This window comes from Amycolatopsis sp. NPDC052450, assembly GCF_044547565.1.
Taxonomy (GTDB): Bacteria; Actinomycetota; Actinomycetes; order Mycobacteriales; family Pseudonocardiaceae; genus Amycolatopsis.
Genome location: NZ_JBIUAQ010000011.1, coordinates 143573 through 199877 on the forward strand (window position 1 = coordinate 143573; position 56305 = coordinate 199877).

53 protein-coding genes and 1 tRNA gene are annotated in these 56305 nt (G+C 68.4%); 35 read left to right on the forward strand and 19 right to left on the reverse strand.

The window, feature by feature from the left end; genetic code table 11:
* Nucleotides 1-500: tetratricopeptide repeat protein (locus tag ACIHAO_RS20355; RefSeq protein ID WP_396559987.1), on the forward strand; the 500-nt coding region annotated here is incomplete at its 5' end.
* Between the two features lie 1238 nt (nt 501-1738).
* Here ACIHAO_RS20355 and ACIHAO_RS20360 read toward each other — a convergent pair.
* Together ACIHAO_RS20360 and ACIHAO_RS20365 are read right to left on the reverse strand one after the other, a co-directional pair.
* Nucleotides 1739-1811 (reverse strand) — tRNA-Thr (locus ACIHAO_RS20360).
* Nucleotides 1812-1855: 44 nt separating this feature from the next.
* Nucleotides 1856-3424: an alkaline phosphatase D family protein gene (locus tag ACIHAO_RS20365; RefSeq protein ID WP_396559989.1), complete on the reverse strand. Its 1569-nt coding sequence runs from the start codon at nt 3422-3424 to the stop codon at nt 1856-1858.
* Nucleotides 3425-3573: 149 nt separating this feature from the next.
* Between ACIHAO_RS20365 and ACIHAO_RS20370 the strand changes: the two genes are divergently transcribed.
* The 3 genes from ACIHAO_RS20370 (at nt 3574) to otsB (ending at nt 9237) form a co-directional block, all read left to right on the forward strand.
* Nucleotides 3574-5139, forward strand: a complete 1566-nt coding sequence (locus ACIHAO_RS20370; RefSeq protein WP_396559991.1) for a threonine/serine exporter ThrE family protein — start codon at nt 3574-3576, stop codon at nt 5137-5139.
* 81 nt (nt 5140-5220) lie between these two features.
* Nucleotides 5221-6672, forward strand: coding sequence for a trehalose-6-phosphate synthase (locus tag ACIHAO_RS20375; RefSeq protein WP_396559993.1), 1452 nt, complete (start codon nt 5221-5223; stop codon nt 6670-6672).
* Between the two features lie 36 nt (nt 6673-6708).
* Nucleotides 6709-9237 carry a trehalose-phosphatase gene (otsB, locus tag ACIHAO_RS20380; RefSeq protein ID WP_396559995.1) on the forward strand — a complete coding sequence of 843 codons (2529 nt, stop codon included), beginning with the start codon at nt 6709-6711 and terminating at the stop codon, nt 9235-9237.
* 196 nt (nt 9238-9433) lie between these two features.
* Here the strand turns inward: otsB and ACIHAO_RS20385 are convergent, their stop codons facing one another.
* Both ACIHAO_RS20385 and ACIHAO_RS20390 read right to left on the reverse strand, forming a co-directional pair.
* A complete protein-coding gene (locus ACIHAO_RS20385; RefSeq protein WP_125791268.1) occupies nt 9434-10390 on the reverse strand; it encodes a glycoside hydrolase family 6 protein in 957 nt (318 codons plus the stop codon).
* 104 nt (nt 10391-10494) lie between these two features.
* Complete coding sequence (locus tag ACIHAO_RS20390; protein ID WP_396559998.1) at nt 10495-11160, reverse strand: C39 family peptidase; 666 nt, start codon at nt 11158-11160, stop codon at nt 10495-10497.
* Between the two features lie 158 nt (nt 11161-11318).
* On the opposite strand from ACIHAO_RS20390, the gene ACIHAO_RS20395 reads away from it, so the two are divergent.
* Nucleotides 11319-11948, forward strand: a complete 630-nt coding sequence (locus tag ACIHAO_RS20395; protein WP_396560000.1) for an RNA polymerase sigma factor — start codon at nt 11319-11321, stop codon at nt 11946-11948.
* Nucleotides 11935-13092 (forward strand): CU044_5270 family protein, encoded by a 1158-nt coding sequence (locus ACIHAO_RS20400; RefSeq protein ID WP_396560002.1) that lies wholly within the window; start codon nt 11935-11937, stop codon nt 13090-13092. Before ACIHAO_RS20395 ends, ACIHAO_RS20400 begins: the two co-directional genes overlap by 14 nt.
* On the opposite strand, the gene radA is transcribed toward ACIHAO_RS20400, so the two are convergent.
* Nucleotides 13089-14447 (reverse strand): DNA repair protein RadA, encoded by a 1359-nt coding sequence (gene radA, locus ACIHAO_RS20405; RefSeq protein WP_125786106.1) that lies wholly within the window; start codon nt 14445-14447, stop codon nt 13089-13091. The genes ACIHAO_RS20400 and radA overlap by 4 nt on opposite strands.
* A gap of 136 nt (nt 14448-14583) precedes the next feature.
* Nucleotides 14584-15294 (reverse strand): hypothetical protein, encoded by a 711-nt coding sequence (locus tag ACIHAO_RS20410; RefSeq protein WP_396560004.1) that lies wholly within the window; start codon nt 15292-15294, stop codon nt 14584-14586.
* A gap of 297 nt (nt 15295-15591) precedes the next feature.
* Between ACIHAO_RS20410 and ACIHAO_RS20415 the strand changes: the two genes are divergently transcribed.
* The 11 genes from ACIHAO_RS20415 (at nt 15592) to ACIHAO_RS20465 (ending at nt 23459) form a co-directional block, all read left to right on the forward strand.
* The gene (locus tag ACIHAO_RS20415) at nt 15592-16083 is read left to right on the forward strand and encodes a CarD family transcriptional regulator (protein WP_005165253.1); all 492 of its coding nucleotides are present in this window, start codon (nt 15592-15594) and stop codon (nt 16081-16083) included.
* A 74-nt stretch (nt 16084-16157) separates the two neighbouring features.
* Nucleotides 16158-16790 carry a 2-C-methyl-D-erythritol 4-phosphate cytidylyltransferase gene (locus ACIHAO_RS20420; protein ID WP_396560006.1) on the forward strand — a complete coding sequence of 211 codons (633 nt, stop codon included), beginning with the start codon at nt 16158-16160 and terminating at the stop codon, nt 16788-16790.
* Nucleotides 16787-17257, forward strand: coding sequence for a 2-C-methyl-D-erythritol 2,4-cyclodiphosphate synthase (gene ispF / locus ACIHAO_RS20425; protein WP_034310203.1), 471 nt, complete (start codon nt 16787-16789; stop codon nt 17255-17257). The genes ACIHAO_RS20420 and ispF overlap by 4 nt, the downstream gene beginning before the upstream one ends.
* Before the next feature lie 28 nt (nt 17258-17285).
* A complete protein-coding gene (locus ACIHAO_RS20430; RefSeq protein WP_396560009.1) occupies nt 17286-17681 on the forward strand; it encodes a PPOX class F420-dependent oxidoreductase in 396 nt (131 codons plus the stop codon).
* A 10-nt stretch (nt 17682-17691) separates the two neighbouring features.
* A complete protein-coding gene (locus ACIHAO_RS20435) occupies nt 17692-18087 on the forward strand; it encodes a PPOX class F420-dependent oxidoreductase (RefSeq protein ID WP_125791259.1) in 396 nt (131 codons plus the stop codon).
* Nucleotides 18088-18193: 106 nt separating this feature from the next.
* Nucleotides 18194-18880, forward strand: a complete 687-nt coding sequence (locus tag ACIHAO_RS20440) for an HAD family hydrolase (RefSeq protein ID WP_396560011.1) — start codon at nt 18194-18196, stop codon at nt 18878-18880.
* A gap of 46 nt (nt 18881-18926) precedes the next feature.
* Complete coding sequence (gene cysS, locus ACIHAO_RS20445) at nt 18927-20318, forward strand: cysteine--tRNA ligase (protein WP_396560013.1); 1392 nt, start codon at nt 18927-18929, stop codon at nt 20316-20318.
* A 35-nt stretch (nt 20319-20353) separates the two neighbouring features.
* A complete protein-coding gene (rlmB, locus tag ACIHAO_RS20450) occupies nt 20354-21310 on the forward strand; it encodes a 23S rRNA (guanosine(2251)-2'-O)-methyltransferase RlmB (RefSeq protein WP_396560015.1) in 957 nt (318 codons plus the stop codon).
* An 86-nt stretch (nt 21311-21396) separates the two neighbouring features.
* Entirely contained in the window at nt 21397-22830 is a 1434-nt protein-coding gene (locus ACIHAO_RS20455; protein ID WP_125791255.1) for an MBOAT family protein, read from the forward strand.
* 13 nt (nt 22831-22843) lie between these two features.
* Nucleotides 22844-23188: a hypothetical protein gene (locus ACIHAO_RS20460; RefSeq protein ID WP_396560017.1), complete on the forward strand. Its 345-nt coding sequence runs from the start codon at nt 22844-22846 to the stop codon at nt 23186-23188.
* 136 nt (nt 23189-23324) lie between these two features.
* Complete coding sequence (locus ACIHAO_RS20465) at nt 23325-23459, forward strand: hypothetical protein (RefSeq protein WP_396560019.1); 135 nt, start codon at nt 23325-23327, stop codon at nt 23457-23459.
* A gap of 48 nt (nt 23460-23507) precedes the next feature.
* Here ACIHAO_RS20465 and ACIHAO_RS20470 read toward each other — a convergent pair whose 3' ends face one another.
* Complete coding sequence (locus ACIHAO_RS20470) at nt 23508-24389, reverse strand: alpha/beta hydrolase (RefSeq protein ID WP_396560021.1); 882 nt, start codon at nt 24387-24389, stop codon at nt 23508-23510.
* A 148-nt stretch (nt 24390-24537) separates the two neighbouring features.
* Nucleotides 24538-25236, reverse strand: a complete 699-nt coding sequence (locus tag ACIHAO_RS20475) for an alpha/beta fold hydrolase (protein WP_396560023.1) — start codon at nt 25234-25236, stop codon at nt 24538-24540.
* 87 nt (nt 25237-25323) lie between these two features.
* On the opposite strand from ACIHAO_RS20475, the gene ACIHAO_RS20480 reads away from it, so the two are divergent.
* The 5 genes from ACIHAO_RS20480 (at nt 25324) to ACIHAO_RS20500 (ending at nt 29120) form a co-directional block, all read left to right on the forward strand.
* A complete protein-coding gene (locus ACIHAO_RS20480; protein ID WP_396560025.1) occupies nt 25324-25884 on the forward strand; it encodes a TetR/AcrR family transcriptional regulator in 561 nt (186 codons plus the stop codon).
* On the forward strand, nt 25881-26486 hold the full coding sequence (locus ACIHAO_RS20485; RefSeq protein ID WP_396560027.1) for a transglutaminase family protein: 606 nt from the start codon (nt 25881-25883) through the stop codon (nt 26484-26486). The genes ACIHAO_RS20480 and ACIHAO_RS20485 overlap by 4 nt, the downstream gene beginning before the upstream one ends.
* A gap of 149 nt (nt 26487-26635) precedes the next feature.
* The gene (locus ACIHAO_RS20490) at nt 26636-27682 is read left to right on the forward strand and encodes a hypothetical protein (protein WP_396560029.1); all 1047 of its coding nucleotides are present in this window, start codon (nt 26636-26638) and stop codon (nt 27680-27682) included.
* A gap of 40 nt (nt 27683-27722) precedes the next feature.
* Nucleotides 27723-28361 (forward strand): hypothetical protein, encoded by a 639-nt coding sequence (locus ACIHAO_RS20495; protein WP_396560031.1) that lies wholly within the window; start codon nt 27723-27725, stop codon nt 28359-28361.
* A 66-nt stretch (nt 28362-28427) separates the two neighbouring features.
* Nucleotides 28428-29120 carry an HD family phosphohydrolase gene (locus tag ACIHAO_RS20500; RefSeq protein WP_396560033.1) on the forward strand — a complete coding sequence of 231 codons (693 nt, stop codon included), beginning with the start codon at nt 28428-28430 and terminating at the stop codon, nt 29118-29120.
* Between the two features lie 111 nt (nt 29121-29231).
* Here ACIHAO_RS20500 and ACIHAO_RS20505 read toward each other — a convergent pair whose 3' ends face one another.
* From ACIHAO_RS20505 to ACIHAO_RS20530, 6 genes are all read right to left on the reverse strand, one after another.
* Nucleotides 29232-29882 (reverse strand): class II aldolase/adducin family protein, encoded by a 651-nt coding sequence (locus ACIHAO_RS20505; protein WP_396560150.1) that lies wholly within the window; start codon nt 29880-29882, stop codon nt 29232-29234.
* Nucleotides 29883-29884: 2 nt separating this feature from the next.
* Complete coding sequence (locus ACIHAO_RS20510; RefSeq protein ID WP_396560035.1) at nt 29885-31333, reverse strand: FGGY family carbohydrate kinase; 1449 nt, start codon at nt 31331-31333, stop codon at nt 29885-29887.
* A complete protein-coding gene (locus ACIHAO_RS20515; RefSeq protein ID WP_396560152.1) occupies nt 31330-32364 on the reverse strand; it encodes a 2-hydroxyacid dehydrogenase in 1035 nt (344 codons plus the stop codon). Before ACIHAO_RS20515 ends, ACIHAO_RS20510 begins: the two co-directional genes overlap by 4 nt.
* 79 nt (nt 32365-32443) lie before the next feature.
* Nucleotides 32444-32899, reverse strand: a complete 456-nt coding sequence (locus ACIHAO_RS20520) for a ribose-5-phosphate isomerase (protein WP_125786122.1) — start codon at nt 32897-32899, stop codon at nt 32444-32446.
* Complete coding sequence (locus ACIHAO_RS20525; protein WP_396560037.1) at nt 32900-34585, reverse strand: dihydroxyacetone kinase family protein; 1686 nt, start codon at nt 34583-34585, stop codon at nt 32900-32902.
* The gene (locus tag ACIHAO_RS20530; protein ID WP_396560039.1) at nt 34582-35268 is read right to left on the reverse strand and encodes an HAD family hydrolase; all 687 of its coding nucleotides are present in this window, start codon (nt 35266-35268) and stop codon (nt 34582-34584) included. The genes ACIHAO_RS20525 and ACIHAO_RS20530 overlap by 4 nt, the downstream gene beginning before the upstream one ends.
* 77 nt (nt 35269-35345) lie before the next feature.
* Between ACIHAO_RS20530 and ACIHAO_RS20535 the strand changes: the two genes are divergently transcribed.
* The 4 genes from ACIHAO_RS20535 to ACIHAO_RS20550 all read left to right on the forward strand — a co-directional run bounded on the left by ACIHAO_RS20535 (nt 35346) and on the right by ACIHAO_RS20550 (nt 40208).
* A complete protein-coding gene (locus tag ACIHAO_RS20535; protein ID WP_396560041.1) occupies nt 35346-35972 on the forward strand; it encodes a histidine phosphatase family protein in 627 nt (208 codons plus the stop codon).
* A complete protein-coding gene (locus ACIHAO_RS20540; protein WP_396560043.1) occupies nt 35969-36763 on the forward strand; it encodes a DeoR/GlpR family DNA-binding transcription regulator in 795 nt (264 codons plus the stop codon). The genes ACIHAO_RS20535 and ACIHAO_RS20540 overlap by 4 nt, the downstream gene beginning before the upstream one ends.
* Nucleotides 36764-37437: 674 nt before the next feature.
* Nucleotides 37438-38772 carry an MFS transporter gene (locus tag ACIHAO_RS20545; protein WP_396560045.1) on the forward strand — a complete coding sequence of 445 codons (1335 nt, stop codon included), beginning with the start codon at nt 37438-37440 and terminating at the stop codon, nt 38770-38772.
* On the forward strand, nt 38769-40208 hold the full coding sequence (locus ACIHAO_RS20550) for an FGGY-family carbohydrate kinase (RefSeq protein WP_396560047.1): 1440 nt from the start codon (nt 38769-38771) through the stop codon (nt 40206-40208). The genes ACIHAO_RS20545 and ACIHAO_RS20550 overlap by 4 nt, the downstream gene beginning before the upstream one ends.
* 4 nt (nt 40209-40212) lie before the next feature.
* Here ACIHAO_RS20550 and ACIHAO_RS20555 read toward each other — a convergent pair whose 3' ends face one another.
* Nucleotides 40213-41199 carry a hypothetical protein gene (locus ACIHAO_RS20555; RefSeq protein ID WP_396560049.1) on the reverse strand — a complete coding sequence of 329 codons (987 nt, stop codon included), beginning with the start codon at nt 41197-41199 and terminating at the stop codon, nt 40213-40215.
* 123 nt (nt 41200-41322) lie between these two features.
* On the opposite strand from ACIHAO_RS20555, the gene ACIHAO_RS20560 reads away from it, so the two are divergent.
* The 4 genes from ACIHAO_RS20560 to ACIHAO_RS20575 all read left to right on the forward strand — a co-directional run bounded on the left by ACIHAO_RS20560 (nt 41323) and on the right by ACIHAO_RS20575 (nt 46656).
* A complete protein-coding gene (locus tag ACIHAO_RS20560; RefSeq protein ID WP_396560051.1) occupies nt 41323-42552 on the forward strand; it encodes a DUF445 domain-containing protein in 1230 nt (409 codons plus the stop codon).
* 48 nt (nt 42553-42600) lie between these two features.
* A complete protein-coding gene (locus ACIHAO_RS20565; protein WP_396560053.1) occupies nt 42601-43827 on the forward strand; it encodes a DUF445 domain-containing protein in 1227 nt (408 codons plus the stop codon).
* Between the two features lie 50 nt (nt 43828-43877).
* Complete coding sequence (locus ACIHAO_RS20570) at nt 43878-45101, forward strand: DUF445 domain-containing protein (protein ID WP_125786132.1); 1224 nt, start codon at nt 43878-43880, stop codon at nt 45099-45101.
* A gap of 241 nt (nt 45102-45342) precedes the next feature.
* Nucleotides 45343-46656, forward strand: coding sequence for a hypothetical protein (locus ACIHAO_RS20575; protein WP_396560055.1), 1314 nt, complete (start codon nt 45343-45345; stop codon nt 46654-46656).
* Here the strand turns inward: ACIHAO_RS20575 and ACIHAO_RS20580 are convergent.
* The 3 genes from ACIHAO_RS20580 to ACIHAO_RS20590 all read right to left on the reverse strand — a co-directional run bounded on the left by ACIHAO_RS20580 (nt 46622) and on the right by ACIHAO_RS20590 (nt 49468).
* A complete protein-coding gene (locus ACIHAO_RS20580) occupies nt 46622-47527 on the reverse strand; it encodes a metal ABC transporter permease (RefSeq protein WP_125786134.1) in 906 nt (301 codons plus the stop codon). The two genes, ACIHAO_RS20575 and ACIHAO_RS20580, sit on opposite strands and share 35 nt — an antisense overlap.
* Nucleotides 47528-47702: 175 nt before the next feature.
* Nucleotides 47703-48536 carry a metal ABC transporter ATP-binding protein gene (locus ACIHAO_RS20585; RefSeq protein ID WP_125786135.1) on the reverse strand — a complete coding sequence of 278 codons (834 nt, stop codon included), beginning with the start codon at nt 48534-48536 and terminating at the stop codon, nt 47703-47705.
* A complete protein-coding gene (locus tag ACIHAO_RS20590; protein WP_396560058.1) occupies nt 48536-49468 on the reverse strand; it encodes a metal ABC transporter solute-binding protein, Zn/Mn family in 933 nt (310 codons plus the stop codon). The genes ACIHAO_RS20585 and ACIHAO_RS20590 overlap by 1 nt, the downstream gene beginning before the upstream one ends.
* Nucleotides 49469-49668: 200 nt before the next feature.
* Here ACIHAO_RS20590 and ACIHAO_RS20595 point away from each other — a divergent pair, with 200 nt between their 5' ends.
* From ACIHAO_RS20595 to ACIHAO_RS20610, 4 genes are all read left to right on the forward strand, one after another.
* Complete coding sequence (locus ACIHAO_RS20595) at nt 49669-50769, forward strand: LacI family DNA-binding transcriptional regulator (protein ID WP_125786137.1); 1101 nt, start codon at nt 49669-49671, stop codon at nt 50767-50769.
* 52 nt (nt 50770-50821) lie between these two features.
* Nucleotides 50822-51316 (forward strand): beta-class carbonic anhydrase, encoded by a 495-nt coding sequence (locus ACIHAO_RS20600; RefSeq protein WP_396560060.1) that lies wholly within the window; start codon nt 50822-50824, stop codon nt 51314-51316.
* Between the two features lie 189 nt (nt 51317-51505).
* Entirely contained in the window at nt 51506-52381 is an 876-nt protein-coding gene (locus tag ACIHAO_RS20605; protein WP_396560062.1) for an A/G-specific adenine glycosylase, read from the forward strand.
* Between the two features lie 88 nt (nt 52382-52469).
* Complete coding sequence (locus ACIHAO_RS20610; RefSeq protein ID WP_396560064.1) at nt 52470-53432, forward strand: N-acetylmuramoyl-L-alanine amidase; 963 nt, start codon at nt 52470-52472, stop codon at nt 53430-53432.
* Here the strand turns inward: ACIHAO_RS20610 and ACIHAO_RS20615 are convergent.
* Nucleotides 53377-54531, reverse strand: a complete 1155-nt coding sequence (locus ACIHAO_RS20615; protein WP_396560066.1) for an MFS transporter — start codon at nt 54529-54531, stop codon at nt 53377-53379. The genes ACIHAO_RS20610 and ACIHAO_RS20615 overlap by 56 nt on opposite strands.
* A gap of 166 nt (nt 54532-54697) precedes the next feature.
* Here ACIHAO_RS20615 and ACIHAO_RS20620 point away from each other — a divergent pair, with 166 nt between their 5' ends.
* Nucleotides 54698-56140, forward strand: a complete 1443-nt coding sequence (locus ACIHAO_RS20620; protein ID WP_396560068.1) for a M1 family metallopeptidase — start codon at nt 54698-54700, stop codon at nt 56138-56140.
* Nucleotides 56141-56305: the final 165 nt, after the last annotated feature.

The window sequence follows — 56305 nt, forward strand, 5'->3', positions numbered from 1 at the left end:
ACCTCGCCATGAGCCTGAACATCCTCGCGGGCCGCCTGGGCGATATGGGAAGGCACGAAGCTGGCCTCGAGGCCATCACCGAAGCCGTCACGATCCGACGCCGACTGGCCGAACAGCGCCCCGACGCCTTCCTCCCCGACCTCGCCATGAGCCTGAACAACCTCGCGAACAGACTGGGCGCCCTGGGACGACGGGAAGAAGCACTCGAAGCCGCCACCGAAGCCGTCAAGACCCACCGCCGACTGGCCGAACAGCACCCCGACGCCTTCCTCCCCAACCTCGCCACAAGCCTCCATAACCTCGCGATCAGCCTTGGTGCCCTAGGGCGACGGGAAGAAGCACTCGAGGCCATCACCGAAGCTGTCACGGCTCACCGTCAACTAGCCGAACAGCGCCCCGAAGTGCACCTTAAAGATCTTGATCTGTCTCGGAGAGTTCTGGCCTGGATAACCGACGAACTACCCATCTCCCCTCAAACAGAAGGCAAAACAGCGCCCTAAGCCGCACAAAGTTGAGGTGACCACACAACCCAATGCGCCAACCCCTGCCTTGCAAAAGTGCTGGTCAGTGACATAAGGGGTGTTTACCGCTGGTTGGCGTGAACTAGGGCGTGCCTGAACTGGCTTGTTTGGATGCTCCCGACTGAGGTTCGCACCCATCGTGGCTCCCATTGATCAACTACAGCCTCAGGTGGTCGGCGATTGATCCGCAGCTGTGACCACGAATCGGCCGTATGACGCCCTCCGACGTGAGTCCACGGTCTTTACCATCGGTACTGGCACTGCCCCTTATTGGACAGGGTCTTCGTCTCGCCGCGACACGCCGAAGAACAAGTTTTGCCCGACACGCCGTGCAAACTTAGACAAAGTTCTCCACAGGTCGCCCATAGGTCCTGGACAGGGACTTTAGGTTGTCGCCAAAGTTACCCCCAAGGTGTGAACAGCTTTCGCTCGGCCTGTGCCCAGTTCGAGAAGGTCTTCCACAAGTTATCCACAGGTCGGTCCCCAGGTCAGCTTGCGTCGGTCCAGGCAGACGCTCCACCATTTCGACCAACCGTTCGAGGGCCACGAGCCCGACACACGAGTTGCCCCTTCGTTCCGACGTGACCGGCCACGTCGGAACACCAACGCCTCGACAAGAGGCCCGTCTCCACCTGGAGATCAGCTTTGCCCAAGCACCCCGAAAGACAAAAGAAGCGCCGGGCCAGGGGTAACAGCCCTGGCCGACGCAACTTCAGCGAGCTTCATGTGCAGTACCTGAAGCTCCTTATCGTGCTCATTCCTCTGATCAGCCCGATCATGGCTCACTTCTTCAAGTGACACTCTTGGTTGCCGGGTGGAGTTGGCGCTCCACCCGGCAACAAGAGCCACCCTCCATGCTTCCTAGCCCGGTTGCAACAGTTGGGGAGGCAACAGTTCGCCACATCACTCAACGTGATTCGACCCGGTCGGCTCACTCGGCGAAGCCCTGATCAGGGAGTTAAGTAGATTGCCACGCCGGATCGGGGTCTCAGGTCTCTTCATGCGATCCACCTGAACGCGTGCGGGAAGACGTCTACTGAGACCACGAACTTGGATGCATAATCAAACGTATGCTCGATACCGGCGACACGTCATCTCCGGGGCCTCGGTATCTGCACATGGTGCGACCGGGTCGTCCTGTATGGGTGGACTTGAGCAAGCTGGTTGAGGAAATTTCCGGAACCAGGATTCTATGTTCAGAGAGGTATTTGATCTTGAGCCGCCAAGGGGGCTCGAACCCCTGACCTTCTGTTTACAAGACAGATGCTCTACCAGCTGAGCTATAGCGGCCTTGCCCAGGGCAGCCCGGGCGAGCCCAGTATATCGGCGCCCGTTCAGCTCTTCGCAGGGCGCACCCGGGGTTCGCCGGCGATGGCCCGGAAGGCGTGCGCGAACGTCACGGCGGTCGCCGGGTCGCGGCGGTCGGTGACGTAGTACCAGTTCATCCGGACGGCGTCCGGTGTCACTTCGAGGACGCCGGGGCCGTGCGAGTCGAGTTCCACGAAGCGCACGTGCGGGTTCAGCGCGCGGATCGCGGCCTCGACCTTCAGCGAGCCCGTCCGCGGCGGGACGCCGAGTTGCTCGTCGATGTTGTCCGAGGTGACCGACGGGCAGACGAACTCCACCGCGACGCTCGTCCCGTCCCGCGGTACGTCGTTCGCCCACGACGAGTGGACGTCGCCGGTCAGGAACACCGTGTTGCCCCGGCCCTGTGCGGCGATCGTGTCGAGGACCCGGCGGCGATCTTCGGTGTAACCGTCCCACTGGTCGGTGTTGACCGTGGTCGGCTGGCCGTCGAGCAGGTCGCCGAGCGCGAGCCGTTCGCGGGTCGGCAGCGCGGGGATCTTGATCGGCGTGACCATCACCGAGTTCCCGACCAGGTTCCAGGACGCGGTCCCGCGCGCGAGGCCGTCCAGGAACCATTGCCGCTGCTCGGCGCCGAGGATGGTGCCCTCCACCGAAGCCGGGCCGGGCTGCCGGGTCCGGTACGTCCGCAGGTCCAGCATGGTGAGGTCGGCCAGCTTCCCGAACTTCAGCCGCCGGTACAGCCGGTCGCCGCGATGCCGCACCGGCATCCATTCGAAGTACGCCCGGTGCGCGGCCCGCATCCGGTCGTGCCAGTCGCCCTCGGTCGCCGGATCGTGTGACGGCGACCCGCCGGACCAGGCGTTGTCGGCGGCCTCGTGGTCGTCCCAGGTCGCGACCATCGGGTGGCGGGCGTGGAGCCGCCGGAGGTGCTCGTCGGTCTTGTACATCGCGTGGCGTTGCCGGTAGTCCGAGAGGGTGATCAACTCGTTGGGCGGTACCGAGGGCCGAAGATCACCCGCAGGGTTGGGATTCCCTTCGTAGAGGTAGTCACCCAGGTGAATGAAGGCGTCCAGGTCGTCACGGTCGGCCAAATAGCCGTAGGGGGCGAAGTGACCGACAGCCCAGTTCGCACACGAGACGACGCCGAACTGCAGGCTCGCGACGTCTTCATCGTGCGAAGGCGCGGTGCGCGTCCGCCCGGTTTGCGAGACCTTCCCTTGAGCCGTGAAGCGGTACCAGTACGCCGTCGACGCGCACAGTCCTTCCGCTGTCACTTTCACCGTGTGGTCACGTTCCGGCCCGGTCCGGAGGTGACCGCGAGCGACGACGCCGTCGAATCCGGCGTCCTTCGCCACCTCCCACCGGACGTCCACCGGCGCCCCTTTTCCGGATCCCGGAACCGCCTCGGCCGAGGGCGTGACCCGGGTCCAGAGGAGCACCGAATCGGGCATCGGGTCGCCGGAGGCCACGCCGTGCGCGAAAACCGGGGCCTCCGCCCCGCTAGATGCCCCCGAAAGGGTGAATGTCGCCGCTGTTCCGGCCGCCGTGAAACCGGCCGCGCGAAGGACGGATCGCCTGCTCACGGAGGACGCCATGACATGGAGTGTGCCGCATACCGACCGAGTGACGATGATCTTCCTTTGAAGTGGTGGACGCCACTTCAGGTTTCCTGCAACGGTCGGGCCGCCGCCCCCGATGCTCCTCGGGAATGTACCGGCGAAGAGAGTGAGGAGGTGGATCGATCATGAAGATCAACGAGCACACCAAGGGGGCCCAGCGCGGCGAACGCGGTGTCGAAAAGAACCAGGACGAAACACCCGAACGTGGCGAATGGCTGTTGGAGGCCCCGCGCCAGCGTGACGGAGAGCGATCGATCCACCAGGCCCGCTCGCACCGGCCGAATCTGCTGCGCCGCCGTGCCTGGCAGATCCTCGAAGCCCCGACGGCCGAGCAGCCCGCTGTCGAGAGCGACGAGGCGATGGGCCCGAAGCCGCCCGACGACTCGACGGTCAACTTCGTCCTGGACCTCGCCCTGCGCATCGGCGAGGTCCAGATGTCGAGCGGCGCCGGTGCCTCCGACGTCACCGCGACGATCATCGCGCTGACCTCCGCGCTCGGCCTTCCGCACTGCGAGGTCGACGTGATCTTCACGTCGATCACGGTGACCTGCCACCGCGGTACCGACATGGCACCGGTGACGGCGCTGCGCGTGGTCCGTTCGCGCAGCCTCGACTACACGCGGCTCACCCAGACGGAGACGCTGGTCCGCCGGATCGTCCGCGGGAACATCGCCGCCGAAGAGGCGCAGCAGGAACTCCAGCGGTTCACGACCGCGCCGCACCCGTACCCCCGTTGGGTGGCCACGGCCGCCTGGGGCGGGCTGGCCGCGTTCATCACCCTGATCCTCGGCGGCAGCATCGACGTCGCGCTGGTCGCGCTCGTGATCAGCGCGGTCATCGACCGGCTCGGCCGTTTCCTCAACCGCTTCGCGCTGCCGTTCTTCTTCCAGCAGGTGATCGGCGGCCTGGTCGCGACCCTGTCGGCGATGGCGATAGTCAGCAGCGATCTGCTCACCACGGACAAACCCACGCTGGTCGTCGCGGCGGCCGTCACCGTGCTGCTGTCCGGTCTTTCCACGGTCTCCGCCGTGCAGGACGCCATCACCGGCTACTACGTCACGGCGGCCGGGCGCACGACGGAAACCGCGTTGATGAGTGCCGGGCTGATCGCCGGGGTGGTGCTCGCGCTGAAGATCGCGGTGCTGCTCGGCCTGCCGCTGACACCGCTGCCCGAGGTCGTCTCCTCGACGCCGCAGCAGCTTCCGATCATCATCATCGGCAGCGTCGGCGCGTCGGCCTGCTTCGCGCTCGCCTCGTATTCGACGCTGCGCGCGATGATCGTCGCCGGTGCGGCCGGCGCCATCGGCGGCGCGGTGTACGGCGCCTTGATGCTGACGGACTTCCAGGCCGTCAGTTCGTCCGCCGTCGCCGCCACGCTGGTCGGTTTCTGCGGTGGCGTGCTCGCCAGGCGGCTCAAGGTGACGCCGCTCGTGGTGGCTGTGTCCGGCATCACGCCCCTCCTCCCCGGCCTCTCCACCTATCGTGGTCTATACCAATTGGGCGTCGAGCCCGGCGGGAACATCTCGACGCTGATGACCGCGGTCGCGATCGGGCTTGCCCTGGCAGCGGGCGTGGTACTCGGCGAATACCTCGCGCAACCGGTGCGGACGGGGCTCGGCAGGCTCGAACGCAAGTTCGCCGGGCCACGGATGGCGGGTCCGATGGAACCCGCCGAACGACGCTTGGAGTGATCGCTCGCCGACGGGCCGCGGCCTCCTCGCGCGATAGGGTTTCCGCTTAGGGCAGCGACCCGCGAATCGAGGGAGCGGCTGGTGGACGAAGTGATTGCCGAGACGAGCAGAACGGCCTCCGCGGATTTCGTGGTGGTGGCGAACAGGCTCCCGGTGGACCTCGAACGGACCGCCGACGGGAGCAGGCGCTGGACGGCGAGCCCTGGCGGGCTGGTGTCGGCGCTCGAACCGTTCCTGCGCTCACGCAAGGGCGCCTGGGTCGGCTGGCCCGGCGTGCCCGACGTCGAGGTCGAGGAGTTCGACGACGACGGCTTGGTCCTCCACCCGGTCTCCCTGACCTCGGACGACGTCCGCGACTACTACGAAGGCTTCTCCAACGCGACGCTCTGGCCGCTGTACCACGACGTGGTGGCCAGGCCGGTGTTCGACCGGAGCTGGTGGGAGTCCTACGTCCGGGTGAACCGGCGCTTCGCCGAGGCGAGCGCGAAGGTCGCCGCCGAGGGCGCGACCGTGTGGATCCAGGACTACCAGTTGCAGCTGGTACCGGCGATGCTCCGCGAACTGCGCCCCGACCTGCGGATCGGCTTCTTCCTGCACATCCCGTTCCCCCCGGTCGAGTTGTTCATGCAGATGCCGTGGCGGACCGAGATCGTCCGCGGGCTGGTCGGGGCCGACCTCGTCGGCTTCCACCGGCCGGGTGGCGCGCAGAACTTCCTCTGGCTGGCGCGGCAGCTGGCCGGTCTCGAATCCAGCCGCGGCGCGGTCGGCATCCGCACCCGCCCCGGTCTGATGCAGGTCGGCGACCGCACCGTGCGGGTCGGCGCGTTCCCGATCTCCATCGACGCCATCGGCCTCGACAAACTCGCCAAGACCAAGGGCGTCGCCGAACGCGCCGCCCAGCTGCGCCGCGACTTGGGCAATCCGAAGAAGGTCCTGCTCGGCGTCGACAGGCTCGACTACACGAAGGGCATCGACCTGCGGTTGCAGGCGCTGCACGAGTTGCTGCACGAAGGCCGCGTCCGCCCGGAGGACGTCACGTTCGTCCAGCTGGCCACGCCGAGCCGCGAGCGCGTCGAGCACTACCAGCGGATGCGCGGCGACATCGAGCAGATGGTCGGCAGGATCAACGGCGAATTCGCCCGCGTGGGTCACCCGGTCGTGCACTATCTGCATCAGTCCGTGAACCGGACGGAGCTGGCCGCGTTCTTCTCCGCGGCCGACGTCATGGTGGTCACTCCTTTGCGTGACGGGATGAACCTCGTCTGCAAGGAGTACGTCGCCTGCCGCCACGACCTGGGTGGCGCGCTCGTGCTCTCGGAATTCGCCGGCGCCGCGGCGGAGCTGACCAGTGCACTCCTGGTCAACCCCCATGACCTGGACGGGGTGAAGAACGCCTTGGAGACTGCCATTACGCTCGACCCCGCAGAGGGACGCCGCCGTATGCGCGCCATGCGTCGACAGGTCCTCACGCATGACGTCGACCGCTGGGCGCGCTCGTTCCTTCAGGCGCTCGGTGCCGAACCGGCCGACTGATTCCCCCATACCCCGCTTAGCTCCGAGGAGAAATCGTTGACCGCCGAGGCACTGCCCGCCGAGCTGAGGCGCGCGATTGTCCAGGTCGCGCGCACGCCGCGGCTGCTGGTCGCCTGCGACTACGACGGCACGCTCGCTCCGATCACGGCCAATCCGGACGAAGCCCGGCCGCTGCCCGAATCGGTAGGCGCGCTCAGGTCGCTGGCCGGCCTGCACGAGACGACCACCGCGGTCATCTCCGGCCGTGCGCTGCGCGATCTCGCCACCCTGTCCCGTCTCCCGGCCGAGGTGAACCTGGTCGGCAGCCACGGATCCGAGTTCGACATCGGCTTCATCCACGCGCTCGACGACAAGGCCCGCGAGCTCCACAGGCGGCTTGAAGCCGAGCTGGAGAACCTGGTGCTCGACGTGCCGGGCGTCTCGCTCGAGGTCAAGCCCGCGAGCATCGCGGTGCACGTCCGCCGGGCCGAGCACGAGGCGGGCCGCCGGGTCCTGCGCGATGTCCACAATGGACCGTCGAAGTGGGAGGGCGTGTCCACGACCGACGGCAAGGAGGTCGTCGAGCTCGCGGTCGTCCAGACGGACAAGGGCCGCGCGCTGGACACCCTGCGTCACCAGGTCGGCGCGACGGCGGCGGTCTTCCTCGGCGACGACGTCACCGACGAGAAGGCGTTCGCCCGGATCTCCGGCCCGGACCTCGGCGTGAAGGTCGGCGACGGGGAAAGCCTCGCGCAGTACCGCGTTCCGGACACCGTCGACGTCGCGATGGCGCTCGCCTTCCTCCTCGAAGAGCGGCGCAACTGGCTCTACGGCGAGCAGGCCCCGCCGATCGAGCGGCTTTCCATGCTGGCCAACGAACGCTCGGTCGCGCTCGTCACGCCGGACGCCCGGCTGACCTGGCTGTGCCACCCCGGCCCCGACGCGCCCGCGATCTTCGCGGATCTGCTCGGCGGCGCCGGCGCCGGTCACTTCTCGATCAAGCCGCACCGCAACGGCCTGCCGCTCGGGCAGCGTTACCTGCCGAACACGATGACGGTCGAGACCCGCTGGTCGCGGCTGCTCGTCACCGACTACCTCGAGCCGGAGAGCCCCGCGCACCGCACGGATCTCGTCCGGGTGATCTCGGGCGAGGCGGCCGCGGAGATCGTTTTCGCGCCGCGCCCCGAATTCGGTGGCGTGCCGGTGAAGCTGGTCGCCGACAAGGACGGGATCCTGGTGCAGGGCACCTCGGAACCGTTCGCGCTGCGTTCGCCGGGCGTGGAGTGGGAGATCACCTCCGACGGGATGAACGACACCGCGACGGCGCTCGTCACTCCCTCCCCGGAGAACCCGGTGGTGCTCGAACTCCGTTGCGGCACCTCGGATCTCGGTGCGCACGAACTGTCCGAAGTGGAGCGACGCTCGCGCGCGGGCGACTACTGGAGCACCTGGGCGCAGACGCTCAAACTGCCCAGCGTCCAGACCGACCTCGTCGGCCGCTCGGCGCTGACCTTGCGCGGCCTGGTCAACGCCGACACCGGCGGCGTGCTCGCGGCGGCGACGTCTTCGCTGCCGGAGGAGATCGGCGGCGTCCGCAACTGGGACTACCGCTACTGCTGGATCCGCGACGCGGCCATGACCGTGCGCGAACTGGTCCACCTCGGCTCGACCGAAGAGGCCGAAGGCTACCTCCGCTGGCTGCACGGCGTGCTGTCCACTTTGGCAGGCCCGGAACGGCTGCACCCGCTGTACACCTTGGCGGGCAGCGTGATCGGTGCCGAAGCGGTCATCGAATCGCTGCCGGGATACGCCGGTTCGCGGCCGGTCCGCGTCGGCAACCTCGCGAACCACCAGGTGCAGCTGGACGTTTTCGGCCCGGTCGTCGAACTCGTGCAGACCCTGGCGGAGGCGCGCGGCGAACTGCGCGACGAGGACTGGCAGATGGTGCGCGCGATGGCCGAGGCCGTCACGCGGCGCTGGAACGAGCCGGACCACGGCATCTGGGAGGAGCGGCACGTGCCGCGCCACCGGGTGTACTCGCGGGTGATGTGCTGGGTGACCATCGACAGGGCGATCAAACTGGGCGAGGTCTACGGCCGGGCGGTGCCGGGCGCGTGGCCCTCGCTGCGTGACGAGATCGCCGCGGACGTGCTGGACAAGGGCTGGAACGAAGAGGTCCAGGCCTTCACCACCGCCTACGACGGAACAGACCTCGACGCCGCTTCGCTGTTCGTCGGGCTGACCGGGCTGATCGACCCGGCCGACCCGCGCTTCCAGTCCACGGTGACCGCGATCGAGGCGGAACTGCGCAGTGGATCCACTGTGTACCGTTACCGCCGCGACGACGGCCTCCCCGGCGGCGAGGGTGGCTTCCACATCTGCGCGGCCTGGCTCATCGAGGCGTACCTGCTCACCGGGCGGCGCACCGAGGCCGAGGAACTGTTCACGCAGATCGTCGACGCCGCCGGCCCGACCGGTCTGCTGCCCGAGCAGTTCGACCCGATCGCGGAACGCTCGCTGGGCAACCACCCGCAGGCGTACTCGCACATCGGGCTGATCCGCTGCGCGAACCTGCTTTCCCGGTAGCCCGCTCAAATATCAGGAAAGGGTCGTTCAGGACGTTTTTCGTCCTGAACGACCCTTTCCTGACGTTCGGTGGCACCCGAAGCGCGTGAATTGGAGGCGTCGCGCCGGCTGCTGTCCAAGGGGTCGTGGCCTTCGCCTTCTCGGGAGAACGAAAGTCACAGACGAACAGCCGGCGCGACGGGTCTTGAGGGAGCGGTCAGGTCCCGCTGATCAGGCGCAGGGCCAGGTCGGGGCTGAACTGACCGGCTTCGACGTTCGGCGCGATACCGCATTTGCCGTCGGAGTCACCCGGCACCTTGACCCACAGCAGCATCTCGGCGCCGCCGCCGGTCTGCGAGGTCGCCCCGAGCTTGCGCCCGGCCGGGTTGCACCATTCGGAGCCGAGCGGCCCGTTGCCGTTGCGGCTCGTGTCGATCACGAACGGCTTGGTGTAGCCGTACTTGCTCGACAGCGCCGCGCTGACGGCCTTGCCGTAGTTCGCCGAGTCGGTGGTGGTCTTGTAGTTCGACACGTTGATCGCGAGACCGCGGATCGACTTCACGCCGACGGCGTTGAGCCGGTCGGCCATGGTCGCGGCCGGGATCCAGGTCGAGTTGCCGCCGTCCATGTACGCCCAGGTGTTCGGGGCCTTCGCGGCGAACTGCTCCGCGGCGTACTTGAGCAGGTCGAGGCGGGTCTGGCGCTCACCGGCGGGCAGGCAGTCGACCTGCGCGAGCGCGTCCGGCTCGATGACGACGACCGCGGGTTTGCCGCCGATGCCGTCGGCGAAGTTCGAGATCCAGGTGCGGTACGCCTCCGGGCTGCCAGCGCCGCCACCGGAGTGACCGCCGCAGTCGCGACCGGGGATGTTGTAGGCGACCAGGATCGGCAGCTTGTCCGCGACGTCGGCGGCGTAGGTGTAGCCGTCGACGGCCGTCTTGATGTTCCCGCTCCAGTTGCCGAACCAGCGCGCGCCCGCCTTCGTGGAGATGGCGGCCTTGATCTTGTCGGCGGTGCTGCCCGGGTTGTTCTTCACCCAGGCGGCGGGGTTGGAGTTCGGGTCGACGTAGAAGCCGTTGGTCTTCTCAAGGGGGTTGCCGTCGGCGGCGTGGGCCGGGGCGGCGATGAGGGCCAGCAACGAGGCGGCCACCAGACCGAGCGTCTTGATGCGCATGATCACCAGCTTCGGGCCCGCCCGTACAAGATTCGTACAACCCGGCCATTCGGCACCTGCTTGCGGCGCGAAGTGTCGCAAGCAGGTGCCGAATGGCGAAGGGGTCAGGCCGAGTAGCCCTTCGGCGGGATCAGGGTGGCGAGCTGGTTGAAGGTGAGCCAGTAGATCTGGTTGCCGCCGAAGTTGGCCGGGTCGGCGATCTTCACCGTCATGTTGTCGCTGTTGTAGCCGATGATCGTGAAGTAGTGGTAGATCGTGTAGTTCGGGTAGCCCGGCGGGTGGTTGTTCGCCGGGGCGACGATGTTCGCGACGATCGCGTAGCCCTTGTCGACGTCCAGCACGATGTCGCGCCACAGGAGGTCGCGCTGCGCCTGGGTCGGCGGGTCGTTCGGCATCTCCTTGGTCTCGTACCAGCCACCGGCGACGTGGTTGTTGAGGACGCGGGTGACCTGCCCGATCCAGTCGGTGCCGTTGGTGCTGGTCGGGAGCTCGTTCGCGAGCTGCTGCTGGCTCGGCGGGTTGCCGTTCTTCGCCGAGATGGCGATGCGGGTGGCTGCCGGGCCGCACCAGTACCCGGTCTCCTGGATCTGGTACTGGATGTTGAGCTCCGCGGCGGCCCTGACCCCTTCGACCTTGGCTGGCGGCGCCATCGCATTCACGAAGCCGGGCGCGGGTACGACGTTCTCACCTTGAGCGACGGCCACCGCCGGAGCGGTGATCAGTGCGGACACCGCGAGCGCGGCGACGACCGCGGTCCTGAGTCGACGCATGGTAATCCTTCCCCAGTTTCACTTCGGATCGGTGAATAGTGAACAGGATCGCCCGTGACGAGGCTTTTGTCTGCCGTCTCATCCGCGCCGCCCCCGATCGGCCCACGACGAAAGTAGGATCGGATGAACGCTCATGGGTTCATCGGGCAATAGCGATCGTGCAGGTGATGAAAGACGATCACGAGCAGGCCGGCACGCGTGGACTGGACAGGCCGGATCTCGGCGGTCCCGACCCCGCGCCCGCCTTCGGCATGCTCTTCGACGCCCACGCGGCCCCGCTGCAGCGCTACCTCGCGCGCCGCGTCGGCACCGAGACCGCGCACGACCTCGTCGCCGAGACGTTCCTCGTGGCGCTCCGGAGGCGGGAGACGTACCGCCCGGAGGCCGGGACGGCGCGGGCTTGGCTGTACGGCATCGCGACGAATCTGCTGCGGCACCACGTCCGCACGGAGACCCGGGCGCTCACCGCGACGGCCCGGCTCGCGGCCGCCGGCCAGACGGTCTCGGCCGGGCACGACGGCCGGGTCGCCGAGCGGGTCGACGCGCAGTCCCGCGCGGCCCAGCTGGCGGGCGCGCTGGCCGAACTGAGCGTCGCGGACCGGGACACCCTGCTGCTGGTCTCCTGGGCGGGGCTGGAACCCGGCGAGGTCGCCGAGGCGCTGGGGATTCCCGCGGGGACGGTGAGATCGCGGCTGCACCGGATCCGGAGATGGCTGCGCGCCAACGCGCCGGAGTCCACAAAGGACAACTCGAGTCACGAGGAGGAGGGTGAAAGTGCACGGCGGTAGCATCAGGAAGGTGTGGTCCGAGGCCGAACTCGACGAGGCGCTGGCCGGCCTCCACGCGGAACCGGAAACCCGGCAGGACGAACTGTCCCGCGCCAGGGCATCGCTCCTGCGGGCCGCCGGCGATGTCGAGGACGAACTCCTCCCCGTGACCGCGCCCCCGGTGAAGAAGCGGCCGGGCTCGTGGCGGTGGATCGCGGCCGCGGCGGCCGCGGCGCTGGTGTCCGGCGGCGGGATCGTGGCGACGAACGTCTTCACCGCCGACGACGGCCCGGATCCCGCGGCCCACTCGGCCCTCACCCGGGGCGAAGACGCGCTCGAAGCCCTCCACGGCGACGACTTCGCGATCCGGGACGGCCAGTACCGGCTCGTCACCGAATCCACTTGGACCACGCACGTCACCAAGACCGGGCTCGTCTACCAAACCCACGAGATCCTCGAACGATGGCTGCCGCCGCACAGCCGGAAGCCGGCCAAGACGCGCTTCACCGGAACCGGTGAGATCCGGTGGGTCAAGGGCGACTACCAGACGGCCATGTCCTACGGCGAAGCGCTTCCGGGCCCGTCGTCCCACGTCACCGTGGATGAGGCGAAGCCGCCGCGAACCACCACCACGTCACCGGTGCCTCCGCCGTCGAAAACCTCCGAGGCGCTGCCGCCCGTCCCTTCCTTGGATCGGCTGCCGTCGAAAAGCGGGTGGACCAACCCCACCCCTGAGTTCCTCGCGGAACTGCCCACCGATCCGGCCAAGCTGTCCGAGCGACTCCGCCGCGACGGCCTCTGGCCGGACGGCCGCTCACCGGAGCAGCCGAACTCGGCGCCCGAGATGTTCGAGATGGCCTTCAACGTCCTCCGGTCTTCCCAGGGCTTCGGCGCACTACGGGTGGCACTGTGCAAAGCGCTCGCGAGGATGCCCGGCATCGCCGTGGAAAGCGCGGCCGGTCCCGGCGGACGGCCCGCGGTGTCCTTCACGGTCGCGTTGCCGGACCAGACGCGCACGTTCGTCGTCGACCGGGCCACGGCGGCCGTCACCGGGAACCGCGCCGTCCGGTCCAACGACCAGAACGAGGGCTGGCCGGGGCTGACCTTGTTCGACACGACGATCTCGGTGGTGATCACCGACGACGGCGGCCCCGAGCCTCGCTAGCGCGCGTGCTTGGCGGCGTTGAGCGCGCTTCCGACGTCCGACACCTCCAGCACCCGGATCCCCGGCGGGATCTTGCCGGAGTCCGGCGGCACCAGCGCGTAGGTGAAGCCGAGCCGGGCGGCCTCCGCGAGCCGCCGCCCGACGCTCGGCACCCGCCGGACCTCACCCGACAGCCCGACCTCGCCCATCGCGACGAGTTTGGGCGAGAGCGGCGTGTCCCTCGCGGAGGAGATCAGGGCCAGCACCACCGCGAGGTCGATGCCGGGTTCGGTGATCTTCATGCCGCCGACCGTCGCCACGTAGACGTCCTTGTCGCCGACCTTGATGTTCGCCCGCTTCTCGACCACGGCCAGCACCATCGCGACGCGCGCCGAATCGAGACCGCTCACCGCGCGCCGCGGCTGCGGCGACTGGGTCGCCGAAACCAGCGCCTGCACCTCGCCGAGCAGTGGCCGCTTGCCCTCCATGGTCACCGTGACCGCGGTGCCCGCGACCGGCTCCGCCGTGTGGCTGAGGAACAACCCCGACGGGTCGGGCACGCCGACGATGCCTTCCTCGACCAGTTCGAAGCAGCCGATCTCGTCGGCGGCGCCGAACCGGTTCTTGATCCCGCGCAGCATCCGCAGCGTCGAATGCTTGTCGCCCTCGAACTGCAGGACGACGTCGACCAGGTGCTCCAGCACGCGCGGCCCGGCGACCGAACCGTCCTTCGTGACGTGCCCGACCAGCACGATCGGCAGCCCGCGCTCCTTGGCGAGCGCGACCAGCCCGGCGGTGACCGCGCGGACCTGCGTGACCCCACCCGGCGCGCCCTCCACCTGTGGCGAGGCCATGGTCTGGACCGAGTCGACGATCAGCACCCCCGGCTTGACCGCGTCGACGTGGCCGAGGATCGCGGAGAGATCACTCTCGGCCGCGAGGAACATCTCGTCGTGGACGTTGCCGGTGCGCTCGGCGCGCAGCCGCACCTGCCCCGCAGACTCCTCACCGGTGACGTACAGCGCGCGGCCCGCGGTGGACGCCCACTGATAGGCGACCTCCAGCAGGAGGGTCGACTTGCCGACACCGGGCTCACCGGCGAGCAGGATCACCGCGCCCGGCACGAAGCCGCCGCCGAGCACCCGGTCCAGTTCGGAGACTCCGGTGGGCTTGGCCCGCGCCGTCTCGACGTCGACCTCGCCGATCGGGCGCGCCGGGGCACTGGGCGCGCCGGCCGCGACCCTGGCTATCGCGGGACGGGCGTCGCCGCGCTCCTCGAGCGTTCCCCACGCCTGACATTCCGGGCAGCGCCCGACCCACTTCGGCGCCTCGTACCCGCATTCGCCGCAGCGGTAGGTACTGCCTTTCTTGACCACCCCGCGAGGCTAGCGGCCCCCACCGACAAACCCGGGCAACGACGGGCTGAAGGGGACTTTCCCCGCATGTGACGCAGCGAAGGGGCCCTTCACCGCTTGAGATGCGGTGAAGGGCCCCTTCGGCTCGGCTACGGGACTAGTGCCCGCCGCCCTTGGCTTCCTTCTCGGGCGCGGGCGCCCGGCTGCCCGGGTGCGACGGCGCCGCGACCGGCAGGTCCAGCGTGATCGAACCGGAGTTCTTGAAGACGAAGGTGACCTTGATCGTCTGGCCCGCCCACACCGGCTGCTTCAACCCCTGCAGCACGACCGTGGCCTTGCCCACCTGATCCGGCGCGTTGGACGCCTCCGGGCCCGCGGACGGCGTGACCGTCCCGGCGACACTCGACGACGGGGCGCCCGGCTCACTGCTCGACGGCGCGCCCGAGGACGACGCCGGCGCGGAGGACGGCGCACTCGTCGGAGCGACCTCCTTGGTCGACTCGACCGCGTCGGACGGGCCGATCACCAGCGCGTGGCTCGAGACGATGACCTTGGCCCCGGTGATCTTGGCGTCGCCGGTGGCGGCCTCGGAGGACACCGAGACGAGCTCGTCGTCCTGCTTGCCCTGGTTCACGATGGTCAGCGTCAGCGGCGCGGCGGCACCGGCGGGGTACGCCTGACCCTCGGCGGGGAACTGGAGCGCGGCGTTCCGCAGCACCAGGTCCTTCGCCTGCGCGTACGTCCCGTTGACCGCGGGCTGCTGCGAGTCGGTCTGGGTGATCTGACCAGCACCGCAGCCGGCGAGCACGAGCGCGGCGCCGAGCGCCAGCACACCTGCGCCGAACACGCGACGATTCTGCAGCCTCACGTCGGAGTCCTTCCATCTCACGGCCTCTTCACCGCGAAGACTAGCCGGGCGCCTTCGCGACCGGAGAACCCGGTGCGTGTTGACACGCCACCAATGCGGTGACGTGCCCAAGATCAACCGTCCACAAAGGATTTGGAAATCGTTCGCTTCTCACCAGCGTGAGCATGGGCGAATTGGGTTTGTCAACCCCCGGGCGGACCACCGCCAGGCCGCTGACCTGCGACGACGATCGCGGGCCGCTAGGTGGGCCTCGTCGGCACGTGCTAAGATGAATTCAGCGAAAGGGGCAGAGGACACATGGTTTTCAAGGTCGGAGAGACCGTCGTCTACCCGCACCACGGTGCCGCACTCATCGAAGCCATCGAGACCCGCGTGATCAAGGGCGAGGAGAAGAAGTACCTCGTCCTCAAAGTCGCGCAAGGGGATCTTACGGTTCGCGTGCCCGCTGACAACGCCGAGATCGTCGGTGTTCGTGATGTCGTCGGGCAAGAAGGACTGGACAAGGTTTTCGACGTTCTGCGTGCTCCGCACACCGAAGAGCCCACGAACTGGTCTCGTCGGTACAAGGCCAACCTCGAGAAGCTCGCCTCCGGCGATGTGAACAAGGTGGCCGAAGTGGTGCGCGACCTCTGGCGGCGAGAGAAGGACCGCGGACTTTCAGCCGGTGAGAAGCGCATGCTGGCGAAGGCGCGGCAAATTCTGGTCAGCGAGCTGGCGCTCGCGGAGGGCACCGACGAGGACAAGGCTGAAGTCCTCCTCGACGAAGTTCTGGAAACCGCGGCAGTCTGAACCGGCGGGTGTCCCACGCCAGGTGAGGCTGCGGGGGATACCTCTACGATCGCGCACATATGAGCACCGACCATATGAGCACGATCGTGTTCGTCACTGTCGTCAGACACCATGCCTCCGACGCGGAGCTCGCTCTCGCGCCGGTCAATGGTGAAGCGTTACTCACGCACACTGTGCGGGGGCTGCTCGCGCTGCCGGATCTCGATCTGGTGGTCGTAGCGGCCCCCGAGCGGTGTGCTGATTTGTTTTCGGCCGCTTTGAGCGGCTTCGAGAACCGTTGCCGGATAGTACCCGGCTCGTCGCTCAAGCATGCTTTCGACACCGTCGAAAACGAAATCGCCGGAAACCCCGTCTTTCTCGTGCACGACGCTTTGCGTGCGTTCACTCCCGCGGACACGGTCCGTGCCGTCGCGGACGCGGTCCGTGCGGGCTCGCCTTTCGTGGTTCCCGTACTTCCGATGGCGGACACCGTGAAGGTGACCGACGCGGCGAAGGTGATCACAGGTACCGAGGACCGCGCATATTTGCGCACGGCCCAAACCCCGCTCGGCTTCACCCGTGAGACTTTTCTCTCTTATGTCGACAAGCCGTCTCTCGACGGCGCGCACACCGTCGCCGGGCATCCGGATGCGATGCGCGTCACCAACGCGTTCGAACTGAAACTGGCCGAAGCGATCGCGGTGGCCGGGAAAGAGGAAGTGCTGTGAGGATCGGGAACGGCGTCGACGTCCACCCCGTCGAGGCGGGCCGCGAATGCTGGATCGCCGGGCTCCTCTGGCCCGGCGTCGACGGCTGCGCGGGACATTCCGACGGCGACGTCGCGGCGCACGCGTTGTGCGACGCGCTGCTGTCCGCGGCCGGGCTCGGTGATCTCGGCGCGGTGTTCGGCACCGGCGATCCGCGGTGGGCGGGCAAGCACGGTGTCGAGTTCCTCGCGGAGGCGCGGCGTCTGGTCGAGGCGGGGGGCTGGACAGTCGGGAACGCGACCGTCCAGATCGTCGGCAACGCGCCGCGCGTCGGGAAGCGCCGCGAAGAGGCCCAGAAAGTGTTGAGCGAGGCCGTCGGCGGGCCGGTGAGCGTCTCCGGGACGACGACCGACGGACTCGGCCTGACCGGACGCGGCGAGGGCATCGCGGCGTTCGCGACGGCACTGCTCCTGCCCTCGCAGGAATAGCCCCCGCCGGAAGCCGGTTCGGGCTGTCATGGCAGTCACACTTCCCGAACCGGTCCGCGAACTGGTGGACGGCAAGAACTTCGCGACCGTGGCCACACTGGACGCCGACGGCGGCCCGCAGACCTCGGTCGTCTGGGTGGGCCTCGACGACGGCGATCTGGTCTTCAGCGCCACCGAAGACAGGCTGAAGGTACGAAACCTCCGTCGCGACCCTCGCGCGAGCGTGTCGATCACCGACGCGGAGAACCCGTACCGGCACACGCAACTGCGCGGCACGGTCACGATCAGCCCGGACCCCGAAAAGACGCTCCCGAAGGCACTCAGCCACAAGTACCTCGGCCAGGACCCGCCGCCGGAGGGCCCGGAGGTCGAGCGGGTGATCGTCCGCCTGCGGGTGGACAGGGTCGCCGGGAACGTGGCTTAGGCTCGCGATCATGGGTGTGACCTTCAACGACGCGACCAAGAAACTCCTCGACGGCAACAACTTCCCGGTGCTGGCGACCATCAACGCCGACGGCTCCGCGCAGACGTCCGTGCTGTGGGCGAAGCGGGACGGTGACACGGTGCTCTTCGCGACCGTCCGCGGCCGTCTCAAGGAGCGGAACATGGCCAGGGACCCGCGGGTGTCCGTCTCGGTCTTCGACCAGGAGAACCCGTACGACTACGTCGAGATCCGCGGGACCGTGGAGATGACCGACGAAGGCGGGCGCGAGCTGATCAACGAGCTCTCGCACAAGTACCTCGGCAAGGACTACCCGGAGGAACCTGCCGACGTCGTCCGCGTGCTGGTCCGGATCACGCCGACCAGGATCACCGGCAACGCCGCCTGAAACTGAGATGAAAGGCCCCTTCATTGCAAATTTTGCAATGAAGGGGCCTTTCATCTCACGCGCGGGGAGCGGCGAACACCCCACGATCGTGGCTAATGTGGGGCTCGTGACCTTTCGCGCTGTGTTGTTCGACTTCTCCGGCACGGTCTTCCGCCTCGAACAGGACGAGACCTGGCTCGCCGACCTCACCGACCACGAGGGGGAAGGCCTCGACATCGAGGCCCAGACCGAGCTGATGCGCCGGATGACCGCGCCGGTCGGCCAGGTCGTCGATCTCGACGACGAGCATCTGCACGCCTGGAACCACCGCGACCGCGACCCCGCGCTGCACCGGAAGGTGTACCTCGAGGTCCTCAAGCAGTCCGGGGTGCCGCACGCCGACCAGGCCGTCGCGCTCTACACCCGGCTGATCGATCCCACCCAGTGGACGCCGTACCCGGACACCGAAGCCGTCCTCAAGGGCGTCTCGGGCAAGGGCGTGAAGCTCGGGGTGCTGAGCAACATCGCCTTCGACATCCGGCCGGCGTTCAGCCGCCGCGGCTGGGACGCGTTCGTCGACGAGTTCATCCTGTCGTTCGAGGTCGGAGCGGTGAAGCCGGAGCCGGAGATCTTCCGCACGGCCGTCGAGCGGCTCGGCGTCGACCCGGCGGAAACGCTCATGGTCGGCGACAGCGAGGAGGCGGACGGCGCCGCGCGCGAGATCGGCTGCGCGTTCGCGCTGGTGGAGCCCCTGCCGACGACCGAACGGCCGGACGCCCTGCTCAGCGTCATGCGCACCCATAACCTGCTGTAATACGGTCACTGCGACACCGCTCACGCCGACCCCGTACCCTTTTAGGGTGGCACTACACCTCTATGACACCGCGACCCGGAGCGTGCGGGAATTCCACCCCGCCCGTAGCGGAACGGCGTCCATGTACGTGTGTGGTGCCACCGTGCAGGGCATCCCCCACATCGGCCACATCCGCGGCGCGCTGAACTACGACGTCCTGCGCCGCTGGCTCGTCCACAGTGGACTCGACGTGCTGATGGTCCGCAACGTCACCGACATCGACGACAAGATCCTCACCAAGGCCGCCGAAGCGGGCCGTCCCTGGTGGGAGTGGGCGGCCACGCACGAGCGCGCCTTCGAGTCGGCGTACGAGTCGCTGGGCTGCCTGCCCGCTTCGATCTCCCCACGGGCGACCGGGCACGTCACGCAGATGGTCGAGTTGATGCAGCGGCTGATCGACGGCGGGAACGCGTACGCCTCGGGCGGCGACGTGTACTTCTCGGTCAAGGCGTTCGACGGCTACGGCGACCTGTCCGGGCAGAAGCTCGACGAGGTCCAGCAGGGCGAGACCCTCGCCGAGGGCAAACGCGACCCGCGCGACTTCACCCTGTGGAAGAGCGCGAAGCCGGGTGAGCCGTCGTGGCCGACGCCGTGGGGTGAAGGCCGCCCCGGCTGGCACCTCGAGTGCTCGGCGATGGCGACGACCTACCTGGGTGCCGAGTTCGACATCCACGGCGGCGGTATCGACCTGGTCTTCCCGCACCACGAGAACGAACGCGCCCAGTCCAACGCGGCAGGCGACCCGTTCGCGCGGTTCTGGCTGCACAACGCCTGGGTGACCATGGCAGGCGAGAAGATGGCCAAATCGCTGGGCAACACGGTGTCGATCCCGGCGATGCTCGAGAACTACCGGGCCCCCGAACTGCGTTACTACCTGGTCCAGCCGCACTACCGGTCGACGATCGAGTACTCCGACGGAGCCGTCGCCGAAGCCGCTCAGGGCTACCGGCGGATCGAGCAGTTCCTCCGGCGTACCGCGGGCATCGTCGGCGAGGTCCACCTCGGCGAGGTCCCGAAGGACTTCGCCGCCGCGCTCGACGACGACCTGGCCACTCCGCAGGCCTTCGCAGTGCTGCACAACACGGTCCGCGACGGTAACGCAGCACTCGACGCGGCCGACAATTCCAAGGCACTCGAAATCGCCGCCTCCGTGCGCGCGATGACCGACGTGCTCGGCCTCGACCCGCTCTCCGCGCGCTGGTCCGAGGCGGGCGGCAACGAAACGCCCACCCGGCAGGCGCTGTCCGAACTCGTGGAAGGGCTGCTCGCCGAACGGCAGCAGGCCCGCGCCGAGAAGGACTTCGCCCGTGCGGACGCCGCGCGTGACCGCCTCCAGCAGGCGGGCATCGTGGTGGAAGACACCCCGAACGGTCCACAGTGGACCGTCAAGGACGTCTGACACTTACTCGGTCTCTAGCTCAAGGATTCTCACTGATGGCAGGCAACTCCCGGCGCCAGGGCGCTATTCGCAAGCCCGGCACGAAGAAGGGTCAGGTCGTCGGCTCCGGCGGCCAGCGCCGGAAGGGCCTCGAAGGCAAGGGCCCGACGCCCAAGGCCGAGGACCGGCCGGGGCACAAGGCGTATCGCATGTCGAACGCGCGTGACCGCAAGGAACAGGCGCGGCAGAAGAAGGCGGACAAGCCCGAACTGATCGCCGGCCGCAACCCGGTCGTCGAGGCGTTGCGCGCCGACGTGCCCGCCACCGCGCTGTACGTCGCGATCAACATCGAGATCGACGACCGCGTCAACGAGGCCGTCCGGCTCGCCGGCGACAAGGGCATCTCGATCCTGGAGATCCCGCGCGAGGAACTCGACCGCAAGACCAACCGGGCCATGCACCAGGGCCTCGGCCTGCAGGTCCCGCCGTTCGTGTACGCCGACCCGCGTGACCTGATGGCGGTGGCGAAGGACTCGGGTCAGACCCCGCTGTTCGTCGCGCTCGACGGCGTCACCGACCCGCGCAACCTCGGCGCGGTGATCCGCTCGGCCGCCGCGTTCGGCGCGCAGGGTGTCCTCCTGCCGGAGCGGCGCAGCGCGGGGATGACCGCGGTCGCGTGGCGGACCTCCGCCGGCACCGCCGCCAAGCTGCCGATCGCCGTCGCGACCAACCTGACCCGTCAGCTGAAGGCGTGGAAGGAAGACGGCCTGATGGTCGTCGGCCTCGACGCGGACGGCTCGGTCGACATCGACGAACTGGACGTCGCGTCGGACCCGCTGGTCATCGTGCTCGGCTCGGAAGGCCGCGGCCTTTCCCGGCTGGTGCGCGAGACCTGTGACGCGACCGTGTCGATCCCGATGGCCGCCGGTGTCGAGTCGCTCAACGCGTCGGTCGCGGCCGGGGTGCTGCTGGCCGAGGTGGCGCGCCGTCGTCGTATCGCGGGACGTGTCTGACCCCGCACTTCGTCGACACGGTACGGGGTGCTCAGGCTAAGGTCACCAGCGGATAACGCGTAACCGCCCTGGGGGACCCCGCACCGATGTCGTTCATTTCGCCGCTGTTCCTGTGGTACTTCATGCCGGCGGTCCTGCTCGCCGTGCTGCTGTGCCCGCGCAGCTGGCGGAACGGCATCGTCGCGGTCGGCAGCCTGATCTTCTACGCCACCGGCGCCGGGCCGTACACGCTGGTGCTGATCGGCTGCATGGTGGTCAACTTCCTGGCCGGGCCCGCGCTGGAGCCGAACGCGTGGGATCTGCAGAACAAACGGCGCAAGCGGCTGCTGCTCGGGGTCATCGGCCTCAACGTCGGCATGCTGCTGATCTGGAAGTACGCGGGTTTCGCGACGCAGCAGATCGCGGCCGTGACGCACTGGTTCGGCGGCGGTTTCCCGGTGGCCGACCTCGTCATCCCGATCGGCATCTCGTTCTACACGTTCCACCACATCTCCTACGTGGTGGACATCTACCGCGGTGAACGCCGCGCGCTGCGCAACCCGGTGTCGTTCGCCGCGTACATCGCGATGTTCCCGCAGCTGGTGGCCGGGCCGATCGTGCGGTACCGCGAGATCGCCGACCAGCTGCCGCAACAGCGGTCGCACCGCCTCGACGACATCGCCGCCGGCTTCCCGCGGTTCGCGCTCGGGCTGTGCAAGAAGACGATCATCGCGGACTCGCTCAGCCCGATGGTCGACGCGTGTTTCAACACGCCACCGGATCAGATGACCTTCGCGATCGCCTGGCTCGGCGCGATCGGATACACGCTTCAGCTGTTCTTCGACTTCTCCGGATACTCCGACATGGCGATCGGGCTCGGCCGCATGCTCGGCTTCCGGCTCCCGGAGAACTTCGCGAGACCCTACTCGTCGGTGACCATCACCGAGTTCTGGCGGCGGTGGCACATGTCGCTGTCCCGCTGGTTCCGCGACTACGTCTACATCCCGCTGGGCGGCAACCGCACCGGCGCCGGGCATACGTACCGGAACCTGTGCATCGTGTTCGTGCTGACCGGCTTCTGGCACGGCGCGCAGTGGACGTTCCTGATCTGGGGCATCTACCACGGCGCGCTGCTGATCGTGGAACGCGCTTTCGGCTACGACGTCACCCCGAAGACCCAGGCCGCCCGCATCGGCCGCCGCGCGCTGACGCTCGTGCTCGTGGTCTTCGGCTGGGTGTTCTTCCGCGCCAAGGACCTGCCGCACGCGCTCGGCATGATCGGGCACATGGTGCTGCCGGACTTCACGGGCCTCACCGACGTCGTCGAGAGCGCGGTGACCAACCAGCGGCTGCTGATCCTGCTGTGCGCGCTGGCGATCGTGTTCCTGCCCGCGCATCCGGTGACCGGCCCGCTGCTGGAGTCTTCGCGAAGCCGCCCGGCCACCGCGCTGCGGATCGGGGTGATGACCGTGGGACTGGTGTACGCGGCCATCCTGATCGCGACCGGTACCTTCAGCCCGTTCCTCTACTACCAGTTCTGAGGGAGCCCCGAGCATGACCGATCTCGCGAAGCTGCCAGGGGTGATCCCGTACGTCGACAACCACGACGGACCGCGTCGGCTGCTCACCATCGAGCTACGCCCGTACCCGTCGTCGATGGTGCCGTACGCGCCGTTCGTGAGCATCGACGGCAGGCAGTACGTGGTTTCCTGGGGTGCGGTCACGTTCGAGATCCCCGCCGACCGGAACGTCCACGTCAGCGCGCATCTGCACACCAACTACGGGTCACAGGCCGCCGCGACGCCGTTCGCCTCGATCGTCCTGGCGCCGCATGACGAGCCGGTCCGGCTGACCACGCAGTTCACCGGCAAGGGCGGTTCGATCTTCCCGGTCGGTTAGCGCAGTTCCTCCCTGGCTACTGTGTCCTGCCGACCGATCTGCCGCGGCCACGGCGGCTGAAGTTCCTGGCGGACATGGAGTTGCTCGGCGAAGCGGTCGAAAACGTCTGCGTGCGAAGGGATCCGGTTTCCGCAGGGTGAACGTGGAGATCCTCGGCAACACGGATCCGTTCCTGCACGCGCATGTCTGGCCGCGCTACGACTGGGAACCGGCCGACAAGGTCGGACAGCCGGTCTGGCTGTATCGGTGGAAAACCGGGCTGCGAGCCTGAGTACGCCTGAGCGTCCCCGCCGCCGAATCCGGCGGCGGGGACGCTGTCTCAGACGAGACCGGTCAGCAGATCGGCGAAGACCCGCGGCCGGCTGAAGTAACCGACGTGCGACGAGGCCAAGGTGCGCACCTCGAACGGGTTGTGCGGAGTCAGCTCGTCGGCCTTGCGGATCATGTAGTCCTGCACCGCCGGAGTGATGCTGAGGTCCTCGGCGAGCCGGACGTAGGTGTGCGGGACGAGCCCCCACCGGTCCGCCTGAACCAGCGCGCCCGGCTCGAGCACCGCGTAGCTTTCGTCCGAATCCAGGGAGTCGAGCAACAGCCGGAACTGGTGATCGGTGGAGTCGGCCATGATGGCGGCCTTCAGTTCGGCGAACAGGGCCGGGTCACCGTGGGCACCGCGCCAGTTCAGCCGGGCCACCCCGGCTTCGTCGACGTCAGGCACGGCGATCCGCGCCGACAGCGCGTCCAGCAGGTTCTCGTCGGCCACATCCCACGCTTCGGTGAGCATGGCCGGGTCGCTGAGACAGAGGGCGGAGAGGTAGACGACGCGGTCGAGCAGTTCCGGCGCGGCGTTGGCGACGGCGCTGATCGTCAGCCCGCCGAGGCTGTTGCCGACCAGGACGAGCGGTCCTTGGCCGTCGAGCCGCCGGAGGGTGTCCACCACATGCCGCACGTTGTCCCGCAACGTGACTCCGCGCAGCGGGGAGGGAGCGGCCGCCAGTGCCGCGAGGTCCTGCGGTTGCCGGTAGTAGGCGGCGGGGCTGTCCGCGAGGTCGCCGTGGCCGGGGAGGTCGACGGCGTGCGAACGGTATCCGAGCAGAGCCAGTTCGTTCTGCAACGGACCCCAGGCCCGTGCGTTACTGGAGCCTCCGTGAACGAATACGAAAAAGGGGCGCGAAAGTGCGCTCATGAGCAAGATCCTTGTCATCCTTTGGCGAACGGTGGACGTGGACCTCGACGCCGACGACGGGCGGCATCAGGTCAGCGCGCCGGCCGGATGCGAATGGCCTGCCAAGTGTGGATGACGGAACACATGCCGATCACCGTAGCCGGAAGCGCCGCCGGACACCCCCGATTTACCGGGCGCCCGAGACCGGCAGGCTGCGAGCCGCGTCGAGCACGAGCTGAGCGAACTCCTTGCCGTGCACCATCGGCAGGTAGTGCCCGGCCTTCGGGACGTTGACCAGCCTGCCGTCGGCGCAGGCGTCGAGAAAGCGGCGTTCGTGGCGGCGGAAGTGGTCGCGTGAGCCGTTGATGAGCCATGTCGGACCCGGATATGTCCTGAGTTCCCCGAGCACGTCGAAGTCGGCGAAAGCCTCGGCGACGTCCGGGATCACTTCGGTCGCGATGCCGCCGTCGATCACGGCCTCGGCGAGTTTCGGCGGCAGGACGCTTCGGAACTGCCGTCGGCTCAGCCGTTCGCCGTGGTCCGGCAGCCGCATGAGCAAGCGGTGCGCCACACGGAACGGTGCCTCCAGTGACCTGCCGGGCAGGTAGGTCGAGTCCGCGACGACCAGACCGGCGACACGCTCCGGATGTCTTGCCGCCGCGGCGATCGCGACGAAACCGCCGAGGGAATGCCCGATGACCAGCGCGGGCTCGTCGATGCCTTCGACGACCGCGTCCGCTGCCGCGGCCAAGGTGAACCGCTCGCCGCGGCGGGTGCCGTGCCCCGGCAGGTCGACCGCTCTCGCCGACAGCGCCGAGCGGTCCAGTTGCTCGGACCAGGCGGCACCGCTGAGCCGGATGCCGTGGACGAAGACGAGGGGAACCATGAACTACCTCCTGAATGCAACGCACCGTTGCGTTGCAAAGTACAGGCGATCGCGCCGTAACGCAACGGTGCGTTGTATTGTTCTCCGGTGACCACCCGGAACGGCCCCCGCAAGGCCGAGGCGATCTTCGCCGCCACCCTCGAACTGCTGGCCGAGCACGGTTACGACAAGCTCGCCATCGAGGCCGTCGCCGCACGGTCCGGCGTCAACAAGACGACGCTGTACCGATGGTGGCCGTCGAAGGACGCGCTCCTGGCCGCCGCGCTGCGCGATTCGGGGCTGTTCGCCGTCGACGTCCCAGACACCGGTAGCCTGCGCGGCGATCTCCTTGCCGTGGCAACACAAATCCACCGGCTGCTGACTTCGGAGCACACCGCGCCGGTCGTCACGGCGGCACTGACGGCGGCCCCCCGGCGTCCGGAACTCGGTGACGTGGCACGGAGTTTCTTCGCCGACCGCATGGCGCGCGAAGAGCCGATCTTCGAACGCGCCGCCACGAGAGGCGAACTGCGCGACGGCGTCGATCCGGTCCTGGTGATGGATCTGCTCGCGGGCGCGATCTGGTTCCGGCTACTGCTGCGCGGGGGCGAAGCCGGTCCGAAATTCCTCGAAGAAGCCGTCGACACAGTACTGGGTGGTGCCGCGTGAGAATCGCACTGAAGATCGAATCCGAGCGGCTCGAAGACTATCTCGTCGCCGACGCGGTCGTCGATCACGATCATCCGCTGATCCGCGAAACGGCTGACCGGCTGTCACCGACCGGCGGCACCGAAGTCGACGTGATTCGTTCGATGTTTCACTTCGTGCGCGACGAGATCGCCCATACGGTGGACGCGGCCGATTCCCGGATCACCCTTATGGCCTCCGAGGTTCTGCGCGAGCGGGTCGGGCTCTGCTACGCGAAGGCCCACCTGCTGGCCGCTTTGCTTCGCAGCCAAGGCATCCCGGCAGGGTTCTGCTATCAGCGGATCGGCGTCCTGCACGGGCTCAACGGCGTGTATCTCGCCGGCCTGGACCGGTGGATCCGGCTCGACCCCAGAGGCAACAAAAATGGTGCGGACGCGCATTTTCCTTTAATACAAGCGAGTCTGCTGGAAGATGAGCGGCTCGCGTGGACACTGGACCCGGGCAAAGGCGAGATCGACTTCCCCACGGTCTACACCTCACCGTCTTCGGCCGTCGTCGAAACCCTGTCGTCGGCGAAGCCCGGACCCGCATGGTACGAAGGAATCCTTCCGCACGCTCCGTGAGTGGTTTTTCCGTGATCCGGCGAAACCTCCGATGCGAAACCGGTATCGCCGAGCGTCACATTCGTTGTTGGTACCTTTCCCCCGAATTTCTTATTTCGACATTGTCACGAGGCGCGTAGAGTAACTCCCCGCACTCGAACAGATACGCAATGCGTTCGTCCGTTCGGGTGCTGATCAAGGAGGTGACCTACGTGCCCGCGGAAGCCGACCGGCTCCGCCGTACCACGTTGCAAGAGATCTTCTGGACCAGGACAAGTCTGCTGCTCACCGTACTGGTCGTTGTCGCGGGCCTCAGCCTGTGGATCTCCAGCATGATGGATCCCGGCGCCGGTAAAACGCTGCTCACTTCACTGGGCACCGGCACCCTGATCTCCGCGGTGGTCGGCTTCGGCCAGACCCTGATCACCGCCACCGCGTCACAGCGCGCGCTGGTGACCCCGGTGATCGAGGAGAGCCGCCGCGCGCTGGAAGCGCTCAGCGCCGAATACCGTTCGCTCAACAAGGAATTCTTCCCCACCCACGTCTTCGAGGCGACCAGCGATCCGGATCCGTTGTTCAACCGGATCATGACCGAAGACCTCGACGTGACCAGGCACTACTTCTTCCGCGGCTTCTCCGGCAGGCACGCCGCGGCCCGATTGCTGTTGTCCCGCACCGAAAGGGAGCTGCGCGTGGTCATCGCCGACCCGCGTGACGAGGGAGCGATCAGCGGCAGGGCGCGCTATCTCCTGCGCAGCGAAGAAGCGGGCATGGACTACGAGACGATCCAAACAAGGCTCAACGACGAGATCAGCATCGGCCTGGTCGGGCTGTTCCTGGCCCGTAGCCGATGCTCACTGGTGGACATCACCGTCGTCGCCGACCCGCCGCTGGACCGGCTCGAAGTCTTCGACGAGAGCGTTTGGGTGACCTTGTACAGCGACATCCGCGGCGCGACCACGCTTTATCCGCGGACACTGCGGTTCAGTGAGGGTTCCTTTCTGTACAACAAGGAACGCTCCGAATTCCTGCGTGTGTCCCAGTCCCGGTCCGGGCGGCACTTCCGCATCTCCACCACGACGACGAGGGCGGATTTCCTCGCCCTGTACGAAAAGATCACCGGCTCTCCCCTGTCCGAAGAGAACTTCCTCGAACTGGAAGGAAAATTCCACGCCTTCCGGAAGGAGTTCACCACACTCGCCGAGTTGAACCCCTGACCGCTCGGCGTCGCAGAGCACTAGATTTGAGGAGCTGAAGTTGCTCACTCGCTTGTCCCCCCTCACCCAGCTCTCCGCGCTCCTCCGAACCACGGACCTGCCGTTGGCGCAGCACTGGCAGGTCGTCGACGAGATCTTCCGCGACTGGACGTCGAGACCAGAGCTGCGCGACGATCTTCGGCGGCACTTGGATTCGCTGAGCCCGGACGAGGCGAGCGCGATCCTCGCGCGGTCGCGGGAGACCACCACCCATTTCGCGTGGTGCCTGCTCGATTGCCCGACCGACCCTTTTTCGGTCTGGCTGCACGAGTACAAGGCGCCGGAGGACTGGCGTGAGGGGTACGCCGATTCCGTGCACAACCACAGATATCACTTCTGCACCACGCTCCTCCGTGGCAACTATGTCCACGAGCGGTATTCGACCCTGCGCGACCAGCTTTCCGGATTGATCACATCGGTTCGGTTACGACGTAGCACGCTGTGTCAGACGGGGTCGGTAGGCGTCATGTACGCGGACGAGTTCCATCGGATTCCCGAGGCCACCGAAGGGACTATGACGTTTCTCGTGAAGTCACGCCCGGTAAGCGAGTTCAGTCTTTCCTATGACCCGAAGACTGGAACAGGGCATCGTCACGTTCCGGTCGAGGTCCGATTGGGGGACCTCGCCGACCGCATCTAACTACACACCGCCGTCGAAGGCGCATACGCTTACTCCACCCGTCTGTAAACGGGATCGGAGAGGTGTATGCGCGCGCGAAAGAGCACGATTCCTTCCCAGACCATCGACGCCGTCGAGCATCGCGTCCGGCGACTGTGCTGGCGTTATGCCGACAAACTGCAGTTCCACGGCTGGCATCACGTGAGTTTCGTCCGGGCAAAGGCCGCGGGGTTCGCCGACCACAACGGGGCGGACCGCACCGTCGTCGAAGTGGCGGCGCTGGTGCACGATGTGAACTACATCGTGCTCCGCAACTCCCCCGCGGCCGCCGGGCGAGACCTCCGGATGAACATCCTGCGGGAATGCGGTGTCGAGGAGAGCATGGCCCGCTGGGTCGACGAGATCGTCGACGAAGCCGAGATGGCGACCAGAGGACGCCACATCTCGCTCGAGGCGCAGGCGTTGAGCGACGCCGATACGCTGTTCAAGGCGCTGCCGGTGACGCCTGTCGTTCTCGCCCACCGCTATCTGCGGGAGAACGGGTTGAGCCTCCGCGAGCTGGCGCACAAGATCGTCGGCGAGCAACGCGACGTCCACGACAGCGGCTACTACTTCTACAACCCCAAGGCCGCGGAGAACTACTCCCGATGGGCGTTGGCGAATCTCCAGTTGTGGCAGTGCATCAAGGAAGCCGTCGACGATCCGACGGTCGTCGAGCTTCTCGACGCGGTGCACGCCGTAGATGCGACGGACTTCGAGGCCGAGCCCGCTGCTTCCTAGCGTCACGTGAATCTGTTTGCTTGCCGTTTGGTTCGTGATCCACCGGCGAACGGCGGTTTTCGCGTGATCAGACGCGCGACACGCGTGCCTGGAGACGGAACACGCGTGACGTCAGCGCTGGCCGTAGCCGCGGAGTTTCTCCACGACGTGCTCGATCTCGGCCGTCGGGAGGAGATTCGGCGTTCCCGCCGACCGTGCTGTCAGCCAGACCTGGCAGACCCACTCGAGCTGCTGCGCCCGGCTGTACGCGGAGCCGAGACTGTCGCCGAAGGTGGTGGTGCCGTGGTTCGCCAGCAGACAGCCTCGGCGGCCCTCCAGGGCCTCCAGCATGGCCTTGGCGAGCTCCTCGGTGCCGTACGTCGCGTAGGGCGCGACGCGGGCCGTCGGGCCGATCGCGGCGAGCATGTAGTGGATCGGCGGCACCTCGGTGACGAGGGTGGAGACGGCCGTGGCGTGCACGGAATGCGTGTGCACCACGGCCGACACCGGTTTGCCGTCCGGATCCGCCGCCTGCCGGTACACGGTGAGGTGCATCGGGAGTTCGCTGGTCGGTTTGAGCGAGCCGTCGACGACCTCACCGTCCAGGCCGACCACCGGTACGTCTTCCGGCCGCAGCCCGGCGTAATCGACGCCTGTCGGGGTCACCGCGATCAGCTCGCCCTGCCTCGCGGAGACGTTCCCGGAGGTGCCGACCACGAGTCCGTCGGTGGTCATCCGGCGGGCGAATTCGCAGACCGCCACGCGTTCTTCGGCCAGGATCACCGTCACAACCTCCAGAGTCCGCGGGCCGCGGCCAGTGAGGCCTGGTAGTCGGCGTAGCCCTGCTCGTAGAACCCTACGTTCTCGGGGCGGACCTCGACGACGCGTGCGCTCTCCGCCCAGAGCTCCCGGTCGACCGGTTCGCCGAGGGCGTCCGCGGCGACGATCACCGCCCCGCGAGCACCGACCCCGGGATCGCCGGGGATCACGATGGGCCGTCCGAGAACGTCGGCGAAAATCCGTGTCCACTCGAGCGAGCGGACCCCGCCGCCGCAGGCGTACAGCGTGCCGGTGAGGCCGGCCGCCTCGAAGCAATGCCTTGCCGCGTAGGCGATCGACTCGCACAGCGCGCGGACGATGTCGCCGCGCTCGCTCTCCAGGCTCAGTCCGGAGAACTGCGCCCTGGCCGAAGCGTCGACGAACGGCGCCCGCTCACCGGACGCGGAGAGGAACGGCAGCGCACGAACGCCGCCCGCGCCGGGACTGCTCGAGTCGAGCAGCGAACCGATCTCCTCGACCGCGATTCCGAACAGGCGGCACACCCAGTCGATTCCCGCGGTGCCGACCATCGCCGGCATCGCCCGCAGGAACTCGCCCTCCTCGGGCGTACAGAGGAACATGCCCGCGGGCTCGCCCTCCGGATCGAACTCCGCCGAATCCGTCAGGACCTGGCAGGCGAGTGTGGTGCCGGCGGTGAGGATGCCGTCGCCCGCACGCCGCACTCCGGCGCCGATGGCGCTGGCGGGCAGGTCGAACGGCCCCGCGGTGACCGGCAGCCCGACTGGAAGACCGAGCAGCCCGGCCCCGCGCTCGTCCAAGCGGAAGACGGTCTTCGGCACCGCCGGCTCCACGAACAGGCTTCGGCGGTGTGAGAGCCCGACTGCCGCGATGGCCTCTTCGTCGTACTGCCGGGTGGCCGGGTTCAGGAAAGGCAGCGAAGCGTCGGACGCGTCGACGGTGATCTCGCCGGTCAGCCGCTGGAGCACCGCGTCGACGCAGTAACCCGCCACCGCCGCCCTTTCCAGCGACTCCGGTTCATGAGTGTCCAAAAAGGACATGATGGCCGCGGCGCAGCCAGGGAACATTCCCGACGCGGTACGGCGGAACACTTCCCTGGTCACTCCGCCGGCCTGCCATTCGGCGAGCAGCGAGTTCGCCCGTCCGTCGAGCCACGAGATCGCCGGTCGCACGGCCTCGCCGGACTCGTCGCGCAGCCACAACCCGTCGCCCTGACCGGTGAGGGCGAGTGCGGTGACCGGGCCGTCGAGCCCGGCGGCGACCTCGCGCACCACCGTCGCCACGGTGCCGAGCACCTGGTCGAGGTCTTGTTCGACCAGCCCGCCCGGCAGGTGGTGCACCTCGGAGGTGGTGCAGGCGCTCGCCACGGACATCCCGGCCTTGTCGAAGACGACCGCCTTCGTCAGTGACGTGCCGATGTCGACGCCGATGATCATGGCCGCAGGACCTCGGGGTTCGCCAGATTCGCGAGCGTCTCCCGGCGTGCGTACCGGCCGACTTCGGCGGCGACGATGCTCGCCGCCCGCTCCGCCGTCTGCCTGCTGGCTCCGGCGAGATGCGGGGTCGCGATCACGTTCGGCGCGTCCCGCAGTGCCCAGTCCGCCGGCGGCGGCTCGACGTCGTACACGTCCAGCGCGAGCGCGCCGAGCCGTCCCGAGCGCAGGGCTTCCGGCAGCGGGGAGTAGTCCAGGAGGCCACCACGCGCGGTGTTGACCAGTACGGCGCCTTCCGGCAGCAGGGCGAGTTTGGCGGCGTCGATCAGATGCCGGGTCTCCTCGGTGAGCCGGGCGTGCAGGCTCACCACGAAACTGCGGCGCAGCAGGTCGTCCAGTTCGACGAGCTCCGCACCGTCGGCGCTGATCTTGGCGGGGTCGGCGAACGGATCCGCCACCAGCACCTTCGCCCCGAACGCGACGAGGACCTTGGCCACCCGCGCGCCGATCGCGCCGTATCCGACCAGGCCGACCGTGGTCCCGTCGAGTTCGAGACCGGTCTGGTCGTAGGCGTAGTAGTCGCCACGCCAGGTGCCGCCCAGCAGTTCGGCCGAGGAGGTCGAGATCCGGCGCATCGCGGCCAGGATCATCCCCACCGCGAATTCGGCGGCGGCACCGGCGTTGCGGCCGGGCGCGTACGTCACCGCGACACCCGCCTCGGTGGCGGCGGCGAGGTCTACGTTGACCGGGCCGCCCCGGCACACCGACACGAGCTTGAGGCCGGGTGCGGCGGCGAACACCTGTTTGGTGAACGGTGCCATCTGGGTCACCGCGACCTCGGCTCCCGCCAGGGCCTCGATCACCTGCTCCTCGGTGCCGCTGGCCTCGTGCACGTTCGCGACCGGGCCGAACGGCTCCACCGGCCACGGCAGGGTCAGTTCCGAGAACTCGTGCCCGTCGCCGATCTCGGCACGGACGGCCTCGGCCAGGAGGCCGGTGCCGACGAAATGGTCTCCCGCAGCGAGTATCCGCAACTCTGCGTCCTCTCTCCGTGCCCGCATCGGGCGCTTCTCAGTGTCTGTCGGTGAACCCGCGAACGCAATCGACGCCGCTTCAGTGGGCCTTCTCGTAGTCGGTGATGTGCGCGACCTTGCTCGCGCTGGCCGAGGCCGGGTCGAAGCGGTAGCCGACCCATTCGGCGACGATCTTCTTCGCCAGCTCCGGGCCGATCGCCCGCGCGCCGAAGGTGATCACCTGGCAGTCGTTCGATTTGACCGACCGCTCGGCGGAGTACGAGTCGTGCGCGACCGTGGCCCGGACACCCGGGACCTTGTTCGCCGAGATGGCCATGCCGATCCCGGTCCCGCAGACCAGCACGCCGCGATCCGCCTCGCCTCGCGCGATCGTCTCCGCCGCCGCGAGGCCGAGCAACGGGTATGCCTTGTCGTCCGATCCGTCGGCCACGCCGAGGTCGGTGACCTCGTCCACCCTCTCGTCGGCGAGGAGCAGGTCACGCAGCTGATCCTTGAGCGCCACCCCTGCGTTGTCCGCCGCCACCACGATCCGCATTCAGTCTTCCTTTCCCAGCGCCTGGCCGACCGCGGTGACGAGCAGCGCGAACGAGGTGGCCCCGGGATCGGGGTGTCCCTTGCTCCGCTGTGCCAGCCGTGCCGCCCTTCCCTTGGCGGGCAGGAGATCGGCCGTCGCCTCGGCCGCGCTCACCGCGACCTGGGCCGCCTTCTGCCACGCCTGCGGGACGTCGGCGCCCGCCTTCGCCTGTTCGCGCAACGCCAGCCGGAACGGCTCGATGGCGTCGAGCATGGTCTTTTCACCGGGCTCGGCCTTGCCCAGTTCGACGAAGGCCGCCACGGCTCCGTCCACGGCGTCCGCGAGGACCGCCGACGTGACCTCACCCCCGGACCGGCCTTGCAAACCCGCGCCGGTCTCGGCCAGCAGGACCCCGTACAGGGCACCGGAAGCACCACCCGCCGCGTCCGCGAACGCCGTGCCCGCGGCCAGGAGCGCGGTGGACGGCGAGTCTCCGTCGCGTCGCGCGGCGGCCACCGCGGCCCGCATGCCTCTGGTCATGCCCAGCCCGTGGTCGCCGTCCGCCGCGACCGCGTCCAGCCTGCCGAGTTCGGCTTCGTTGGCCTCGATCTCGTGGAGGGCCGCCGTCAACGCGCGGTCCACGATGCCCTTGCCCGGTTCGGTCTCCGCCAGCAGAGAGTCCACTGTGGACTCCAGTGGGACCTGTGCCAGCGCGGCGCCGGTGCTCCGGTAGCCCGGGGTGTCGCAGGGGGCGGCGTAGAGCTCGGCGAGTTCGTCGTCGAGCACCAGGATCGACAGCGAGACACCCGCCATGTCGAGTGACGTGACGAACTCGCCGACCTCGGTGTGCAGCGGGCTGAGCCCCGCCGCGGCGAGCCGTTCGTGGACCCGGGTGTAGGTCGCGAACATCTCCTCGTATTTGGTGCGGCCCAGCCCGTTCAGCAGGACTACCACGCGACCGTCACCCTCCGGCAGTTCCAGGAGGAGACCGTCGACCAGTTCGTCGGCCAGTTCGCGGGCGCTCAGCCTGCCGACCGTGCGTACGCCGGGCTCGCCGTGGATGCCGAGCCCCAGCTCCATCTCGCTCTCGCCGACGGTGAACAGCGGGGCGGAGGCGCCGGGCAGGGTGCACCCGCCGAACGCCACCCCGAACGTCCGAGTGTTGACATTCGCCTTCTCCGCCACCGCGTGCACGGCGGCGAGATCGTCACCGCGTTCGGCGGCGGCACCGGCGATCTTGAAGACCAGGAAGTCACCCGCCACGCCGCGCCGCCGTTCCGGCGCGTCCGCGGGACCGCTGGCGATGTCGTCGGTGACCAGGACCGTGCGGCTCTCGACACCCTCGGCCGCCAGCCTGCGCGCGGCGAGCCCGAAGTGCAGCACGTCGCCTTGGTAGTTGCCGTAGCCGAAGAGCACACCGGCACCGCTCTCCGCGGCCCTCGCCGTGCGATAGACCTGCTCGGCACTCGGGCTGGTGAACACGTCGCCCACCACGGCACCGTCGGCGAGACCGGGACCGACCAGCCCGGCGAACGCGGGATAGTGCCCGCAGCCGCCGCCGATCACCACCGCCACCTTGGGTTCGGATTCCTCCCGGCGCAGTACGCCATAGGCGCCGGGGACCTTGCGCACCGAACGCCCGTAGGCGGTGACGAACCCGTCGAGCCAATCGCGTTTGAACGTCTCCGCGGCACCCAGGACCGTCATCGCCCGCTCGCTTCCGCGAATTCACCGGACAGGTACGCGAGCAGCTTGCGGCGTACGTCGTCGTTGTTCTCCGCCACCTCGGCGGCCAGCTCCAGCGCGTCCGGCTTCGGCGGATACACCGGATTCGGCAGCGCGATCACGGTGAGCCCGGCCGCGGCGGCGGCGCGGATGCCGTTGCTGGAATCCTCGACGCCGAGGCATTCCTCGCCCGACCGGCCGAGCCTGGCCGCGGCTTCGAGGTAGACGTCCGGGCTCGGCTTGCCCCTGGCGACCTCGGCACTGGAGACGGTCGCGGCGAACTCGCCGGTGAGACCGTGCTTGCCGAGTACCGCGTCGATCACCCGGCGGGCGGCCGACGACGCCAGCGCGACCGGTACCTTCGCGCTCACCTCGCGGACCATCTCGCCCGCTCCCGGAAGCAGGGGCGCCTCTCCCGCTTCGATCGCGGCGATCATGCCGTCCACCACGGCACGCTCGACCTCGACCGCGCTTTCCGTCGTGCCGGACCGCTTCGCGAGGTATGCGGCCCACTCGGGCGCGCTCATCCCCTGCACGGACGCGGTGTCCTCAGCGGTCCATTCGGTCCGGTGCCGGGCGGCGTACGCCACCCAGTTCTCCTCCCAAAGGTGTTCACTGTCGACGAGGACACCGTCCAGGTCGAACACCACCGCGGCGAGTGCCATCCGGCATCTCCTTTCACATCGATGCTGTTAAGTTAACATCGATGATGTGATCTGGACAAGCCCTGAGGAGGGATCCCGTGGTCGCACGGTTGTTATTGGCACGGCACGGCCAGACCGAATGGCACACCGAGAACCGGTACGCGGGCAGCAGCGACGTCGCGCTGACCGAGGAGGGAGTCAGGCAAGCGGACGAACTCGCCGGGTTCGCCGCGGCGGCCGGCCCGTCCGCGGTGTTCTGCTCGCCGCAGAGCCGGGCGCATCGTACGGCGGAGCCGTCGGCCGAAGCGTTGGGCCTCCCCTTGCGCGTGGTCGACGAACTGCGCGAAGTCCACTTCGGACTGATGGAAGGACGCACCCGGGACGAGCTCGCCGCCTCGGATCCCGAGGTGGTCGCGAGGTTTCTCGCCGATCCGGTCACCGGCGCCTTCCCCGGCTCGGAGCCGCCAGGGGAAGCGGCCGCCCGCGGAGCGAGGGCACTGCGCGGCATCGCCGCCGAGGTCCCGGGCCAGACGGTGCTGGTCGTCGCGCACAACACGCTGATCAGACTGACGCTGTGCGAACTGCTCGGCATCCCGCTCGAGACCTACCGCACGGTGTTCCCCCGACTCGACAACGCGGCCGTCACCGAGATCGCGATCGACGGCACGCGCACCGGCCTGCTGCGCCTCAACCAGCCGGCGCGCACGCGATACTGGACGACATGAGCGATGAGAAGACGGCCGGTGCGAGCGCGCACTCTCGTAACACGCGTCAGCAGCTGATCACCGAACACGTCTTCACGACCGGCTCCGCGAGCATCGCCGAACTGGTGGAACTGACCGGCGTCAGCACCATGACCGTGCACCGGGACGTCGACGAACTGGTCCGGCGCGGCCTGCTGAGGAAGTATCGGGGAGGCGTGTCGGCCATGCCGTCGACCGTCTTCGAAAGCAACGCCGACTACCGGATGAACGTGCACTCCGAGGAGAAGCTGGCGATCGCCGCGCACGCACTCGCCCGCGTCGAACCGGGCATGTCGATCCTGCTCGACGACTCCACGAGCGCGCTCGCGCTGGCGAAGATGCTGCACCGCGTCACGCCGCTGACCGTCGCGACGAACTACCTCGGCGCCATCGAACTCCTCAAAGGCGTGCCCGACCTGCGGCTCATCTGCATCGGCGGCGACTACTCGGCGACCCACGACTCGTTCCTCGGCATGCAGAGCCTCGAGGCGATCGAGCGGATCAACGTCGACGCGACCTTCGTTTCGACCTCGGCGATGAACACGCGGATGACGTTCCACCAGGAGCCGGAGATCGTGATGCTGAAGCGCGCGATGCTGGCCAGCGCGCGGACGAAGGTGCTGCTGATGGACCACAGCAAGACCGAACGCGCGGCACTGCACCGGCTGGCGCCGTTGAGCGACTTCGACGTGCTGATCGTCGACGACGGGGTGGAGGAGCACCTGGCCGAGGAGATGCGGAGCCAGGTGGAAGTGGACATCGCGGAGCTCTGAAGGCTTCTGGCCTGAGCCGGGCCTGCAATGAAGGGGCCTTTCATCGCAAATTTTGCGATGAAAGGCCCCTTCATTGCAGGCGGGGCGGCTCACCGGGGGCGGCGTGTCGGGTCACCGGTGTTTCAGGTACCACTACGGTGCCCCGCTGGTCACGCGTGATCAGCGGGACACGCATGGCGTCCGGCCAGCCACGCGAAACGGGCGGCCCGGCATGAAGGTCTCGTGAGTGGCGATTCGGGTTGTTCACTTACTTACGCCTGATCAGGCCGGTCTCGGAGCTTGATGACACTCACGGTGGCACGTTTGAGTGGGGAAGATCTAAGACGTTGAACGTCCCGAATCCTCCCCACTCGAATCACGCGACCACCTGACCGGTACGAGGGATGACTACTCAGCGCGTGCCGGGTGTCGACGATGGAGGAATCGGGACGTTGAGTGTCCCGATTCCTCCATCGTCGAGGGGACGTTCCGGTCTCGGTGCCTGATAAACCCACCGAGTAGAGGGTTCCGGACGGTCAATGCCCGGCCATGCGGAACAGGCCCCTCCAACGACCCGAACACCCCACGAACCACCCGGGCGCGCGAGGCTAACACGAAAATCCACCGATGTAACATCTTGAAAGTTAAGTTAACACGATCCATGATACGCTGAACACGACGTCATGGAGGCGTGCATGAACCAGGTAACATCGCCGTTATCGCGATCCGGGAGCGGGTTCGCCCGTGTATTGAACCGCTGGGGCCTGCCCGCCCCGCTGTTCCTCGGCTATGCCGGCCTGCTGCTGTTCATGATCGGCGACGGGGTCGAGTCGGGCTTCATCGCGCCGTTCATGGCGGACAACGGCGCGGGCACCGAGATCAAGGCCTCGTACGTGATCACGGTGTACGGCGTCGCCGTGATGCTGGCGTCGTGGCTGTCGGGCGCGCTGTCGGACCTGTGGGGGCCGCGTCGCGTGATGATGATCGGCCTTGCCATCTGGCTGGTGTTCGACGTGCTGTTCCTCGCGGTCGCGGTCTCCGGTGAGAACTACCCGTTGATGCTGGTGTTCTACGGCCTTCGCGGTTTCGGCTATCCGATGTTCGCGTTCGGTTTCCTGGTCTGGATCACCGCGGTGGCGCCGGTCGCCAGGCTCGGTGCGGCCGTCGGCTGGTTCTACTTCGCCTTCACCGGCGGGTTGCCGACGCTGGGCGCGCTGGTCGCGAGCTTCACGAACCCGGTTCTCGGCCAGTACGGCACGCTTTGGGTGTCGGTGGTGCTGCTCGCGCTCGGCGGATTGCTGGCGATCTTCGGCGTCCGGCAGCGGACGGGGTACACGCGGCTCGCGCCTCCGGACGTGAAACCGGTGCAGAGCCTGGTTTCCAGCGTGTCGATCGCCTGGAAGAAACCCCGCGTCGGCGTCGGGATGCTCGTCCGGGTCATCAACACCGCCCCCGAGTTCGGGATGCTGGTGTTCTTCCCGACGATCTTCATCGAGGGCATCGGGTTCGGGGAGAGCCGCTGGCTGCTGCTGGTCTCGGTCATCTACGGCACGAACATCTTCTTCAACCTGATCTTCGGCGTGCTGAGCGACCGGATCGGCTGGCGCACCACGATCTTCTGGTTCGGCGCGATCGGCTGTGCGATCTCGATCCTGCTGCTCTACTTCGTCCCGGTCGCGATGGGCGCGGAGTACTACTGGCTCGCACTGCTCGTCGGCGCGCTGTACGGCGCCACGCTCGCCGGGTTCGTGCCGATCTCCGCGCTGCTCCCCTCCCTCGCCCCGGAGAACAAGGGCGGCGCGATGGCCCTGCTGAACCTGGGCGCGGGCGCGGCGGCGTTCGTCGGGCCGGCGATCGTCAGCCTGTTCCTCGGTCCGCTGGGCGCGGCCGGAGTGGTGATCGTCTTCGCCGCGCTGTACCTGGTCGCGGCGGTCATGGTGCGCTATCTGAAATTGCCCGAGGAGACGGCGAAGGCGATCGAAGAGGACAAGAGTCTGCAGGAAGTCGGAGAGAAGGTCGTCACCACGTGAACCAACCCGTCACGATCGGCATCGACGTCGCCACCGCGGGGGTCCGTGCCCTCGCGGTGCGCGGCGGCACCGTCCTCGCTTCGGCCGCCGCGCCGCTGCCCGCGCCCGTCCGCGACGGTCGCGGGCGCAGCGAGCAGGACGCCCGGTCCTGGTGGCCCGCGGTGGAGACGGTGCTGGCGAAGGTCACCGGCGAGCTGCCGGGCAGGGGCGGCGAGGTCGCCGCGGTGGCCGTCGCCGCGACGTCGGGGACGATCGTCGGGGTCGACGCCTCGGGCGAGCCGGTCACGCCCGCGCTGATGTACGACGACAGGCGCGGTGCCGAGCTCAACCGAGAGGCCACCGAACTCGGCGCGGATCGCTGGCGGCGGCTCGGCTTCGGAGTGTCCGCCACGGCCGCGCTCGGCCGGATCGCCTGGCTGGCCGAGCACGTCCCCGGCGTCGCCGGGATCCGGCACACGCCCGATCTGATCGCCGGGGAACTCACCGGCGCGCCGGTGGCGAGCGACTGGTCGCATGCCCTGAAGAGCGGTTACGACCCGCTCGCCCTGGAATGGCCGGACGAGGTCTTCGATGCCTTGCGGGTACCGGAGAGCTTGCTCCCCTCGGTGGTCGCGCCGGCCACCGTGCTGGGCACGGTGGCCCGTCCGGTCGCCGGGCTCCCGGCGGGCTGCCCGGTCGTGGCCGGGATGACGGACGGCTGCGCGGGTCAGCTCGCGGCGGGGGCGGTCACGCCCGGGAGTTTCGTCGGGATCCTCGGCACGACGTACGTGCTCAAGGGAGTCACCGAAAACCTGGTGCCGGATCCGACGGGGGCGATGTACAGCCACCGTCATCCGGACGGCTGGTGGCTGCCCGGCGGCGCGTCGAACACCGGCGGCGAGGCCGTCGCCGGGCAGGGCCGCCTGCCCGAACTCGACGCGGCGGCGGCCGCGGCGGGCCCGGCGAAGATGGTCGCGTATCCGTTGCGGCGCAAGGGCGAGCGCTTCCCGTTCGCCAGCGCGGACGCCGAAGGTTTCGTAACCGGCGATGCCGACGAGGTGGAGCTGCACCGCGCCAGGCTGGAGGGAGTCGCCTTCCTCGAGCGGCTGGCGCTGGACCATCTGCGCCGTCTCGGCGTCACGATCTCCGAACCGCTGCTGGCGGCGGGCGGCGGCAGCAAGAGTCCTTTGTGGACGCAGATCAGGGCGACCGTCACCGGTCTCGGCCTGCGGGTGTCACCGCAGGCCGAGACGGGTTACGGCGCCGCCCTGCTCGCCGCGGCGGCAATCCTGCCGGGTGGGCTCACCGAGGCGTCCGAAGCGCTCGGCAAGGGAACACTGGTCGAACCAGACGAGCGCGAAAGTGCCGCGCTCGCCGAGTCCTACCTGAGGTTCTGCACCGAACTGCACACCAGGGGCTGGATCGACGACGAGCTGTTCGCCGTCGTCCGGCGTTGAGCGATCAGGAAGGGCGTGGTCCATTGGTCTTGTTGGGAGCCGGCTTCGGCGTGGACGCCGCAGGTTTGACGGCTTCCGGCTTCGCGGCCTCGGGCGCGGCAGTGGTTTCGGGAGCGGGAGACAGCAGCCGGATGGCCTCCTGGACGGCGACGTCCGTGGCGGACAGGCGCTCGGCGACCTTCGACCGGAGTTCCAGCGAGAGCTTCCGGGCCTGCTGAGCTTCGGCCTGCTGGGTCTTCGCGTCGGTGAGCGCTTCCGCGACCTGCTCCTGCTTCGCGGCGATGTCCTCCGCCGAAGACTTCTCCGCCTTGGCGATCTTCTCGGCGGAGACCCGCTCGGCTTCGGCGCGTTTTTCCGCCGACACCCGGTCGGCTTCCGCGATCTTGTCCGCGGACGCCTTCTCCGCCTCCGCGCGACGAGCCGCCGAAGCCTCCTCGGCCTTCTTGTCCGCCGCGGCGCGGGTGCGGACGCTCTCCAGGTCCAGCTCCTTGCGCTTCTGCGCCGCCTCGGAGTTCAGCCGTTCGATCTCGGCCTTGGCGTCCGCGAGCAGCTTCTCGCGTTCCGCCTGCGCGTCCTTGGCCGCCTTGTCGCTCGCGCGCTGCGTCTCGTGGGCGTACTTGTCCGCTTCGGCCCGTGTCGACTTGGCGTCGGCTACCGCGGCGGCCTTGAGGTCGGCGATCTCCTCCTCGGCGAGCTGCATCATCATGCGGACGCGTTCGGCCATCGCGCCGGCGCCGGAGGGGCTCGCGCTCATCCGCACGAGCGCGGCCTTGGTCTCGTCCAGTTCCTTCTGGGCGTGGCCGAGCGCCTTCGTGAGTTCGGCGGCGGTCGCGACGGCCTCGTCGCGGTTGCGCGAGAGCTGCTTGAGTTCGGTCGACAGTTCGGCGAGCCGCTCGTCGACCTGTCGCTTGTCGTAGCCACGCACGGAGCCCGCGAATTGGGGCGATTTCGCTGAGGGCGCCTGAGGCGCCGTCTTCTCAGGAGCGACCATGGCGGCCACCTTAATGAGCAGGGGCCCGTCAGGCAGTACCGCCAAACGGCTGCACTCGGAGTGCGACGGGGCGATCACATGGCATCCTGCATTGTTGACAGGTCGTAAGCAGGGGAGGCCCGGTTGGACATCTCGGCGATCCTCGAAGACATCCGTGAGCACTGGCACGTCTACGCCACGATGCCCTTCATCGCCGCGCTCATCGGCTACATCACGAAACGCGTCGCCATCGAGATGATGTTCCGGCCGCTGGAGTTCGTCGGGATCAAACCCTTCCTCGGCTGGCAGGGGGTCATCCCGGCCAACTCGCGCCGGATGGCGACCACCGCGGTCGACCTGCTGACCAAGAACCTCGTCGATCCGCAGGAGATCTTCTCCCGGCTCGATCCCGACGAGGTCGTCAAGGAACTGGAAGAGCCGCTCCTCAAAGCAGTCGAGGACGTCACCCGCGAGGTGATGGAGCAGTACCAGCCCAGACTGTGGGAACTGCTGCCGACCCGGGCGCAGCGCATGCTGGTCGATCAGGTGCGGGCGCAGGCGCCGAAGGTCGTCGCGCGGCTGATGCGCGAGGTGTCGACGAACATCGACGAGGTCCTCGACGTCAACGAGATGCTGATCAACGCGATGGTCCGCGACAAATCGCTGACCTGCCGCCTGATCAAGGAGGTCGCGACCCCGGAGCTCCGCTTCATCGCCCGGTCCGGCATCTGGTTCGGCTTCGTCATCGGCCTGATCCAGTTCGTCGCGTGGGCGCTGACGAAGCAGCCGTTGATCATGCCGATCTTCGGTTTCGTCACCGGCTTCGTCACGGACTGGCTGGCCCTGAAGATGATCTTCTACCCGCGTGAGCCGCGCCGGTTCCTGTTCTTCAGCTGGCAGGGCATGTTCCAGAAACGCCGCCAGGCGGTCGCCAAGGACTACGGCGCGCTGATCGCGGACGAGGTCCTCACCGTGCGGAACGTGATGGAGGCCGTGCTCACCGGGCCCAAGTCGGACAAGCTGTTCGCGATGATCACCCGCGAGGTGCAGCGGACCATCGACGCGCAGGCGAGCATCGCGAAACCGTTGGTGGCGCTGACCGTCGGCGGCGTGCAGTACCAGGAGATGAAGAAGGCCGCGGCCGAGAAGGCGATCGCGTATCTCCCCGAAACGGTGAAACACGTGGAGAGCTACGCCACTGACGCGCTCGACGTCCGCAACACCATCGTCACGAAGATGCAGCAGCTGACCCCGCTCGAGTTCGAAGGGATCCTCCGGCCCGCCTTCCAGCAGGACGAATGGAAGCTCATCGCGGTCGGCGCGGTGATCGGCGGGCTCGTGGGTGAACTTCAGGTCCTGTTACTCCTCCATTGAGGACAGGCGGCTAGGTTCCCCTCAAGCTAGACGCGGGAGGGGCTTCAAGTGGACGCCGTCATCGCCGACCTCGGCGAGCACTGGCCGGTGTACGTCACCATGCCGTTCATCGCGGCGCTGATCGGTTACGTCACCAAACGCGTCGCCATCGAGATGATGTTCAAACCGGTGGAGTTCGTCGGGATCAAGCCGTTCCTCGGCTGGCAGGGTGTGCTGCCGGCCAACGCCGAGCGGATGGCGGCCACCGCCACCGAGATGCTGACGAGCAACCTCGTCGACCCGAAGGAGATCTTCGCCAGGCTCGACCCGGCCCAGGTGGCGAAGGAGATCGAACAGCCGCTGCTCCGCGTCGTCGAGGACGTCACCCGCGAGGTCATGGAGCAGTACCAGCCCAGACTGTGGGAAGTGCTGCCGAACACCGCCCAGCACCTGCTGCTCAAACGCGTGCAGGCCGAGGCGCCGCGCGCGATCACGAAGATCATGGGCGAGATCGCCGAGAACATCGAAGACGTGCTCGACCTCAAGCACATGGTCGTGACGAACCTCGTGCGCGACAAGGCCTTGCTCAACCGGCTGATCCGCGACATCTCGCGGCCGGAGATGCGGTTCATCGCCCGGTCGGGGATCGTGTTCGGGTTCTCCCTCGGCTGCGTGCAGCTGCTCGTGTGGGCGCTGACGAAGTCGCCGATCGTGCTGCCGCTGTTCGGCATCGGCATCGGCTGGTTCACCGACTGGATCGCCCTGAAGATGATCTTCCTGCCGCGTGAGCCGAAACGGTTCTTCGGCTTCTACGCCTGGCAAGGCGTGTTCCAGAAACGCAAGGACCAGGTCGCCGCCGACTACGGCGACATGATCGCGCGCGAGATCATCACCATCCCGAACCTGCTCGAAGCCGTGTTGAGCGGGCCGAAGTCGGACAAGCTGTTCACGATGATCACCCGTGAGGTGCAGCGGACCATCGACGCGCAGGCGAGTGTCGTGAAGCCGTTCGTCGCGATGGCCGTCGGGAGCAGGCGGTTCCAGGAGATGAAGCAGACGGCGGCGGCGAAGGCGGCGGCACGGATCCCGGAGACGATCCGGCACGCCGAGAGCTACGCCGTCAACGCACTCGACGTCCGGAACACCATTGTGGACAGAATGCGGCGGCTGAACCCGCTCGAATTCGAGCAGTTGCTGCGCCCGGCGTTCCGGCAGGACGAGTGGAAACTGATCGCCGTCGGCGCGGTGATCGGTGGACTCGTCGGTGAACTTCAGGTGCTTCTGCTGCTCCACTGACGGCCACCCGATACCGTTTCCCCCTTCCCTGAGCGAAGCGAGGAGGTCGTGTGGACGCCGTCCTGGACGACCTCGCCCGCCATTGGTGGCTGTACGCCGCGATCCCGTTCGTCGCCGCGCTGATCGGCTACGTCACCAAACGCGTCGCCATCGAGATGATGTTCAAACCGCTGGAGTTCGTCGGGATCAAGCCGTTCCTCGGCTGGCAGGGCGTGGTGCCCAAACACGGCGGGCGGATGGCGGCCGTCGCGACCGAGTTGCTGACGTCGAACCTGCTGGACGTCAAAGAGGTCTTCCGCCGGATCGACCCGGCGATCATCACGCGCGAAATCGAGCAGCCGCTGCTGCGGGCCGTGGACGAGGTCGCCCGCGAAGTGCTCGAAAAGCACCATCCCAGGCTCTGGGAGGTCATGCCGACGATGGCGCAGGAACTGCTGATCAAGCAGGTCCAGTCGGCGACGCCGCGGCTGGTGCGCGAGTTCATGGAAGAGATGACCGCGAACCTCGACGAGGTGCTCGACTTCCAGCATATGACCGTGCAGCGGCTCACCAGGGACAAGAAACTGCTCGTCCGGCTGATCCGCGAGACGTCGCGGCCGGAGATGGCGTTCATCGCGCGCACGGGGATCTACTTCGGCTTCGGGCTCGGCATCGTGCAGGCGTTCGTCTGGGCGCTGACGAAGGAGCCGTGGGTGCTGCCGATCTTCGGCGGCTGCATCGGACTGTTCACCGACTGGCTGGCGATCAAGCTGATCTTCGTGCCGCGCGAGCCGGTGCGCGTCGGCCGGGTGATCCTGCAGGGCAAGTTCCAGCGGCGGCGGGCCGAGGTCGCGCACCAGTACGGCGAGATGATCGCGAACGAGATCCTCACCGTGCCGAACCTGCTCGACGCCGTCCTGCGCGGGCCGCGGTCGGACCGGCTGTACTCGCTGGTCGAACGGCTCGTGTCGCAGGCCGTCGACCGGCAGGCGAGCGTCGCGAAACCGATGGTCGCGATGGCCGTCGGCGGGCAGCGGCTGAACGAGATCAAACAGGCGGCCGCGCGGAAGGCGCTGGAGCGGCTGCCGCCGACGATCCGCCACGCCGAGGGCTACCTGACCGAGGCGATGGACGTCGCGAAGATCGTCGAGCGGCGGATGCTCGGGCTGACGCCGCTGGAGTTCGAAGGTCTGCTGAGACCGGCGTTCCGGCAGGACGAGTGGAAGCTCATCGCGGTCGGCGGGCTGATCGGCTTCCTGGTCGGTGAGCTGCAGGTCCTCCTGATGCTCCACTGACGCCGGATCGCGTTTAGCCCGCTAAACGCGAGCTGCCGGGCGGGGTGTGGCGGAGGAGTGCCGTGCCCCCAATGTCACATTGGGGACGCTGAGCGTCTCCAATGTGACATTGGGGGCATGAGGTCCCGGAGCCGGGCGGAGCGGGGGCACGGGCATCGGTCCCGGATCGCGTTTAGCGGGCTAAACGCGCTTTGGGGGCGGTTCTCACGTGCGGGAGACACGGGATGATTACGGTGGAGGGGTGGCGTCCGAACCCCAGCAACTGCCAGCCGTCCACGAGGCGTGGCTTCCGCGTGAGCACGCCTTGCACCGTCCTCGCCACGGTGGCAGGCAGCTGACCGCGCTGATCAGCGCGCTCCTGTTCTTCACCACCCCCGCGCTGCTGTGGGTGTTCGGCGTGCGGCCCGGCGAGATCGAGAACCACAAGCTCGCGAGTTTCCCCGGCCTGGACAAGGGCTGGGGGTTCTTCACCGACCTGCCGACCTGGGCCATCGACCAGCTGTCGTTCCGGCCGGGCGCGATCGCCGCCGCCGACGCGATCAGCCGCGGCGTCTTCGGCGAGGGCGCCCCGCTGGACCAGCCGCCGCCACAGCAGCAGGCGGGCCCGATCCCCGCGCCGCCGGCGCCGACGCCGTCCAAGACCGCGCCCACGCAGGGGCCGACGCCGAACGCCGCGTCGGGCTACCGCCGGGTGGTGCAGGGCCGCGACGGCTGGCTGTACTACGGCTACGACGCGGACGCGAAATGCGATCCGTCCCGTCCGCTGACCGAGACGATCGCCAAGATCAACGAGCTGCGGCGCGCGGTCGAGCAGTCGGGGCGGCGGTTCGAGCTCGTCGTCGCGCCGGACAAGTCGACGATGGTCCCGCAGTTCCTGCCCGACACCTATCCCGGCAAGGACTGTTCGCGGTCGGCCGAGGCGGCCACCTGGCACCGGATGCTCAAGGACGCGCGCGCGATCGACCTGCGGCCGGAGCTGCGCGCGTCCGAGGGCCGGGTGCAGCGGCCGGTGTACCCGTCGAACGACACGCACTGGGCCGACGAGGGCGCGCTGGTGATGACGCGCGCCATCGCGAACGCGATCAAACCGGGTGTCACGCAGACCTGGGTCAGCGTTCCCGTCGGCCAGTACGACACCGTGGCCGATCTGCCGCCGCTGATCAGCAAGCAGGGCACGAAGACGAACACGCTGTACAGCCTCCGCCCGGACGGCGTCGTCGAGCGAGCGGGCGAGCCGAACGGCGACATCGACCGGCCGGTGTATCGCACGGCGAGCCCGCTGATCGGGACCGTGGACGAGAAGATCCTGATCTACGGGGACTCGTTCACGAAGGCGTCTTCGCGGTATCTGTCGGGCGCGTTCACGAACCTGACGATGCTGGCGCACTTCACCCAGAAGACGCCACAGGCCGAGGCCGTCGACGCTTTCGTGAACGCGAACGTCGTGGTCATCGAGGCCGTGGAACGCAGCGTGGCCGGCGGTCAGCTCGCGTTCATCGACCCCGTTTTCCTCGAAGCGGTCAAGAAGGCATTGGCCGAGCACCCGGTGCGCTGAGCGCCGGTTCCGGATCGGCGGGCTCGACGCGGATCCGCGAGTTCCTGCCGCGCAGCCACGCGATGAGGCGGCAGACCAGGTAGATCACGAACGAGATCGCCGTGACGAACGCGCTCACCGGCTTCCCGGGCGCGAGCGAGAGGATGATCCCGCCGAGTGCCGCGATCTCCGCGAAGACGATCGACAGCACTGTCGCCTTCCACGGGCTCGCCGTGACCCGCGCGGCCGCCGCGGCCGGGGTCACCATCAGCGAGACCACGAGCAGCGCGCCGACGATCTGCACGCCGAGCGCGCTCGAAATCCCGACGAGTACCGCGAAGATCAGCGACAGCAGCCGCACCGGCACGCCGCGCGCCGTCGCGACCGCCGGGTCGACCGTGGCGAACAGCAGCGGCCGGTAGATCACCGCGAGCACCACCAGTACGACGACCGACGCGCCGACGAGCAGGTTCAGGTTGGTCGAGTCGATGGTGATGATCTGGCCGACGAGGATGCCGAACTTGTTGGCGCTGCGGCCTTCGTAGAACGACAGCAGCAGCACGCCCATGCCGAGGCCGAAGGCGAGAATCACGCCGATCACGGAGTCGCGTTCGGACTCCCGGCCGCCGAGGATCCCGATCAGCAGGGCGGCGATGACGGCACCCGCGAGGCCGCCGAGTTCGACGCCGACCCCCAGCAGCAAAGCACCCGCCGCGCCGGTGAACGCCAGTTCGGCGGTGCCGTGCACGGCGAACGACATCCGCCGCATGACCACCAGCGGGCCGAGCACCCCCGCGACCAGGCCGAGGACGGCGGCCGCGAGCAACGCCGTCTGAACGAAGTCGAGGCCGAGCAGCTCACCGGTCAGGGCGAAGTCGAACATCTTGTCCACGGTGTTTATCCAAGAACCCGCGACCGGGATCGCGTCGCCAGGGCGCGAGTTCGCGCCGTCCGTCGAGTTGGTCTGCCAAGGCGCCCCGCCGCCCCGATTCCGAGGCCTCCGGCCGGGGCGGGTTCCGCGTGTGGTCCGGGCCGTACGAACGACTTCACTTCGTCTTCCACGGTGTCTACGAGGCCCGTTCGTCGATGTGGTGGGGTTCGTCCTCGCACAGCGCGCTCTGCGCCCCGGCGACGTGGATCTGCCCGCCGACCTTGAGCACCTCGATCCGCGTGCCGTACAGCTCGGACAGCGTCTCCGAGTTCATCACCTCGTCCGGCTTGCCGACCCGGAACTGGCCGTTCACCAGATAGAGCACCCTGTCCACATAGGACAGGATCGGGTTGATCTCGTGGGTGACGAACAGGACGGCGGTGTCCGCCGAACGCCGTCGCTCGTCGATCAGCTCGCTGACCGCGCGCTGATGCGCGAGGTCGAGGGAGAGCAGCGGCTCGTCGCACAGCAGGACTTCGGGGTCGCCGACCAGCGACTGCGCGACGCGGAGCCGCTGCTGCTCGCCGCCGGAAAGCCGCCCCACCGGTTGTTTCGCGTACGCCTGGGCGCCGACGGACTCGATCGCCCTCGACACCAGTTGACGTCGTTTCGAAAGCCCGAAGAGGCCGGTGCCCCACCGGTGCCCGTCCAGGCCGAGGCCGACCAGGTCCACCCCGCGCATCGTCAGGCCCTCGTCGAGGGCGCGCTGCTGCGGGATGTAGCCGATCCGCCGGTTGGTCCCGCCGGGGCGCCGCCCCGCGATCTCGACCGTGCCCTCCGGCAGCCCCTGCTGACCGAGCAGGACCTTGAGCAGGCTGCTCTTCCCGGAGCCGTTCGGCCCGAGGATCGCGAGGAACTCGCCGGGTTCGACGTCGAGGTCGAGCCCGGACCAGAGGGTCCTGGAGCCGAACGCGAGGCTCGCCCCGCGGACATGGACCGCGGGGCGCGCCTCGGCGGGTACGGAACTCACTACTTCAGCGCTCCCGCCAGCGAGTCCACTTCCTTGGTCATCCATGCAATGTAGTCGGTCACACCCTGGGGAAGCGTTTCGGTGACGTCGACGACGGCGATCCCGGCGTTCTTGGCGTCGCCGACGACCTGCTGGGTGACGGGGGTGGTGGTCTGCGCGTTGTTGACCAGCGCCTTGACCTGCTTGCCCGCGATCAGCTGCTTGACCTCGTTGAGCGCGGCGGCGGGCACGTCCTGCTCCGCTTCCACGGCTTCGGCGAAGGCGGGCGGAGTCGCGTCCGTGACCTTCGCGCTGTCGAGGAGGTAGTGCGCGACGGGTTCTGTCGCGACCACCTTGGCGTTCGAGCCGCCCAGGCCCGAGACCTTCTTCAGCAGTTCCTGGGTCTTGCCCTTGAACGCGGTCGCGTTGGCGGTGAAGGCGTCCTTCGAGGCGGGCTGGATCTCGCCGAGCTTCGCGGCGACCTGGTCGGCGATCTTCTCGACGCCGGGCAGGCTGTACCAGACGTGCTCGTTCTCGTTGCCGGTCGCGGCGATGTCGACGGCGACCAGTTTCTGCGCGCCGGTGGCCTGGTCGGCGAGCTTCGAGAAGAAGTCGTCGTAGCCGCCGCCGTTGGACAGCGTCAGCTTCGCGTTCTTCGCGGCGATGGCGTCGCTCGCGGTGGTCTCGTAGGAGTGCGGGTCGGCCGAGGGGTCGTGGATGATCGAGGTGACCTCGACCTTGTCGCCGCCGACGGCGGTCACGACGCTGCCCCAGACGTCGGTCGAGGCGACGACCTTGATCTTCTCGCCGCCGCCCGGGTTCGCGGCGGACGCGTTCTGCGAGCCGGAGCTCGTCGACGCCTTGTCGCCGGACGCGCAAGCCGTCGCGCCGAGCGCGAGGACGGCCAAGGCCGACACGGCCGCGAAAACACTCTTAGTACGGCGGGAATTCATTTACTGCACTCCTGCGGAAGCCCAGGCCAGGTGTCCCCAATGCCGGGTAATGGAAACCGTTGTCAGATTCAACTCTACCCCATACGGCTGACGGTGCCCGCCGCGCTGGTATGACCTGTACCCAGGGTCACTCTGAATCGAGACCTGCCACACGTCGGGTGATGCTTCTGCAAAACGTTCTGAACCGTTACGGTTTGCGGATGGGCCGTCCTATCCGCACCAGGAGGCAGGCGACACTGGCGTCGTTGGCCGCAGAGCTCGGTGTGTCGAGGACCACCGTCTCGAACGCCTACAACCGGCCAGACCAGCTGTCGCCCGAGTTGCGCCGTCGCGTCCTCGAGACCGCGCGCCGCCTCGGCTACCCGGGCCCGGACCCGGTGGCCCGTTCACTGCGGACGCGCAAGGCGGGTGCTGTCGGTCTTTTACTCACCGAAAACCTCTCCTACGCCTTCCGCGATCCCGCCGCGATCGGCGTGCTCGAAGGGCTCGCGCTGGCGTGCGAGGACGCGGGCGTCGGCCTGCACCTGGTCCCGGCGAGCCCCGGTCGCGAGGACGTCGCGGCCGTGCACCGCGCCGGCGTCGACGGTTTCGTCGTCTATTCGGTGCCCGACGACGACCCGCATCTCGGCGCCGTCCTGGAGCGCCCGGTGCCGACGGTGATCGTCGACCAGCCGCGCGTGGACGGGGTCGACCGGGTCGGCCCGGACGACGCGGCCGCGGTCACCGCGATGGCCGAGCACCTCATCTCTCTCGGGCACCGGCAGATCGGCGTGCTGTGCATGCGGCTCGCCCGCGAGCGCAACGACGACTTCGTCTCCATCCAGCGGCAGAGCGCCGCGCACTTCCACGTCCAGCGGATCCGGCTGGAGGCGCTGGCCGCCGCGTTCTCGGCGGCCGGGGTCGACTGGGCGACCGTGCCGGTGGTCGAGCGCTTCGACCACACCGTCGACGACGGTGCTTCGGCCGCACGGCAGCTGCTCGACGCGTATCCGCAGGTCACCGCCGTGATCTGCACCTCGGACATCCTCGCGCTCGGCGCGCTGGCCGAAGCGGAACGCCGGGGGCTGCGCGTGCCGCAGGATCTGACGGTCACCGGTTTCGACGGCATCACCGAGGCCGAGCGGTCCGGGCTCACCACGGTCCACCAGCCGGTGCTCGAGAAGGGCAAGGCGGCGGGCAAGCTGCTGCTCAGCTCCGCCGACCGGGTCGGGCCGAAGGTGATCACCCTGGCCACGGAACTGCGGGTCGGCCGCACGTCGGCGCCGCCGAGGACAGCCGAAGAGCGCTGGTTCGGGCCGTGACATGAGCCCCGAAGTGTTGCCCTCCTCCGGCCCGCCCGGTTCCAATGAGCCGGTGACCTCCATCGACGTACTGCTCAAGCGCAATCAGGAGCTGGGCGATGTCACCCCCGGTGACCGTTCCTCGCCGAGGCCGTCGCTCCACGTGACGATTTTGACCTGCATGGACGCCCGTATCCGGGTGTTCGAGATCTTCGGCCTGATCCAGGGCGAGTCGCACATCCTGCGTAACGCGGGCGGCGTCGTCACCGACGACACGATCCGTTCGCTCGCGCTGAGCCAGCGGAAACTGGGCACCCGTGAGGTGCTGATCGTCCAGCACACCGACTGCGGCCTGTCCATGGTCACCGAAGACGACTTCAAGGACGAGCTCGAAGCCGCCAGCGGGCTCCGGCCGACCTGGTCGGTCGAGGCGTTCCGCGAGGTCGAGGACAGCGTGCGCCGGTCGGTGCAGCGCGTCCGGCGCAGCGACTTCCTGCCGCACACCGACAACGTGCGCGGCTTCGTCTACGACGTGAAGCTGGGGCGGTTGCATGAGGTCGCGCACTGACGGAAACCCGCCGAAGGGGCGCCGATCGCACTGAACGTCACGTTGGGCGGGAAGGCGCCCCTTCATCGTGTTTCCGTGGGGCCTCCGGCCCCAAAGAGGGCGCGCGTCGGTGAAGTCTCCGTCGGGCGCGGGGCGCCCTTTGGGAGACGCCTTTGGGCCCGGCGGGTCGGACCTTTTAGAGTGGGCCCGGTGGGCGTCGACGCGGATGTGCTGACCGAATGGTTCGACGAAGTGGGGCGCGACCTGCCCTGGCGTGAACCGGACTGCACCGCGTGGGGGGTGCTCGTCAGCGAGATCATGTTGCAGCAGACGCCGGTCGTGCGCGTCCAGCCGATCTGGCTCGAATGGATGGCGCGCTGGCCGGTGCCGTCGGCGCTGGCGGCGTCGTCGCAGGGCGAGGTCGTGCGTGCCTGGGGCAAGCTCGGCTACCCGCGCCGCGCGTTGCGGCTGCATGCCGCCGCGGCCGTCATCGCCGCCGAACACGGCGACGTCGTTCCGTCCGATGTGGACACTCTGCTCGCGTTGCCGGGTATCGGCGCGTACACGGCGCGCGCGGTCGCGGCCTTCGCCTACGGCAAGCGGGCGCCGGTGGTGGACACGAACGTCCGGCGCGTGGTGGCCAGGGCGGTGCACGGCGCGGGTGACGCCGGGCCGCCGTCGAACACCCGCGACATGGCCGACGTCGAGGCGCTGCTGCCGCCGGAGGACGCGCCCGCCGCGAAGCTTTCGGCGGCGCTGATGGAACTCGGCGCGCTCGTCTGCACCGCGCGGTCACCACGGTGCGCGGACTGCCCGATCTACGAAGACTGCGCCTGGCAGCACGCGGGCAGACCCGCCTACGCCGGGCCCGCGAAGCAGGTCCAGAAGTTCGCCGGGACCGATCGCCAGGTGCGCGGGCTGCTGCTCGACGTCCTGCGCGGCAGCGAAGGCCCGGTCGAGAAGGCGCGGCTCGATCTCGTCTGGAGCGAATCCGGGCAGCGCGACCGCTGCCTCGACTCCCTGCTGGTCGACGGCCTGCTCGAACAGACCGGGGACGGCCTGTTCGCACTCCCTGGCGAACACTAACGCATTACGACAAAAGTTGGTCAATGGTTGTCATCGGCGCGATGGCGGGTTAGTTTTCCGGCCAACGCGCATGATGGGAGTTTCGCCCGTGGCCGACTTCGACCGACGTACCGCGCTCAAGGGCGGCCTGACGGTAAGCGCCGTCGGGCTACTGGGGACAGCGACGATTTCCGCCGCCGACGCGGCGTCCGGGGTGGCAGAACCGAAGATCCACGGCACGTCCGCGTGGAACGCGCGGCCGCCGAGCGGCGCGATCGAGGTGCAGAACCACAAGCCGACGTACATCGTCGTGCACCACACGGTCGATCCGGGGAACGTCACCGACTACACGCTCGAACACGCCTTCTGGGCGTCGCGTTCCATCCAGAATTTCCATATGGACACCCGTGGCTGGGTCGACACCGGCCAGCAGTTCACGAACAGCCGCGGCGGGCACATCACCGAAGGCAGGCATCGCAGCCTGGAGATCCTGCGCGGCGGGACCCAGCACGTGCTGGGCGCGAACGTGGGCAACAACAACAGCACCTGCATCGGGATCGAGAACGAAGGCCTCTACAGCAAAGAGGACGTCACGCCGGCGCTCTGGGACTCGCTGGTGAAGCTGGTCGCGTACATGGCATCGCAGTACGGGATCTCGCCGGAATTCATCAAGGGACACCGGGACTTCAACTCGACCGAATGCCCGGGAACCGTGTTGTACAACCGGCTTCCGGAGCTGCGCACCGAGGTCGGGAAGCTGCTGGGCACCGCTTCGCCCAAGGTGGACCTGCCGGAGTGGCCGCTGCTCAAACCCGGCGACAGCGGGCCGCGCGTGCGGACGGCACAGGAGCTCCTGCGAGCACGCGGTTTCGCCGTGCCCGTCGACGGCCTGTTCGGACAGTCCACAAAGGACGCCGTCGCCGCGGTGGCGGCCCGGCACGGACTGGAGCGCGACACCTGCGGCGCGACCGCGGCGACCGACGAGACCGGCTTCCTCGGCTCCGACGTCTGGCCGCTCATCGTGGGGTCCGGCATGGATCCGCGGGCGCTGAAAGCACGACTCGCCGGCTGAACAGCAGCGGCGAGAGGACGATCAAGGCGGCGCACCAAGGGAGCAGCCCCGTTCCCAGCGGCAGCAGCAGGCCGCCGATGAGCGCTCCCCCGGCGACGGCGCCGTTCCAGGCCGCGATCGTGAGCGACTGGGCGGCGTCGGCCGTGGGGCCCGCGATCAGGGCGGTGACGGCCTGGAAGGCGGTCGGCGCGCCGCCGAATCCCAGGCCCCACAGGCCCGCGGCGGCCAGCACCAGGCCGTGGACCCCGTCGCTCACCCCCAGCAGGACGATGGCGGCGGCGGTCACGGCGGTGCAGGTCAGCAGGACGGCGCGAGGACGGCCGTCGAGCGCGGATCCGACCGCGACCAGCCCGCCCACCGTGGCACAACCGAACACCAGCAGCGCCGCACCCAGCAGCGTCGCCGCGTCGAGCCCGGCGAGAACCGGCCCGATGTAGGTGTAGGCCACGTTGTGCCCCAACGAGAACAGCGCCACCGTCGCCAGCACGGGACGCATCCCCGGCAGCCGTGACGCGGCGAGCGGCCTGGTGGGTCCCGCCGGATCCGCGGGGACGGCGGGCACCGCGACGAGCACCCACACCAGCAGCGGCACGGTGATCAGCGCCATCGCGGCGAACGCCCAGCGCCAGCCGGCCAGTTCGCCGAGCGCGGTACCGGCGGGCACGCCGAGGGCGAAACCGATCGGGGTGCCGGACATGGCCACGGCCAGCGCGCGCCCGGTGAGCCCCGGCGGGGCGAGACGCATCGCGTAACCGGCGACGAGTGACCACATCACCCCGGTCAGCGCCCCGGAAACCACCCGCGTCGCCAGGATCAGCGGATACGACGACGAGACGGCGATCAGCAGATTGGTGATCAGGAAGCCGGTGATCAGCACCAGCAGCAACCGTTTGCGCGGTACCCGCAGCGTCGCGCCGGTGAGCGGGATGGCGGTGAGCGCGGTGGTGATCGCGTAGACCGTCACCAGCTGCCCGGTGGCAGACGGCGAAACCCCCAGCTCCGCGGACATGCCCAGCAGCAACCCGGCGGGCAGCACTTCGGTGAGGCAGCCGAGGAAGACCGTCGTCGTCAGCGCGAGCAGCGCGGGGAGGGGCGGCATGCCCCGACGATCGCTTTCCCGGCGTCGCGCGGGGTAGTCCCTGGCGGGTATGCCGCGGCGTTATCAGCCGGGATAACCCCGTGGCATGCCCGGCTGACAGTGCCGCGCGCGACGCGGACGTACGCACGATGACCGGGCATCCTCCCCCATAGAGAGAGGCTCGTTCATGACCGTGCGGATTCGGTGGCAGGAGCCACTGTGCACCGCGTTGCTCGCCACCACGATGATCGGCGCCTGTCCGGCTTCGGCGGCGGCCCAGCCGGCCCCCGGCAGCGACGGGTACGTGCACGTCTCACCCGACGGCACCGTCCTCGGCCCCGATCCTTACTACCCGAAGGACGGCAACGGCGGTTACGACGTCGACAAGTACTCGCTCGCGTTGGACTACGCGCCGTACGCGATGCTGTTGAGCGGCAGAGCGACGATCACCGCGACGGCGACCCAGGACCTGAGCCGGTTCGACCTGGACCTGCGCGGGCTCACCGTCCGGTCGGTCACCGTCGACGGGATGGCCGCCGCGTTCCGGCGGGCGGGCGAACACGAACTCGTGATCACCCCGCGGACCCCGTTGGCCGCGGGCGAGCGCTTCACGGTCGTGGTCGGTTACGGCGGGCGCCCGGAGCCGATCGCCACGGCACGCGGCCGGGTCGGCTGGCTGGCCGCTTACGGCGATTCCGCCGTGGCCACCGGGCAGCCGCGTTCGGCGATGACCTGGTTCCCTGTCAACGGCACCGAAGTCGACAAGGCGACCCTGCACGTCTCTGTCACCGTCCTGGACGAATTCTCCGTGCTGGGCAACGGTTCTCAGGTCTCCGACGTACCGGCGGGCACGGGACGGCACACCGTCACCTGGGCGGAGGACACCGCCCTCGCGCCGAGTACGGCGATGCTCGGCATCGGGCGCTGGGAGGTCGAGAGGATCACGCTTCCCGGCGGCCGGACCGCGATCAACGCCTACCATCCGTGCGCGACGGGCAACCGCGAACTCGGCGGCAAACTACCCGAGGTGCTGGAATTCCTGACCGGGAAGTTCGGTGACTACCCGCAATCGGCGGCGGGCGGACTGTTCCTCGACCGCTCCCTCGGCTACACGCACGGCGCACAGACCCGGCCGGTCTACGGCCGCGCGGCCACCGTCGCCGACCTGGTGTACGCCAGCGCGTACCAATGGTGGGGCGCCGGGGTGAGCGGCAAGATGTGGCGCGACACGCTGATGCCGGAGTCCATCGCGCGGTACGCGGTGTGGCTGTGGGACGAAGGCAAGAACGGCGTCGACCTCGACCGGCGGTACCGCGAAATGGTGGCAAGGGTGAGCGGTGACGCGGGTTTCTGGGCGCCCAAGCTCACCGATCCGGGCAAGGGCACCGAATTCGCGCCCACCACCAAAGCGGTGCTGATGGTGCACGCGCTGCGGCGTATCGTCGGCGACGACGCGTTCTTCCAGATCGTGGCGGGATTCCCGGTGATCAACCCGCAGGGAAACCAGAACTGGCACGACTTCGAGCTCTACGTCTCCGCGATGACGCAGCTCGACCTCGGCGACTTCAACCGCGCGTGGCTGGACGGCACGGTGCGGCCGCCGGACGATCTCCTCTTTCCGGGGATGTGACACTGGCCTCGTGAGTGGTAAGGCACACGTGGCGTGCCGGAGTGACGGCTTCACGTGGGGGTGGGGGGGGGGGGTGTTGGGGGGCGGGATAGGCCAGCAAGCCCTGCCCCCGCCCGTATGACAGGCCAACAAAGGAACACCGGCCCCCCCCCCCCCCCCCCCCCG

Coding starts and splice junctions, on each gene's coding strand:
- ACIHAO_RS20365 (WP_396559989.1), bottom strand. CDS start 3,424: ATGGCGTCCTCCGTGAGCAGGCGATCCGTCCTTCGCGCGGCCGGTTTC.
- ACIHAO_RS20370 (WP_396559991.1), top strand. CDS start 3,574: ATGAAGATCAACGAGCACACCAAGGGGGCCCAGCGCGGCGAACGCGGT.
- ACIHAO_RS20385 (WP_125791268.1), bottom strand. CDS start 10,390: ATGCGCATCAAGACGCTCGGTCTGGTGGCCGCCTCGTTGCTGGCCCTC.
- ACIHAO_RS20390 (WP_396559998.1), bottom strand. CDS start 11,160: ATGCGTCGACTCAGGACCGCGGTCGTCGCCGCGCTCGCGGTGTCCGCA.
- ACIHAO_RS20415 (WP_005165253.1), top strand. CDS start 15,592: ATGGTTTTCAAGGTCGGAGAGACCGTCGTCTACCCGCACCACGGTGCC.
- ACIHAO_RS20420 (WP_396560006.1), top strand. CDS start 16,158: ATGAGCACGATCGTGTTCGTCACTGTCGTCAGACACCATGCCTCCGAC.
- ACIHAO_RS20430 (WP_396560009.1), top strand. CDS start 17,286: ATGGCAGTCACACTTCCCGAACCGGTCCGCGAACTGGTGGACGGCAAG.
- ACIHAO_RS20435 (WP_125791259.1), top strand. CDS start 17,692: ATGGGTGTGACCTTCAACGACGCGACCAAGAAACTCCTCGACGGCAAC.
- rlmB (WP_396560015.1), top strand. CDS start 20,354: ATGGCAGGCAACTCCCGGCGCCAGGGCGCTATTCGCAAGCCCGGCACG.
- ACIHAO_RS20455 (WP_125791255.1), top strand. CDS start 21,397: ATGTCGTTCATTTCGCCGCTGTTCCTGTGGTACTTCATGCCGGCGGTC.
- ACIHAO_RS20460 (WP_396560017.1), top strand. CDS start 22,844: ATGACCGATCTCGCGAAGCTGCCAGGGGTGATCCCGTACGTCGACAAC.
- ACIHAO_RS20470 (WP_396560021.1), bottom strand. CDS start 24,389: ATGACAAGGATCTTGCTCATGAGCGCACTTTCGCGCCCCTTTTTCGTA.
- ACIHAO_RS20475 (WP_396560023.1), bottom strand. CDS start 25,236: ATGGTTCCCCTCGTCTTCGTCCACGGCATCCGGCTCAGCGGTGCCGCC.
- ACIHAO_RS20490 (WP_396560029.1), top strand. CDS start 26,636: ATGCGTTCGTCCGTTCGGGTGCTGATCAAGGAGGTGACCTACGTGCCC.
- ACIHAO_RS20500 (WP_396560033.1), top strand. CDS start 28,428: ATGCGCGCGCGAAAGAGCACGATTCCTTCCCAGACCATCGACGCCGTC.
- ACIHAO_RS20510 (WP_396560035.1), bottom strand. CDS start 31,333: ATGATCATCGGCGTCGACATCGGCACGTCACTGACGAAGGCGGTCGTC.
- ACIHAO_RS20520 (WP_125786122.1), bottom strand. CDS start 32,899: ATGCGGATCGTGGTGGCGGCGGACAACGCAGGGGTGGCGCTCAAGGAT.
- ACIHAO_RS20525 (WP_396560037.1), bottom strand. CDS start 34,585: ATGACGGTCCTGGGTGCCGCGGAGACGTTCAAACGCGATTGGCTCGAC.
- ACIHAO_RS20530 (WP_396560039.1), bottom strand. CDS start 35,268: ATGGCACTCGCCGCGGTGGTGTTCGACCTGGACGGTGTCCTCGTCGAC.
- ACIHAO_RS20540 (WP_396560043.1), top strand. CDS start 35,969: ATGAGCGATGAGAAGACGGCCGGTGCGAGCGCGCACTCTCGTAACACG.
- ACIHAO_RS20545 (WP_396560045.1), top strand. CDS start 37,438: ATGAACCAGGTAACATCGCCGTTATCGCGATCCGGGAGCGGGTTCGCC.
- ACIHAO_RS20555 (WP_396560049.1), bottom strand. CDS start 41,199: ATGGTCGCTCCTGAGAAGACGGCGCCTCAGGCGCCCTCAGCGAAATCG.
- ACIHAO_RS20590 (WP_396560058.1), bottom strand. CDS start 49,468: ATGAATTCCCGCCGTACTAAGAGTGTTTTCGCGGCCGTGTCGGCCTTG.
- ACIHAO_RS20595 (WP_125786137.1), top strand. CDS start 49,669: ATGGGCCGTCCTATCCGCACCAGGAGGCAGGCGACACTGGCGTCGTTG.
- ACIHAO_RS20615 (WP_396560066.1), bottom strand. CDS start 54,531: ATGCCGCCCCTCCCCGCGCTGCTCGCGCTGACGACGACGGTCTTCCTC.
- ACIHAO_RS20620 (WP_396560068.1), top strand. CDS start 54,698: ATGACCGTGCGGATTCGGTGGCAGGAGCCACTGTGCACCGCGTTGCTC.